The sequence below is a fragment of the Chryseobacterium sp. WX genome (assembly GCF_029542485.1).
Lineage (GTDB): Bacteria > Bacteroidota > Bacteroidia > Flavobacteriales > Weeksellaceae > Chryseobacterium > Chryseobacterium cucumeris.
Window position 1 is genome coordinate 2,766,480 of record NZ_CP120710.1, and the last position, 57,671, is coordinate 2,824,150.

At 35.7% G+C, this 57,671-nt stretch carries 58 protein-coding genes and 1 tRNA gene (2 of these 59 cut by a window edge); 29 read left to right on the forward strand and 30 right to left on the reverse strand.

The features are described 5' to 3' along the window. Positions 1 to 372, reverse strand: partial view of an adenylosuccinate synthase gene (locus tag PZ898_RS12440; RefSeq protein ID WP_277693464.1) — the 5' end (the start) only. It extends 900 nt beyond the left edge of the window; only the first 372 of its 1,272 coding nucleotides appear in the window; the start codon lies at positions 370 to 372; its stop codon lies beyond the left edge, outside the window. Between the two features lie 172 nt (positions 373 to 544). Further along, positions 545 to 1,114, reverse strand: coding sequence for a Crp/Fnr family transcriptional regulator (locus PZ898_RS12445; RefSeq protein WP_062675772.1), 570 nt, complete (start codon positions 1,112 to 1,114; stop codon positions 545 to 547). Between the two features lie 146 nt (positions 1,115 to 1,260). Here PZ898_RS12445 and PZ898_RS12450 point away from each other — a divergent pair, with 146 nt between their 5' ends. From PZ898_RS12450 to ligD, 3 genes are all read left to right on the forward strand, one after another. Next, positions 1,261 to 2,046: a Ku protein gene (locus PZ898_RS12450; protein ID WP_277693467.1), complete on the forward strand. Its 786-nt coding sequence runs from the start codon at positions 1,261 to 1,263 to the stop codon at positions 2,044 to 2,046. Next, positions 2,046 to 2,651 carry a DNA polymerase ligase N-terminal domain-containing protein gene (locus tag PZ898_RS12455; protein ID WP_062675770.1) on the forward strand — a complete coding sequence of 202 codons (606 nt, stop codon included), beginning with the start codon at positions 2,046 to 2,048 and terminating at the stop codon, positions 2,649 to 2,651. Before PZ898_RS12450 ends, PZ898_RS12455 begins: the two co-directional genes overlap by 1 nt. A gap of 71 nt (positions 2,652 to 2,722) precedes the next feature. Further along, positions 2,723 to 4,594, forward strand: a complete 1,872-nt coding sequence (ligD, locus tag PZ898_RS12460; protein ID WP_123279058.1) for a DNA ligase D — start codon at positions 2,723 to 2,725, stop codon at positions 4,592 to 4,594. Positions 4,595 to 4,648: 54 nt separating this feature from the next. Here ligD and PZ898_RS12465 read toward each other — a convergent pair whose 3' ends face one another. The 5 genes from PZ898_RS12465 to PZ898_RS12485 all read right to left on the reverse strand — a co-directional run bounded on the left by PZ898_RS12465 (position 4,649) and on the right by PZ898_RS12485 (position 8,432). After that, a complete protein-coding gene (locus PZ898_RS12465) occupies positions 4,649 to 5,494 on the reverse strand; it encodes a mechanosensitive ion channel family protein (protein WP_062675768.1) in 846 nt (281 codons plus the stop codon). A gap of 275 nt (positions 5,495 to 5,769) precedes the next feature. Continuing rightward, a complete protein-coding gene (locus tag PZ898_RS12470; protein WP_062675767.1) occupies positions 5,770 to 6,504 on the reverse strand; it encodes an SDR family NAD(P)-dependent oxidoreductase in 735 nt (244 codons plus the stop codon). 141 nt (positions 6,505 to 6,645) lie between these two features. Then, positions 6,646 to 7,008, reverse strand: a complete 363-nt coding sequence (gene yajC, locus PZ898_RS12475; protein ID WP_062675766.1) for a preprotein translocase subunit YajC — start codon at positions 7,006 to 7,008, stop codon at positions 6,646 to 6,648. Between the two features lie 10 nt (positions 7,009 to 7,018). Continuing rightward, entirely contained in the window at positions 7,019 to 7,525 is a 507-nt protein-coding gene (locus PZ898_RS12480; RefSeq protein WP_277693469.1) for a DUF1573 domain-containing protein, read from the reverse strand. Between the two features lies 1 nt (position 7,526). Further along, positions 7,527 to 8,432 carry a transcription antitermination protein NusB gene (locus tag PZ898_RS12485; protein ID WP_062675764.1) on the reverse strand — a complete coding sequence of 302 codons (906 nt, stop codon included), beginning with the start codon at positions 8,430 to 8,432 and terminating at the stop codon, positions 7,527 to 7,529. A 91-nt stretch (positions 8,433 to 8,523) separates the two neighbouring features. Between PZ898_RS12485 and PZ898_RS12490 the strand changes: the two genes are divergently transcribed. After that, entirely contained in the window at positions 8,524 to 10,185 is a 1,662-nt protein-coding gene (locus tag PZ898_RS12490; protein ID WP_062675763.1) for an ABC transporter ATP-binding protein, read from the forward strand. Between the two features lie 99 nt (positions 10,186 to 10,284). After that, positions 10,285 to 10,620: a DUF3276 family protein gene (locus tag PZ898_RS12495; RefSeq protein WP_002976288.1), complete on the forward strand. Its 336-nt coding sequence runs from the start codon at positions 10,285 to 10,287 to the stop codon at positions 10,618 to 10,620. Positions 10,621 to 10,718: 98 nt separating this feature from the next. Here the strand turns inward: PZ898_RS12495 and PZ898_RS12500 are convergent, their stop codons facing one another. From PZ898_RS12500 to PZ898_RS12560, 13 genes are all read right to left on the reverse strand, one after another. Beyond that, positions 10,719 to 12,920 carry a VCBS repeat-containing protein gene (locus tag PZ898_RS12500; protein ID WP_277693470.1) on the reverse strand — a complete coding sequence of 734 codons (2,202 nt, stop codon included), beginning with the start codon at positions 12,918 to 12,920 and terminating at the stop codon, positions 10,719 to 10,721. A 209-nt stretch (positions 12,921 to 13,129) separates the two neighbouring features. Next, on the reverse strand, positions 13,130 to 15,400 hold the full coding sequence (locus PZ898_RS12505; protein ID WP_277693471.1) for a hypothetical protein: 2,271 nt from the start codon (positions 15,398 to 15,400) through the stop codon (positions 13,130 to 13,132). Between the two features lie 258 nt (positions 15,401 to 15,658). Further along, a tRNA-His gene (locus tag PZ898_RS12510) sits at positions 15,659 to 15,734 on the reverse strand. Positions 15,735 to 15,769: 35 nt separating this feature from the next. After that, positions 15,770 to 16,489: a bacillithiol biosynthesis deacetylase BshB1 gene (gene bshB1, locus PZ898_RS12515; protein ID WP_277693472.1), complete on the reverse strand. Its 720-nt coding sequence runs from the start codon at positions 16,487 to 16,489 to the stop codon at positions 15,770 to 15,772. An 81-nt stretch (positions 16,490 to 16,570) separates the two neighbouring features. Beyond that, complete coding sequence (locus PZ898_RS12520) at positions 16,571 to 18,223, reverse strand: hypothetical protein (RefSeq protein ID WP_062675759.1); 1,653 nt, start codon at positions 18,221 to 18,223, stop codon at positions 16,571 to 16,573. A 91-nt stretch (positions 18,224 to 18,314) separates the two neighbouring features. After that, the gene (locus PZ898_RS12525) at positions 18,315 to 19,187 is read right to left on the reverse strand and encodes a substrate-binding domain-containing protein (protein WP_062675758.1); all 873 of its coding nucleotides are present in this window, start codon (positions 19,185 to 19,187) and stop codon (positions 18,315 to 18,317) included. Continuing rightward, a complete protein-coding gene (locus PZ898_RS12530; protein WP_171006307.1) occupies positions 19,177 to 19,374 on the reverse strand; it encodes a DUF308 domain-containing protein in 198 nt (65 codons plus the stop codon). Before PZ898_RS12530 ends, PZ898_RS12525 begins: the two co-directional genes overlap by 11 nt. Before the next feature lie 75 nt (positions 19,375 to 19,449). After that, positions 19,450 to 20,292 carry an energy transducer TonB gene (locus tag PZ898_RS12535; RefSeq protein ID WP_062675757.1) on the reverse strand — a complete coding sequence of 281 codons (843 nt, stop codon included), beginning with the start codon at positions 20,290 to 20,292 and terminating at the stop codon, positions 19,450 to 19,452. A 29-nt stretch (positions 20,293 to 20,321) separates the two neighbouring features. Beyond that, positions 20,322 to 20,891 (reverse strand): biopolymer transporter ExbD, encoded by a 570-nt coding sequence (locus tag PZ898_RS12540; protein ID WP_062675756.1) that lies wholly within the window; start codon positions 20,889 to 20,891, stop codon positions 20,322 to 20,324. A gap of 11 nt (positions 20,892 to 20,902) precedes the next feature. Next, positions 20,903 to 21,511 carry a biopolymer transporter ExbD gene (locus PZ898_RS12545; protein WP_062675755.1) on the reverse strand — a complete coding sequence of 203 codons (609 nt, stop codon included), beginning with the start codon at positions 21,509 to 21,511 and terminating at the stop codon, positions 20,903 to 20,905. 61 nt (positions 21,512 to 21,572) lie between these two features. Next, the gene (locus tag PZ898_RS12550; protein WP_034693032.1) at positions 21,573 to 22,436 is read right to left on the reverse strand and encodes a MotA/TolQ/ExbB proton channel family protein; all 864 of its coding nucleotides are present in this window, start codon (positions 22,434 to 22,436) and stop codon (positions 21,573 to 21,575) included. A gap of 240 nt (positions 22,437 to 22,676) precedes the next feature. After that, positions 22,677 to 25,490 (reverse strand): leucine--tRNA ligase, encoded by a 2,814-nt coding sequence (gene leuS / locus PZ898_RS12555; protein ID WP_277693473.1) that lies wholly within the window; start codon positions 25,488 to 25,490, stop codon positions 22,677 to 22,679. A 171-nt stretch (positions 25,491 to 25,661) separates the two neighbouring features. Further along, positions 25,662 to 26,138: a lipocalin family protein gene (locus PZ898_RS12560; RefSeq protein WP_120232718.1), complete on the reverse strand. Its 477-nt coding sequence runs from the start codon at positions 26,136 to 26,138 to the stop codon at positions 25,662 to 25,664. A gap of 145 nt (positions 26,139 to 26,283) precedes the next feature. On the opposite strand from PZ898_RS12560, the gene PZ898_RS12565 reads away from it, so the two are divergent. From PZ898_RS12565 to PZ898_RS12575, 3 genes are read left to right on the forward strand one after another with little or no spacing between them, the layout of a single operon-like run. Continuing rightward, a complete protein-coding gene (locus PZ898_RS12565) occupies positions 26,284 to 27,315 on the forward strand; it encodes an acyltransferase (RefSeq protein ID WP_120232717.1) in 1,032 nt (343 codons plus the stop codon). A gap of 22 nt (positions 27,316 to 27,337) precedes the next feature. Continuing rightward, the gene (locus PZ898_RS12570) at positions 27,338 to 28,093 is read left to right on the forward strand and encodes a glycosyltransferase family 2 protein (protein ID WP_062675751.1); all 756 of its coding nucleotides are present in this window, start codon (positions 27,338 to 27,340) and stop codon (positions 28,091 to 28,093) included. Continuing rightward, entirely contained in the window at positions 28,093 to 28,719 is a 627-nt protein-coding gene (locus PZ898_RS12575; protein ID WP_123279053.1) for a deoxyuridine 5'-triphosphate nucleotidohydrolase, read from the forward strand. Before PZ898_RS12570 ends, PZ898_RS12575 begins: the two co-directional genes overlap by 1 nt. Here the strand turns inward: PZ898_RS12575 and PZ898_RS12580 are convergent. The 5 genes from PZ898_RS12580 to PZ898_RS12600 all read right to left on the reverse strand — a co-directional run bounded on the left by PZ898_RS12580 (position 28,711) and on the right by PZ898_RS12600 (position 32,235). Then, positions 28,711 to 29,949 carry a glycosyltransferase N-terminal domain-containing protein gene (locus PZ898_RS12580; RefSeq protein ID WP_120232715.1) on the reverse strand — a complete coding sequence of 413 codons (1,239 nt, stop codon included), beginning with the start codon at positions 29,947 to 29,949 and terminating at the stop codon, positions 28,711 to 28,713. The two genes, PZ898_RS12575 and PZ898_RS12580, sit on opposite strands and share 9 nt — an antisense overlap. Before the next feature lie 5 nt (positions 29,950 to 29,954). Beyond that, on the reverse strand, positions 29,955 to 30,299 hold the full coding sequence (locus PZ898_RS12585; RefSeq protein ID WP_062675748.1) for a cupin domain-containing protein: 345 nt from the start codon (positions 30,297 to 30,299) through the stop codon (positions 29,955 to 29,957). Then, complete coding sequence (locus tag PZ898_RS12590) at positions 30,296 to 30,763, reverse strand: DUF1648 domain-containing protein (RefSeq protein ID WP_123279052.1); 468 nt, start codon at positions 30,761 to 30,763, stop codon at positions 30,296 to 30,298. Before PZ898_RS12590 ends, PZ898_RS12585 begins: the two co-directional genes overlap by 4 nt. 22 nt (positions 30,764 to 30,785) lie before the next feature. Continuing rightward, entirely contained in the window at positions 30,786 to 31,502 is a 717-nt protein-coding gene (locus tag PZ898_RS12595; protein ID WP_062675746.1) for a C40 family peptidase, read from the reverse strand. Positions 31,503 to 31,587: 85 nt separating this feature from the next. Further along, complete coding sequence (locus PZ898_RS12600) at positions 31,588 to 32,235, reverse strand: O-methyltransferase (protein ID WP_062675745.1); 648 nt, start codon at positions 32,233 to 32,235, stop codon at positions 31,588 to 31,590. A gap of 1,116 nt (positions 32,236 to 33,351) precedes the next feature. Between PZ898_RS12600 and PZ898_RS12605 the strand changes: the two genes are divergently transcribed. From PZ898_RS12605 to PZ898_RS12615, 3 genes are read left to right on the forward strand one after another with little or no spacing between them, the layout of a single operon-like run. Next, a complete protein-coding gene (locus PZ898_RS12605) occupies positions 33,352 to 33,945 on the forward strand; it encodes a hypothetical protein (protein ID WP_062675744.1) in 594 nt (197 codons plus the stop codon). Between the two features lie 52 nt (positions 33,946 to 33,997). Next, positions 33,998 to 34,570 (forward strand): hypothetical protein, encoded by a 573-nt coding sequence (locus PZ898_RS12610; protein ID WP_277693474.1) that lies wholly within the window; start codon positions 33,998 to 34,000, stop codon positions 34,568 to 34,570. Between the two features lie 4 nt (positions 34,571 to 34,574). Then, positions 34,575 to 35,537, forward strand: a complete 963-nt coding sequence (locus PZ898_RS12615) for an HTTM domain-containing protein (protein ID WP_120232925.1) — start codon at positions 34,575 to 34,577, stop codon at positions 35,535 to 35,537. A 52-nt stretch (positions 35,538 to 35,589) separates the two neighbouring features. On the opposite strand, the gene PZ898_RS12620 is transcribed toward PZ898_RS12615, so the two are convergent. Further along, positions 35,590 to 36,423, reverse strand: a complete 834-nt coding sequence (locus tag PZ898_RS12620; RefSeq protein ID WP_047435593.1) for an OmpA family protein — start codon at positions 36,421 to 36,423, stop codon at positions 35,590 to 35,592. Positions 36,424 to 36,510: 87 nt separating this feature from the next. Here PZ898_RS12620 and tilS point away from each other — a divergent pair, with 87 nt between their 5' ends. From tilS to PZ898_RS12660, 8 genes are all read left to right on the forward strand, one after another. Beyond that, positions 36,511 to 37,863, forward strand: a complete 1,353-nt coding sequence (gene tilS, locus PZ898_RS12625) for a tRNA lysidine(34) synthetase TilS (RefSeq protein ID WP_277693475.1) — start codon at positions 36,511 to 36,513, stop codon at positions 37,861 to 37,863. Further along, positions 37,836 to 38,414: a sigma-70 family RNA polymerase sigma factor gene (locus PZ898_RS12630; protein ID WP_062675741.1), complete on the forward strand. Its 579-nt coding sequence runs from the start codon at positions 37,836 to 37,838 to the stop codon at positions 38,412 to 38,414. The genes tilS and PZ898_RS12630 overlap by 28 nt, the downstream gene beginning before the upstream one ends. 61 nt (positions 38,415 to 38,475) lie before the next feature. Beyond that, the gene (locus tag PZ898_RS12635) at positions 38,476 to 39,435 is read left to right on the forward strand and encodes a redoxin domain-containing protein (protein ID WP_277693476.1); all 960 of its coding nucleotides are present in this window, start codon (positions 38,476 to 38,478) and stop codon (positions 39,433 to 39,435) included. A gap of 335 nt (positions 39,436 to 39,770) precedes the next feature. After that, positions 39,771 to 41,840 (forward strand): thioredoxin family protein, encoded by a 2,070-nt coding sequence (locus PZ898_RS12640; protein WP_062675739.1) that lies wholly within the window; start codon positions 39,771 to 39,773, stop codon positions 41,838 to 41,840. Positions 41,841 to 41,975: 135 nt separating this feature from the next. Further along, a complete protein-coding gene (locus PZ898_RS12645; protein WP_123279049.1) occupies positions 41,976 to 43,511 on the forward strand; it encodes a T9SS type A sorting domain-containing protein in 1,536 nt (511 codons plus the stop codon). Between the two features lie 183 nt (positions 43,512 to 43,694). Further along, entirely contained in the window at positions 43,695 to 44,219 is a 525-nt protein-coding gene (locus PZ898_RS12650; protein ID WP_120232708.1) for a biopolymer transporter ExbD, read from the forward strand. Between the two features lie 110 nt (positions 44,220 to 44,329). Next, positions 44,330 to 45,112, forward strand: a complete 783-nt coding sequence (locus PZ898_RS12655; RefSeq protein ID WP_120232924.1) for an alpha/beta hydrolase — start codon at positions 44,330 to 44,332, stop codon at positions 45,110 to 45,112. A 71-nt stretch (positions 45,113 to 45,183) separates the two neighbouring features. Beyond that, the gene (locus PZ898_RS12660) at positions 45,184 to 45,990 is read left to right on the forward strand and encodes a patatin-like phospholipase family protein (RefSeq protein ID WP_120232707.1); all 807 of its coding nucleotides are present in this window, start codon (positions 45,184 to 45,186) and stop codon (positions 45,988 to 45,990) included. A 33-nt stretch (positions 45,991 to 46,023) separates the two neighbouring features. Here the strand turns inward: PZ898_RS12660 and PZ898_RS12665 are convergent, their stop codons facing one another. Further along, positions 46,024 to 47,028 carry a bifunctional oligoribonuclease/PAP phosphatase NrnA gene (locus PZ898_RS12665; RefSeq protein WP_062675916.1) on the reverse strand — a complete coding sequence of 335 codons (1,005 nt, stop codon included), beginning with the start codon at positions 47,026 to 47,028 and terminating at the stop codon, positions 46,024 to 46,026. Between the two features lie 236 nt (positions 47,029 to 47,264). Between PZ898_RS12665 and rpmH the strand changes: the two genes are divergently transcribed. Then, positions 47,265 to 47,423 (forward strand): 50S ribosomal protein L34, encoded by a 159-nt coding sequence (rpmH, locus tag PZ898_RS12670; protein WP_002976260.1) that lies wholly within the window; start codon positions 47,265 to 47,267, stop codon positions 47,421 to 47,423. A 154-nt stretch (positions 47,424 to 47,577) separates the two neighbouring features. Next, the gene (locus PZ898_RS12675) at positions 47,578 to 48,288 is read left to right on the forward strand and encodes an ATP-binding cassette domain-containing protein (protein WP_062675736.1); all 711 of its coding nucleotides are present in this window, start codon (positions 47,578 to 47,580) and stop codon (positions 48,286 to 48,288) included. Between the two features lie 38 nt (positions 48,289 to 48,326). On the opposite strand, the gene PZ898_RS12680 is transcribed toward PZ898_RS12675, so the two are convergent. The 3 genes from PZ898_RS12680 to PZ898_RS12690 are packed head-to-tail and all read right to left on the reverse strand — an operon-like array spanning position 48,327 to position 51,059. Then, positions 48,327 to 49,019: a methyltransferase gene (locus PZ898_RS12680; protein WP_277693477.1), complete on the reverse strand. Its 693-nt coding sequence runs from the start codon at positions 49,017 to 49,019 to the stop codon at positions 48,327 to 48,329. Next, positions 49,019 to 50,473: a HAMP domain-containing sensor histidine kinase gene (locus tag PZ898_RS12685; protein WP_062675734.1), complete on the reverse strand. Its 1,455-nt coding sequence runs from the start codon at positions 50,471 to 50,473 to the stop codon at positions 49,019 to 49,021. Before PZ898_RS12685 ends, PZ898_RS12680 begins: the two co-directional genes overlap by 1 nt. A 1-nt stretch (position 50,474) precedes the next feature. Beyond that, positions 50,475 to 51,059: a riboflavin synthase gene (locus PZ898_RS12690; RefSeq protein WP_002976256.1), complete on the reverse strand. Its 585-nt coding sequence runs from the start codon at positions 51,057 to 51,059 to the stop codon at positions 50,475 to 50,477. A gap of 48 nt (positions 51,060 to 51,107) precedes the next feature. Here PZ898_RS12690 and pdxA point away from each other — a divergent pair, with 48 nt between their 5' ends. From pdxA to rocD, 8 genes are all read left to right on the forward strand, one after another. Beyond that, the gene (gene pdxA / locus PZ898_RS12695) at positions 51,108 to 52,199 is read left to right on the forward strand and encodes a 4-hydroxythreonine-4-phosphate dehydrogenase PdxA (RefSeq protein ID WP_277693478.1); all 1,092 of its coding nucleotides are present in this window, start codon (positions 51,108 to 51,110) and stop codon (positions 52,197 to 52,199) included. A gap of 84 nt (positions 52,200 to 52,283) precedes the next feature. Next, a complete protein-coding gene (locus PZ898_RS12700) occupies positions 52,284 to 52,814 on the forward strand; it encodes a DUF177 domain-containing protein (protein ID WP_062675731.1) in 531 nt (176 codons plus the stop codon). 67 nt (positions 52,815 to 52,881) lie between these two features. Then, on the forward strand, positions 52,882 to 53,085 hold the full coding sequence (gene rpmF / locus PZ898_RS12705; RefSeq protein WP_002976251.1) for a 50S ribosomal protein L32: 204 nt from the start codon (positions 52,882 to 52,884) through the stop codon (positions 53,083 to 53,085). Between the two features lie 127 nt (positions 53,086 to 53,212). After that, positions 53,213 to 53,695, forward strand: coding sequence for an acetyl-CoA carboxylase biotin carboxyl carrier protein (gene accB, locus PZ898_RS12710; protein WP_034692974.1), 483 nt, complete (start codon positions 53,213 to 53,215; stop codon positions 53,693 to 53,695). A gap of 98 nt (positions 53,696 to 53,793) precedes the next feature. Further along, on the forward strand, positions 53,794 to 55,149 hold the full coding sequence (accC, locus tag PZ898_RS12715; protein ID WP_062675730.1) for an acetyl-CoA carboxylase biotin carboxylase subunit: 1,356 nt from the start codon (positions 53,794 to 53,796) through the stop codon (positions 55,147 to 55,149). Between the two features lie 128 nt (positions 55,150 to 55,277). Further along, complete coding sequence (locus PZ898_RS12720) at positions 55,278 to 55,850, forward strand: Crp/Fnr family transcriptional regulator (protein WP_228432415.1); 573 nt, start codon at positions 55,278 to 55,280, stop codon at positions 55,848 to 55,850. A 78-nt stretch (positions 55,851 to 55,928) separates the two neighbouring features. Further along, a complete protein-coding gene (locus PZ898_RS12725) occupies positions 55,929 to 57,062 on the forward strand; it encodes an FAD-dependent oxidoreductase (protein ID WP_277693479.1) in 1,134 nt (377 codons plus the stop codon). A 271-nt stretch (positions 57,063 to 57,333) separates the two neighbouring features. Next, positions 57,334 to 57,671, forward strand: partial view of an ornithine--oxo-acid transaminase gene (gene rocD / locus PZ898_RS12730; RefSeq protein WP_277693480.1) — the start only. 910 nt of this gene lie beyond the right edge of the window; the window shows 338 of its 1,248 coding nt (coding positions 1-338); the start codon lies at positions 57,334 to 57,336; its stop codon lies beyond the right edge, outside the window.

Consider the following 57,671-nt stretch of genomic DNA (forward strand, 5'->3'; position numbering starts at 1 on the left):
GGTATACTCGGGACTTTCCTCCATAAAAATATCCAGAAGCTTATGCGTTGGCATTACCAGGTGTGCTTTTTGGGAAATAATGATATTGTTTTCTGGCTGAACAGTTTTATCAAATACCTGAAGATTCAGAATTTCTTTTTTAAAACTTACCGGATCAATAACAGTTCCCGTACCGATCACATTCTGTACTCCTTTCATAAAGATTCCCGAAGGAATCATTTTAAGCGTTATTCTGCGTCCGTTTCTTTCAATACTGTGCCCAGCATTAGATCCGCCGTTAAAACGAGCTGTAATGTCGTAATTTTCACTGATCAGATCAATAAACTTTCCCTTTCCTTCATCTCCCCATTGTAGTCCTAATACAATATCCATATTCGTACTTTAAATTTTATGAAGCAAAGCTATGACAGTCAGCATGAAACACCATTGCCATTTGACAAAAAGAGATCTGACCAGAAATGAGAAGCTAAATATTAGAGCCTAGAAGCAATTCACAACACTCCCACTTACATCATTAATCAATTATCATCTATCAGTAATAATCTTAAACTATATTTCTTCTGATCCTGCTAAGTGAAGAAGGTGTCACGCCAAGATAAGAAGCCAGCATAGATTGCGGAACTCTGTTGGCCAGGCCGGGATAATGATTTAAAAAATGAATGTACCGTGATTTTGCATCCTGATTGAGCATGATACTGGCGACCTTCAGTTTATTTTCTACTACAAAGGCATGAATTCTTGCAAATAAAATAGGCCATACCGCAATTTTCTCTTCCAGGATTTTAAAATGCTCACGGTCAATGACCAGCAATACAGCATCGGTAATCGCTTCAATGTCTTCATGCGCTGGCAGCTGATCGGTAAAGCCCTGAAAGTCCCCAATAAATCGTCCTTCATAAATAAAATACCGTGTAAAATCATCACCTTGCTTGTTATAATACAAAGACCGGAAAACACCTTCCTTCACAAAAGCAATTCTCTGACTTACTTTTCCGGCTTCTATGAAAGGATCTCCCTTTTTGACCGTTATTTCCTGAATTCCTTCAGCAATCAACAGCTCGTCCTGAGGATTCAGTGTCCCGAATTTTTTGATATAAGTAAAAAGCTCTTCCATATTTTGATATAACCACGGATTGCGGAAATATAAAGGTATAAAAGTCGCGGATAAAAACAATTGTCATTTGGCAACAAAGTCCATGAAAGGTACCACACGGGCTTCTGTCGGCATATTAATTGCTTGATTTTTAAAAACGTAAGACAATGAAAGCAATTTGGAACGGCGCAATTGGCTTCGGATTAGTCAACATTCCTGTTAAAATTTATTCCGCAACGGAAACCACAAAATTGGATCTCGATATGCTCGACAAATCTGATTTTTCAAACATCCGTTTCAAACGGGTAAACGAAAATACGGGGAAAGAAGTAAAATGGGAAAATATCGTCAAAGGTTATCTCGTGGACGACAAATATATTGTTCTTGACGAAGAAGATTACGAAGCAGCAAGCCCTGAAAAAACAAAAATACTTTCTATTGACCAGTTTGTAAAGGAAGTAGAAGTAGACAGTATGTATTTTGAGACTCCGTATTATCTGGAACCTCAGAAAAATGGTGAAAATGCCTACAGACTTTTATTAAAAGCTCTTGAAAAAACTGCCATGGTAGGTATAGGAACTTTTGTGCTTCGTGACAGTGCAGCCATTGGGATGATTCGTCCTTATAATGACGACATACTTGTTTTGAATCGTTTGAGATTTGATCAGGAAATAAGAGACTATTCAGATTTAAAAATTCCTGCCCAAAAAGCTCCGAAACCTGCAGAGTTGAAGATGGCTGTCAGCCTGATTGAGCAGCTTTCCCAGGAATTTGATCCCGCAATGTATAAAGATACCTATTCTGATGAGCTGATGAAGATCATCAAGCAGAAAGCAAAAGGCAAAAACGTAAAAGCCCAAAAAGCGCAGCCTGCTAAGGAAGGTAAAGTGATTGACCTTATGGCGCAGTTAAAAGCCAGCCTGAATACTTCTAAATCCAAATCTGCATCATAATGGCTCTCAAAGATTATCATAACAAAAGAAAGTTCGATGAAACCAGCGAACCTAAAGGAAAAACAAAGAAAAGCAAAGAAAAGTTGATTTTTGTGATTCAGAGACATGCTGCCTCCAGACTTCATTATGACTTCCGGCTTGAAATGGAAGGTGTACTGAAAAGCTGGGCCGTTCCGAAAGGCCCGTCATTAGACCCAAAAGATAAACGTCTTGCCATGATGGTAGAAGATCACCCTTACGACTATAAAGATTTTGAAGGAAATATTCCGGAAGGAAATTATGGTGCCGGACAAGTGGAAGTATGGGACAGCGGAACCTATGAACCTTTAGAGGAGAATTCAAAACTTTCTGATGAAAAAGAACTTCTGAAGGAACTTCATGCCGGTTCTTTAAAATTTATTTTACACGGTAAAAAGCTGAAAGGTGAATTTGCTCTGGTAAAAATGAAAAATACGGATGACAACTCATGGTTGCTTATCAAACATAAGGATGAATTTGCAGAAAGTCCTTATAATGCCGAAGAAAATACTTCGCCAAAATCACTGGTCACTCAATTTTTAGAGGAAAAAAAAAGCCTAAAAATAAGAGAAAAAAAGAAGTCATAACTTCCGAAAAAACCTTCAGGAATTTCAATTCGTTAACGAATGAAAAAAAGCTTAAGTCTTTCATTAAACCCATGCTGGCTAAACTTTCAGAGGAAGCCTTCAATGATAAAGACTGGATCTTTGAAATAAAATGGGATGGCTACAGAGCTATTGCAGACCTCAGCCATGATGCTCCGCTTTTCTATTCCCGAAATGGAATTTCCTTTTTATCTAAATTTGACAAAATTGCTCAGGACTTCGGCCAACAAAAGCATCGTATGATCCTGGATGGCGAAGTTGTGGTCTATAATGAACAGGGAAAGCCTGACTTTCAGCTTTTACAGCAAATTGGGGATAACCCTGGTGCCGCCCTTGCCTATCAGGTTTTTGATATCTTATGGCTCAATGGACATTCTACAGAAGATCTTCCCTTAATTCAACGAAAAGAACTTTTAAAAGAAGCATTAACTGAAACCGAACGGATCAGATATTGTGATCATATTCCTGAAAAGGGCATTGAATTTTTTGAACAAATGAAGAAAATGCAGCTGGAAGGAATGATTGCAAAACGGGCAGACAGTCTGTATGTTGAAAATCACAGAACCACCGATTGGCTTAAAATCAAGTTTTCCAATACAGAAGAGGTCATTATTTGTGGTTTTACAGAACCCAGAGGATCACGGGAAAGCTTCGGAGCATTGATATTAGGAAAATTTATTGATGGGAAGCTTACTTACTGTGGTCATACAGGAACAGGTTTCAATACGGCTTCTTTGAAAGAAGTATATAAGAGACTTCAGAAAATAATTGTAAAGTCATCTCCATTCGAAACAGCTCCGAAGACCAATATGCCGGTAACGTGGGTAAAACCCGAGCTGGTATGTGAAATCAAATATTCTGAAATTACCAAGGACGGAATCTTCAGACATCCGGTTTTTATCACAATCAGGGATGACAAAAGCCCGGAAGATACTAAAGCTCCATCCTTCACCGAAAAATCTAAAGATATGAATACGAAAGCTTCATCAAAAAAGACAAAGACTTCTGAAAAAGAGAAAGAGATTACCTTAGACAAGCATTCCGTAAAGCTTACCAATCAGGATAAGGTATATTTTCCTGAAGATGGCATTACAAAAGGAGATGTTATTGAATATTATCAGTCTGTAGCACGTTATATTCTCCCTTATTTAAAAAATCGTCCGCTTTCTCTCAACCGCTTTCCCAATGGAATTGAAGAGCAGAGCTTTTATCAGAAAGATGCAGGAGATCATGTTCCTGACTGGATAAAAACCACACAGGTATATTCGGAATCCAATGATAAACATATTGATTATATTTACTGTAATGACAAAGCTACTATGGCTTATCTTAATAATTTAGGCTGCATTGATTTCAATCCATGGAACAGTTCTTTACCAGATCTTGAGCATCCAGATTATCTGGTTTTAGACCTTGACCCTTCTTCAAAAAATACATTTGATGAGGTGATTGAAACAGCACTTCAGGTGAATGAAGTTTTAAAAACTATTAAAATAAAAGGCTATTGTAAAACTTCCGGAAGTACAGGAATTCATATCTATATTCCTATGGGAGCTCATTATGATTTTGACCAGGTAAAAGATTTCGCCCATATTCTCATGAAACAGGTAAACGAAAAACTGCCTAAGATTACCACGTTGGAAAGAAGTCTTCAAAAAAGGGATAACAAAAAAATTTACCTTGATTACCTGCAAAACAGAACGGGGCAGACTCTGGCAAGTGCTTACAGCCTGAGACCTAAACAAGGTGCTTCCGTTTCTATGCCTTTGGATTGGGATGAGTTGAAGCCTGGTGTGAAACCAACAGATTTTACTATTAACAATGCCCTTGACAGAATTAAGGAGAAAGGAGATTTGTTTAAACCGGTTTTGGGTAAGGGAATTGATATGATGAAGGCGTTGGAACTCCTGCAGAATATGGAATAAAATAAAACTCCCACATAGTATAACGCAGGAGTTTCTTAAAAAAATTAAATATAATTATTGATTGTAAATATGCACATCTCTTTGAGGAAAAGGTATTCCGATTCCAGCTTTATCGAGAGCTTCTTTACAACCGATGATTAGTTCTTCATTCATCGTCCAGAAATTTTCAGTGGAAGCACTTACTCTTACAGATACATTGACAGCACTGTCTCCCAATTCAGTAACTACCACTTGTGGAGCAGGTGTTGCAAGAGCATATTGATTATTCTTAATAACATTCATTAAAATATCCTTGGTATGTCTAAGATCTGCATCATAGGCAATTCCGATATCCAGTGATGTTCTTCTTGTACCCAGTTGGGTAAAATTGGTAATACTGTTATTTGAAACCACTCCGTTAGGAATAACGATCAGCTGGTTTTGTGGGGTGATCAGTTTTGTATGAAAAATATCAATAGCATCTACAGTCCCTGAAACCCCTGAATTGGTAGAAATAAAATCACCAATCTTAAAAGGTTTTAATAGTAGAATTAAGATTCCGCCTGCAAAATTTGTTAAGGACCCCTGTAAAGCTAAACCAACCGCTAAACCTGCGGCACCAATCATTGCAACAAATGCAGAGGTTTGTACTCCAAGCTGCGTTACAACTACAATAAACAAAAGAATATTAAGTCCCCAGTTGATAATATTTAAAAGAAAATGCTGCAGTGAAGCTTCCATATTTCTTTTTTTGAAAGCTTTTTCCACCAGTTTCTTAATCATTCTGATCATCCATGATCCGATAAGATAAATTAATAATGCAGAAATGATTGCAGTAAAGATTCTCGGTGCCCATGAAATTGCTGAAGAAATTAAGGTATCCCAGTGTTGTTGAATCTTGTTCAGTTCTAAATCGTCCATTTTATACTATGTGTTTTACTATTTATATCAATGAAGCATTGACATCTTCTGCAGGATCTGGAAAAAAAAAGAAATTCACCTTGCACTGTAGAGTGAAAGTAAATTATATTTTATCCTTAAAAATAGATTGACAGCAGAAAAGAATATTTCTGCTTTACTCAATAATCATTCAGAAATTGAATCTTGCAGGAAGAAATAATTTTTGGATCATAGAATTACAAAAACGATACCGAAGTGTGAGTGTTTTCAAAGAAAATAATATCAAGAAACATTCTCTAAGGTAATTTTGCAGCCAGACTTTCCGGTAAAAGCCTAAGAATATGGTAGATAATTTTCCACTTAAAATTCGGAACAATGGTAAAGGAATTTCCAGCATTGACAATAAATTTCGCCACATAATCCGGCTCCATGATCAGAAATTCATTCAGTTCCAGCCCTTCGTTGATTTTTGTTCTGATATAACCAATAACCAAGGCATTCACAATTATTTTTCGGGAAGCTAGTTCCTGTCTCAATCCCGCAAGAAACTGAGTAAATGCAGCCTTTGTGCTTCCGTAGACAAAATTACTTTTTCTTCCTCTTACTCCTGACAAGGAAGAGAGTCCGATTATTCTTTCCAGGTTGGTATTGCTTTTATCCATTGCAATAATACTCAGGATAGAAACTCCCCCCATATAATTGACTTCCATCATTTGTCTGGCTCCCTTGAAATCAGCCAGCGCCTTTTGATTGTCTACTAAAAAACCTGCGGAATAAACCACAATATGAGGTTGTACAGAAAGACTGGAATAAAACTGATGATGAGAATCAAAATCTGCAGCATCAAAATACAAAACAGAAACTTTGGAGCGGTCCAGATTGTTTGATCCAATAAAATCATTCAAAGAGTTTATATTCCTGGAAGCTGCAATTACGGAAAATCCTTTTTCAACATATTGTATTATACATTGTTTCGCTACATCTGAATTGGCTCCCAGAATAAGAACCGTTTTGTTTGTGTTTTGCTTCATGAAGCAAAGATAATTTTTTATTAAACACTAATTTCACTAATTGCTTTTCACAAATGGACACAATTTTCTCAAACCAGTGTATAAAAAATTGCGGCGGGTGAACAAAGTTCACCCGCCGCAGCTTAATATTTTCAGACTGAATTATTTCTTTTCTTCAGTTGCTGTTTCTTTTTTGTCATCTGCCTTTTCAGCAGTTTTTGCTTTATCTCCAAAACGAGCCTCAGTCATTTCTCTTGAAACTGCTGCTTTTTCGAATTTCAGTTTTCCGGATAATGTTTCGATAACAAAACCGTCATCCTGAACCTGAGCAATTCTTCCGTGAAGGCCCGATGTAAGAACTACTCTTGTTCCCACTTTAAGGTTTTCCTGAAAGTTTTTCTCCTGCTTTTGCTTTTTCATTTGAGGTCTGATCATCAGGAAATAAAATCCTACAAACATTACCCCCATCATGATCAGCATCATAGGTGAAGAACCACCCTGTGCCTGTAAAAATAGTGTCAACATATTTAAAATATTATGGCTGAATGTTCGCCGTGAAAGTTAATCTGATTGGAGCTTTTTCTACATTAGCAAAAACGTCTGCATACTTCTGAACGTTTCCGTCGAAGCTTGAAGAATCGAAGTGTAAAGTAACTTTTCCTTTTTTACCAGGCATGATAGGCTCTTTTGTAAAATCAGGAGCTGTACATCCGCATCCTGGCTTCACTTCAGAAATAATCAATGGGTTTTTACCTGTGTTGGTAATTTCATATACATGCTCTACTTTATCTCCTTTTTTGATTTTTCCAAAATCGAAGCTGTTTTCAGATAAAGCTACAGAAGTAGATGGTTCGTTAGAAACCGGAGCAACTGTTTCACCTGCTACAGGTGCTACTGCAGAATCAGTGGTAACCGGAGCGGCAACAGCTGCAGAATCAGTAGTTGCAGTTTCAGCACTTTGAGTTTCCTTGTTTTCTTTTTTACATGAAACTAACCCAAAGCCTATAATTGACAAGGCGATAATTGATAACGTCTTTTTCATTTTATATTCTATTTTGATCTTTACAATATTTATCTAAAATACCATTGATGAAGATATTGGAACGGTCTGTAGCAAATACTTTTGCAATTTCAATATATTCATTAATGATCACTCTTGAAGGTGTGAAAGCAAAGTTATCAAGCTCTGCAATGGCTGTTGATAAAATTACTTTATCCATTAGAGAAACTCTTTCCAGATCCCAGTTTTCCAGTCTTTCTTCCAGTTTCTTTTCATTGTTTTCCCAGTTGTTCAGGGTATCTCTTAGCAATTTTGAAGCGAATGTTTTATCTTCTTCATCTTTAATCATTTTGATCAAAGTTCTGCTTTCTTCATCTTCTCTCAGGAAACCGATTGTTTTTTGTACCATTGAATTGGCGATATGGATATCATCATACCATGAAAGTTCCTTATCACCTAAATAGTCATGAAAATCTTCATTTTCAGCAATATACCTTAAAAATAATTTACCTATAAATTTCTGATCTTCTTCAAAAGAATATCCTTCTTCTTTCATGAAATCCTGATAACGTTTCCCAGCAGTAATTCTCTGGAAAGTTTTTACCAATAAATCATCATGCATATCCCATTTCAACTGCTTGTGCTGTCCCGTAAAAAATAATCTTTCAGGATTTTCTTCCAGCTTAAGCAATACCTGGTTGTTGATGAATTTTTGGTTAGGATTAATATCAGCATCAGTTTTAAGAAATTTATTCTTACCAATTTCGATCTGATTTTCTGCCAAATCTTTCAAACCCACCAAAAAGTTGAGCTGATAGATGTATAGATAATAGATTTTCTCTATCCCGGCAAACATGTTTTTCTCTAAAACATCAAATTTTACAGGATTTTGGTAGTAAGAATACACGGTCTGTACTACTTTTTCACGGATTTGTCGTCTTCCTAACATTCAAAGAGCTTTTTTATGGCTGCAAAGATACGAAATTTAAAATTGATGAAATTCGTAGTGTGATGACATTTTTGTAATTTTGTGCAACTATATGAAAGCGCTTAAAACCTTAAACCCCTATTTTTGGAAACACAAAATACTATTGTTTTGGGGGGTACTCTTTATCATTGCCAGTAATTTCTTTAATATATATAAGGTTCAGTTTGTAGGAAAATCTGTGGATGAACTTACAAAAAATGGGAATCTTGGCTTTAACAATCAGGTTCTGATTTATGTTGGAATTATTGTAGGATGTTCTCTTTTAACCGGATTCTTTACCTTTATGATGAGACAGACCATCATTGTTGCATCCAGAAGAATAGAATACGAACTTAAAAATAAAATCTACAGACATTATCAGGATCTATCTTTAACGGATTATAAACAAACTACTATCGGAGACTTGATGAACAGATTAAGTGAAGATGTGGTGGCAGTAAGAATGTATCTTGGTCCCGGGGTAATGTATGTAGCCAACCTCATTGTACTGGTAATTATTACAGCTATTTACATGGTAAAAACGGATGCTTCCATGACGATGTGGACTTTACTTCCACTTCCTATTTTATCTTTTGCCATTTATAAGGTAAGTTCTATTATCAATAAAAAATCAAAGATCATGCAGAAAAGCCAGTCTGCGATTTCAACTTTTGTTCAGGACAGTTTTTCCGGAATCCGTGTGGTAAAATTTTTCGCCAGAGAAAAATACATTGAAAAAAACTACGGAATCAAAGTCACCGATTATCAGAATAAAGCTTTAGATCTTGCCAAAACAGAAGCCTATTTCTTCACCATTATTCTTTTTGTCATCGGATTATTAAATGTTGCTATTATCTGGATTGGAGGTACAAAATATATTGCCGGAGAATTAAGCATTGGTAAGATTGCTGATTTCTTTATGTATATCAACACCCTGATTTTCCCTTTTTCCATGGTAGGTTGGGTAACTTCTGTCAACCAGAGAGCTGAAGCATCCATGCAGAGGATCAATGAATTTATGGATAAAAAATCGGAGATTATTAACACTAATTTTGAAAACTATCCAATCAAGGGAGATATAGAATTCAGAAATGTTTCTTACGTATATCCAAATACAGGGATCAAAGCCCTGGACAATCTAAGTTTTAAAGTAAAAGCCGGAGAATCATTAGCTATTATGGGGAAAACCGGTAGTGGAAAATCAACAATTGCCTTGCTATTATGCCGATTAATAGATCCTACAGAAGGGGAAATTTTAATTGATGGTAAAAACCTGAAAGACCATAATCTGGAGAACTACAGAAACTTTATCGGATATATTCCTCAGGAGAGCTACTTATTCTCTGATTCTATTGAAAATAATATTGGTTTTGCCATTGATCATCCTTCTCATGAGAAAGTAGTAGAGTATTCCAATATTGCGGATGTTCACAAAAATATTATAGAGTTTAAAGACCAATATAAAACACTTGTAGGTGAACGCGGAGTCATGCTTTCGGGGGGGCAAAAGCAAAGAATTTGTATCGCAAGAGCCTTAATTAAGGATCCTAATATCATTATTTTTGATGATTCTCTGTCCGCTTTAGACACAGAAACGGAGCAGAATATTCTGGAAAATATTGACAAAAAAATCAGTAACGCAACTTCCATAATTATCACACACAGAGAGTCTAGCGCACAAAAAGCCCATCAGATTATCAACCTAACCGAAATTGCCAATTCTGTAACCGCTTAGCCATTTCATTCTCAATTGTTAAATAAATCATAAAAAAAATTTTGTGATTAAAAGAATTCTTTTATATTTGTTCTTAACAAGATTAAAAAATATCTAACAATGAGTGAATACAAGGAACGCCATGAAAATGAGATTTTCACGAAGGTGTTAAAAGCAGGGAGAAGAACTTATTTCTTTGATGTGCGCGAGACGAAAGCAGGAGATTATTATCTTACAATCACTGAGAGTAAGAAGAATTTCGGAGAGAATGGGGAAGCTACATTCGAGAAGCATAAAATTTACCTTTACAAGGAAGATTTTAAGAGTTTCCAGGAGATGTTTAATGAGTCCACAGATTTCATCATTAATGAAAAGGGTGAGGATGTAATTTCAGAAAAACATGACAAAGACTTCAAAAGCAGATCTTACACAATAGATTCTGACGACGAGGTTTAAAAAAGAATATCTAAAAACACAAGCATCTGAAAAAGATGCTTTTTTTATGCGCTAAGACAGGATTTTTTATAAACACTTTTTATAGTTTGGCAAAGATTTTATTTTTGTTGTAAACCTGTTGAATTATTAGTATTCCGGATAATTTTTGCAGCAGAAAATAAAACAACCCCTCCATCATTTCGCAGGGTAATTAATTCATCATTTTTAAATTGAGAATTAAAATTACCCAAACACATGATATTATCTTTAGTCTGTAATATTGGAAAGCGTTCAGAGCCCAAAGTAGACAACCCATTTTTAGTCAATTTATAAACTAAATATTCTCCATCAGAATTCTTATGGGCAATAACTTCATTAATCCCGTCTCCATTAATATCTCCAACAGCCAATCCTTTCCATTCAACACGAGCGCTCCCTACTGATTGTGCAATTTTTGTTACAATTCCTTTATCATCTATATTATAAACATATATCCCATTGTGCACAGCATCTGGTGAATCTATTGCAAGGACAATCTCATCCTTTAAATCATTATTCAGATTACCCGCGGCCACTGCTGTAATTTTGGAGTTTTTTGGAAGATTGAGAGCATTAGTATAAACAACCTGAACATGCGTTCCATTGAATTTATACACTAATACTTCTTTATTAGCATTTCCTACGACTATACACTCATCTTTACCTCCGCTAATAAAGTTCCCTGCAACTACTCCTACCCAATCCGCTTTAGTACTTAATCCTGTAAATTTTACTTTTTCAATAATATCCTTGTTTTCAACTTTTAAAACATAAAGTCCATTATATTTGGGATCAGCATGATGACTTAATGCTATAATTTCACTTTTATTATCATCAAAAAAATCACCGGCAGCTATCCCTTTCCAATTATATTTTCCATTGTAATATTTATTATTTGCCACTGAACGAAATTCTTTATTATAAGGTTCTCTAACCCCTATCATACCATCAGAATTTCTTACAACAACAAACTCATCTTCGCTATCATCGTCAAAATTACCACTTGCTACTCCCTGCCAATCAGACGTTTTATTCCAACTATGGTCTGTATTTACGGGTACGATAAGATTTTCAAAATTAGCTAAGAGTGCCACTGTTAAAAAAGAACCTTCTACCTCTATTTTCTCATAGTAGTTCTTAGCAGCCAGCAAATCAGCAATTCTTTGATAAAGCCTTTTATCATATTCTGAAAGATAAAGCCACATATAGTTAATATAATTACCATAGGGTGAGTCTCCGATTTTATTATTAGACTTAATATTCCAAGATTCTTTATTGTAATTTACTCCCATATTTACAGATAAAGGAAACTGGTATATATCTTTCATAAACGTATTGATATAGTATTGAATATCTGAAAGTGAGTATATAGGTTTTCCTTTATACAAAATATTATACTTATAGCATTCATAGGGAAAACTTATCGTTAAACCAGCATGGGGAATATCTTCATACAAGTCTGTATTTCCCCAATATTTCCAAATATTAGATTGTAAATTCTTATTGAAAAAAGTATTTGATTTTAAAAAATTTGACAATCCAATCAATTTTGTAAGATATCTATCTTGAGAGGTCGCTCTATACATTTGGACAAACACCCTTCCAATCGAGCTTTGCATATTAAAAGGTAAGATTTTGCCTGCATATTTTATAGGAGGGTTATTATCTCTTTCTCTATAATAACCTATACCACCAGATTCTGTTTGCCACTGATCTTCATGAAAGTCAAGTGTTTCATTAATTTTTTGTATTATATCATCAGCAATACGTTTATATGTTTGTTTACCATAGCGTCCCTGTGGATCTGAAATCAAATTTTGGACATCAGAACCTTTCGCTTTAACTATTGCAACAAACTTAGCCATGGGATACAGTATATTAGCACTATGCACCAAATGGGCATAAGGAGATCCTGAGTCTGCTATTTCATTATAATGATTGGTAGACCAAACAGCACCCGATACTCCCCTATAATCGGAAACTTTTCTCAATCCCTGTAACTGTCCTCTGAGATCGTCTCTTCGGTCAATTACGTTTCCTATACACTTGATTAGTGTTTCTGCATATTTTTTTTCACCCGTCTTTTCGTACATTAATACCAACGCTTCCATTTGAGCGGGCAATCCCCATGAGAACTCAAGTCTGTTTTCATCCGTTGAATACCGTATTGATTTATCATACCCTTTGTCATCAAATAACGTTTGATAATAAGATTGAGGCTTTGATTGAGAATAAGATTTTAATGCAGCTAGTACAATAATTATAGTAAACAGATTCTTCATATTAAGTACTTTTTGATTCAGAATAATTCAAAGATTTTTTTTCATGATTTTAGTAGAAACAAATATAAAGGTTTTCTTTCCCTGTTACTAATTTTATTACCTGATTCACAAGTTGTACAAAAATAATAAGTACACCTTTTCAAGTGTACTTATGTATGATAATAGGAATTTTAGAACCCTAAAACCTTATGTTATTTATTTTTTTAAATTTACCTTACTACCTGCCCATCAAAGGTAACAGGCTTCAGAAAACTAAATAACTTATTCGGAAGCTCATTCTGACAAGGATCATTTGAATGCTTATTGCTATTAGAGCTACCTCTGATAACTTTTGTAGCAGAAAACATTACGATACCTCCATCTTTTCTGAGAGTAACCAGCTCCTCATTTTGTGAACTGGTATCAAAATTACCGAAACACATTATATTATTTTTGGTTTGGAGCACAGGAAATCTTTCAACATCTCCACTAGCCAAAGTATTCCCATTTAATTTATACACTGCATACTCTCCATCAAAATTTCTGTGAGCAATAATTTCATCCGCTCCATTACCATCAAGATTTCCAACAGCTAATCCTCTCCATTCTAAAGCTAAGCCCCCTCCTGTAGATTGGGTTATTTTTGTCATTACACCATTATCGTCCACACTGTAAACATGTATTCCATTATAAGCAGCATCTTCAGCATCCACAAGCAACACAATCTCATCTTTACCAAGACCGTCAAGATTACCTGATGCTACTGCTGTAATTTTAGAATTTACGGGTAGATTCAGAGCATTAGTGTGAACCAATTGAGGAGTAGTTCCGTTAAAATCAAAAACAAGTACTTCTTTATTTAAATTTTTGACAGCAATAAAATCATCTTTCCCACCGGTAATAAAATTTCCAGCAGCAGCTCCTATCCAATCAGATTGCGCATTCCATCCTATAGATTTTGTATGTTCAACAATATTATTATTTTCAATTTTTAAAATATAAACACCATTATTAGCAGGATCAGCATGATTGCTTAATATTATAATTTCACTTTTATTATCACCAAAAAAATCTCCGGCTGCTATACCTTTCCAATCATATTGATTATTATAATATTTGTCGTTTGTAACGGAATGAAATTTTTTCTCAAAAGGTTCCATAGTACCTATCATTCCATCATAATTTCTGATGACAACAAATTCATTAGCATCATCTCCATCAAAATTACCGCTTGCAACTCCTCTCCAGTCTGAACCCTCTCCCCATCCATGTTCCGTATTGACAGGTACAATCAAGTTTTCATAATAAGCTAGATAGGCAACCACTAAAGGGAAATTTTCAGGTTGTAAAGGCATATAATATTTTTCTGCAGTCTGTATTTCAGCAAGTAGCTGATATATTTTTTTATCATATTCAGATAAACCTGCCCACTGGAAACAAGTGTAAGTACTTAGGTCTACACCACTAGGAATTCCATATTTTAAATTCCAGGGTATCAGAGAATAGTTCACTCCATTATTTATATACAAAGGAGCCCTATAAATATCTTTCGTTAAGGTATTAGCATAGGCTTGCATATCTGAATCTGTATAAATAAGTGCTCCCCCGTTAGAAATATTATATTTACGGCACTCATAGGGAAAAGATACAGTTAAACCACCATGAGAAATATCTTCCCGCAAAGTACTTACTTTCCAATATGTCCAGCTATTGGACCCTAGATTAGTATTAAATGAGGTATTTGCTTTTAAAAAATTAGCAATTTGGGTAAGTTTTGTTAGGTAATCCGGGTTATCTGTTGCCCTATACATCTGTACCAATACTCTTCCCATTGCACTTTGCATATTAAAAGGTAAAATTTCACCATCGTTATCTATTGGCGGATTATCATTCCGTTCTTTATAATAACCTATATTACCAGATTGAGTAAACCATTGACCTTCATGATAATGAAGCGTTTCGATTACTTTTTGTATAAGGTCATCAGCAATAGCGATAAAAGTCATATTATTATAACGCCCTACTGATTGATACAGAATGTTTTGAAGTAAGCTATTCTTTTTAATAATAGCTGCAAACTTAGCCATTGGATAAGTTATATTAGCACTATGTACCACATGAGCATAAGTTTTTCCATCACCTGGATTTGTATTATAATGATCAGTTGACCATGCAGCACCAGAAATTCCACGGTAATCGGAAATATTACTTACACCTATATTGGTTGGTAATTGATCTCTAAGATCATCTCTCCTATCAATCACGTTACCCATAGTCCCTATTAAAACATTAGCATATTTTGGATCATGTGTCTTTTCGTACATCAATACCAATGCTTCCATATGAGCAGATACAATCCATGAAAATTCTAATTGGTTTGGACTTGTTGAATTAAGGGGTACTACATCATATTGCTTACTATCAAATAGGTTTTTATAGTAAGATTGAGCATAAGACTGTAGAACAAATAATAACGTGAGAATTGTAAAGAGTTTTTTCATAGTAATAGTTTTGATTTTTGAGATCATCTTAAAGAGAAATATTTCCCTTGAAGCCGGCTAGACAAATATAAAAGTTTCAATCATCAATCCGTGAATTTATTTTAAAGGATCAAAGAATACCATTTTTATGCGTTGGCTCAAGATTATAAACTTAATACGTGAAAAATTTTAGAGAAAAAAGTAAAAAAAGAAACTTTCAACGACTGCTGAAATTAGTACAAAATAAAAAAGTACACTTTCAAAAAGTGTACTTTCTTTGGGTGAATGATGGGTCTCGAACCCACGACCTTCGGAACCACAATCCGACGCTCTAACCAACTGAGCTACAATCACCGTTTTCTGAGTGCAAATATAGGACAATTTCCTCAACTACCAAACAATTCCATCAAAATTTTTCAAAGAAATTAATCTTTCAGACGTAAAGCCCTCAGCATAAGCAACTCCCGATAACCGCCCTAAATCCTGTGCCCGGTAGGTTAAGCTTTCATAAAAGTCTTTTGTGGTAATGGGAGTCTCAGGTTCTTTAGAAGTTGGGTCATAAAACTGAGTTTTGTACGCCATACAAGCTTCCAGTTTTTTAGGCAGGTATTCTGAAATGTCAATAACAAATTCCGGTTTAATATCTTTCCACTGAATATAATGAAAAATATGTTTTGGCCTCCACACTTCCTGAGATTCGCCTTCCAGTACGGTTTCAATTTTTCTCAGTCCGGACAAAAAGCACGCATCCGATACTAATTTCGCTCCTTTTGCGTGATCCGGGTGTCTATCATCAATTGCATTAGCCAAGACGATTTCTGGCCTGTATTTGCGGATCATTTTTACAATCCTCATTTGATATTCTTCGGAATTCAATAAAAACCCATCTTTCATTCCAAGATTCTCTCTTGCGGAAAGCCCAAGGATTTTGGCTGCATCCGCAGCTTCAACTTTTCTCGTTTCATCTGTACCTCTTGTTCCGAGTTCTCCTCTTGTAAGATCTACAACTACACATATTTTCCCTTCAGAAACCATTTTGGCAATAGTTCCTCCACACCCCAATTCTACATCATCAGGATGCGCTCCAAAAGCAAGTATATCAGTTTTCATAAAATCAAAGATAAGTTTAAAATAAAAAATTCCCAAACATTACGAATGGGAAGTTTTAATATCTATAATTTAAATTTTAAATTACTTGTTGATTTCTGCATTTAATTTTACAGCATCCTGATAAGTAGGGTCTAGCTGTAAAGATTTAGCTACATAATCTTTTGCTTTTGCCATATCAGAATCTTTACTCATATATGCTACTGCAAAGTAAGCGTAAGCAAGGGTCTGTTTGTTAGCTTCCTGATCAGCAGGTTTTACTGTGCTGATGAATTTCTCATAAGCCAATTTTGCTGCTTCATTGTTTCCTGCCTGCTGGTAAGAATATCCCTGGCTGTAATAAGCCGGAGCCCAATCAGGAAGAAGTGCTGACATTTTTTGCCATGTAAGAATTGCTCCATTCCAGTTTTTAACATCCTGATAAGCTGTTGCTAACTTAAATAATGAATCAGAATCCTGGCTGTTGGCAGCAACTTTCTGTTTCAATGCTTCAATTTCAGGATTAGTAGGTCCTTTGTCAGCTTCTGCCTGAGAAGCTCCACCACCACCTGCGATGTTTGCTAATTCAAGATCCCACTTCATTGTTTCATCCTTAGCAGCTTTTGCAATACCTACTTTTTGCTGAGCTTCAGCCATTAAAGCAGATTTTTTAGCAGCATCTTTTTCATCTTTTGCTAAACCAGCAGCAATAAGTCCCTGTAAGCCTTGGTCTGCAGGCAATACTCTTGTTTTCTCTGCCTGAGAAACGAAAGTATCCATATTTTGCTTGGCGTCTGCATAATTTCTATCTGCATATGCATTATAAGCTCTCAATTTGAATTTGATAGGATCATCAATTTTATCAAAAATCTTATCTAATACCATTTTAGAGTTTGCATAATCTTCGTTTGTAAAGTATAGTTTTGCAATTTCTAATTGAGTATACGGATCTTCATCAGCATATTTGGTATAGTTAATAAGATCTTGTGTAGCTTTTGCATTCTGTTGGTATCTGATATCGTAACCAGCCAATGCTTTGTATGCAGGGGCATAAGTAGGATCTACAGCAATTGCTTTATCAACGCTTTCTTTAGCTTTTTGCCATACCTGTGCTGCCATCCATAAAGTAGCCATTCTCGTGTAAACGGAAGCTTTATTTTTAGCTACAGGTAACGCCTTGTCGTAAGCTGACATTGCTTCTCCTGGAGATCTTTTCAATCTGTAAGCGTCTCCTAATGTATAATAATAATGTGCAGGAACTCCTTTTTTCTCAGCTTTCTCGATAGCTTTAGTCAAAAACTGAATAGCAAGATCAGGTGAACTGTTTTTCTCGAATAGAGTTAAAGCTTCTGCTGCTCTGAAAAGAACTTCAGCATCTTTTTCTCTTGAATCAGTAACTACTTTCTGAATTTCAGCAATGGCATTTTTATCACCTTTACCCAATTTAACAGCAGCTAAACCAATTTTGTTCAGATAGCTTTTACCATCAGCCGCTAAGCCTTTATTGAAATTTTCAGTTGCTTTAGCGTAATCTGGCTCTCCTTGTCTTAAGAAAGTATTTCCTAAATAGAAGTAGTTATCAGCTGTGGGCTCTTTAGCGATCATTTCAGTGAAGTTTGTTTTTGCCTGCGCAAATTTATCACTGTCTATACTGTTGATACCATCCTGCAATGTCTGTGCAGAGGCAAAACCGGTAAAAAATACCACGGCTGCTCCAAAAGCAATCTTCTTTACATTCATATTCATTATATCTTTCATTTTATATTTTCAAATAATTGAGTTTTATTCTACACAATTTTCAGACCAAATCAAAATTTTTAATGAGGATAAATTGTGAATTTAATATTTTTTAACGCATCTGCACTTCTCTCTTATAAATATTATAAGGTTGCAACCCTTCTTTCTGTACAATTTTTTGACCTAAATGGGTACATGAAAATCTTATAAATCCATTGGCAATATTAAAATTACCCTCGTTAATCAGGAAATAAAGCACTCTTGTAAACGGATATTTCATTGTACGAAGTCCTTCAAAATCCGCATTGTATAATTTTCCTTTCTCAACCACAGGAAGAATCTTCACCATCTCTCTCAATTTTTCAGACGTTTTATCATAAGGACGGCTAAAAGTATTCAATCCAATAACGCCTATTTTATCGGGATATTTTCCTAACTCCTCTATAATCTTCTGATTTCCCGGAATAATGGAAAATTTCATGTCTTTTGGCTGTTTTTTTAATTTCTCAGCAACAAAATTCAGGTTACTGGAGTTCGTTCCATCAAAAATAAATTCCTTTTTATCAGACATCAACCCGCTATTGATTTCTTCTATTGAAATACTTTCTTTCGGAGAATCTTTAGGAACAACAAAAACTACTGCATCTGCAGCAAATTTAGCAGGAAGAAACTTTAAATCTGTTCTTTCCTCATATGTTTTTATTTCTTCAGGATTAAGATTTCTGGACATTACTACCACTTTAGCACTTCCTTTCAAAAGATCAAGAAGTCCTAAATCTTCTTTCTTGGTTTCTACTTTGATGTGTGTCTCAGGATAGTTGATCATATAGCCGTCAGCTAATGCTTCTGTAACGCTTTGAAAAGATTCGTCAGTAAAAATTGTAAGATCACCTTTGTGATAAGAAGGAGTGTTTTTCTCCTTTTTGCAGCTTGCAAGCATCATAGTCAATACAAAAATTACTGCAAGCTTGAAACTATTCTTCATTTCTCGATTTTTTAATTCTTGAGATCGCCCTGTAAATTCTAAAAATACCATAAATAATAAGCACCACTCCCAATGCATAAGCAACAGCTGGCTCTAAAATAGTAAAGAAGAATTTGTAGACAATCACTACAATTCCTAAAACGATATAAAACAATCCCGTAACCAGGGATAACCAATTGAACATCATGTAACAAAAATACCAAAAAAAATAAAAAGAGAAGCATAAGCCTCTCTTTTTATTTATATTTTGAATAAATAAGTCTTATTCAAAGTTCATAGTAAATGGTACGCTATAGTAAGATCTAACGCTCTCCCCGTTTCTTTTCGCAGGAGTCCATTTTTTAAGTTTCTTAACTACACGCATCGCTTCACTGTTGAAGTCGCCGTTTGGAGATTTCTCTTCAATCGTTACATTCGAAACAGTACCGTCTTTTTCTACAACGAACTTAAGCTTCGCTTTAAGTGTTCCTTCACCTCCTTCCATCAAAGAAGTATCAAAGTTATCACCCAGGAACTTTCTCAATGCTCCCATACCTCCAGGATATTCTGCAGACTGGTCAACATCTTTATAGATCTCGTTAGGGTTGTTCGCTTTCACTTCTACTGTACTAGCTTTAGTACCTGTAGATGGTGGCGGCGGTGGTGGTGTATAAGCCGGAGCTTTTACCCCCTCCTGATTCTGTAAACCAGTTGTAGTTTCCAACTGCTTAGAAATCGGTGGTGGTGGAGTTTCAATTTTCGGAGCTTTTACAGGCTCAGGAACTACGTTCTGAATTACCTCAATTTTCTCCTCTTCTTTTGGAGGTGGTGGTGGTGGAGGTGGTTCTTCTTCTTTAGGCTGCTCGATAATCGGATCTTCTTCGATAATATCTACAAGATCTGCCTTCACTTCCTGCTTAGGCGGAGCTGTAAGATTTTTAATCGTAAGATAGATGAACGGAGACAAAGCTGCCAAAAGGAATAATGCTGTTCCGATAATAAAAGACTTTGTTAAAAGTCTCGGATACTGATGTCTAAGATCATAGGCACCATATTCCTTGTTTCTATTTTCAAATACGATCTCGTCTAAAGTAAGATTCTGACCGTATACATTTTCATCTGCCATAGATTAGATATAACAATTTTATGGTTAAATTACTTTGTAGCAGCAGCCGGTGCAGCAGCACCTCCTACTTTTTTCTCATAAATAGCTTTCTCCCAAGGTTTGATATCAGTAACCCCGTACTGCTCACTTTTGGTAATTGCCATTTCATCAAGAATATCAACAAAGTTCTTATATACAGCATCGTCAGTTGGCTTAATGATCACGGTAAATTTCGTTTGATCTGCAGCTCTAGATTTTGCCTGCTGAATTACTTTTCTAATTCCTTCTCTGTCAAGAGTAGTTTCCATAAGAGTTTGGTCATTCAAGGATGTAGCATCCTGCTGGTGCCAGAAAACTCTATTATTTTTTCCTAATAAGATAGAAATTGAGTTAGAAAGTTTAATTTCTGTTGGAGGTGGTTTTTTTGTTTCATCTTTCGGTTTAGCCGGAAGACCCAAATCCATAACGTTCGGTTTACTGAACGTAGTTGTGAACATAAAGAAGGTAATCAATAGAAAACCCAAGTCCACCATCGGAGTCATATCGACTCTGGTGTTTTGCTTCTTGGAACGGACCTTGCCGCCCTTGCCGCCTTTTTCTTGTACTTGTACTTCTGCCATTTCTATCGATATTATTCGTTAGGTTTACCTTCTTGTGATGTAATCAACCAAAATTTAAGAAAATCAATATCTCTTAAACCCTCAAATAGACTTTTAACTTTAGGATATTCTGTTGTAACGTCACCTTTAATCGCCAACTTGTAGTCAGGGTTAACGCTCAAACTTTCTTTTACCCAATCAATTAATTGCTTATTTGTACTGTCCATAGGAATACCTGTAGGACTCTTATAATTTTTCTGCTCATCTGCAGGCAGATCCAAATACCCTTTAAGTTGGTTCATTGGAACTCCAATTGCCTGAATTTTCTGGAAAGCAGCTTTTTGGTTGTTGTCAAAAGTAATCCCATACTTTTGTCCCATTTTATCCAAAAGAGCAAGTCTTTCTGATGCATTTTCTACTGGCTGGAAATAGAATTTTCCGTCCGGAGTAGCGTTGATAGTCATTAAACTAGCATCAGGAAGCAATTTTTCCGAAATTGAAGATGGCGGTTTGATCTGCTCCACGTCAGGTTTTTTAAACTGAGTGGTCAAGATAAAGAACGTAAGAAGTAGGAACGCAACGTCACACATTGCGGTCATGTCCGTTACTACTCCATGTCTTTTAGGTTTGACTCTCGCCATTATTATAAAATATTTTTAATTAAACTTCTTTTAATTGCTAATGCAAATATCTTGCTAATTCTTAGTTGAATTCAGCGAAAGACTGTTGGATACTCATAGAGATCTCGTCGATCTTGTAAGTTAATCCATCAATTTTAGATGTAAAGAAGTTATAAAGGATAATAGCGATTGCTGAAGTACCAATACCTAATGCCGTGTTAATCAAGGCTTCAGAGATACCTGTAGATAGAGCAGCAGCATCTGGAGTACCACCTCCTGAACCTAATGCAAAGAACGCTTTGATCATCCCGATTACTGTTCCAAGTAGTGCGATTAGGGTTGCAACTGTACCTAGAGTAGAAAGGATCATCATGTTTTTCTCAAGCATTGGCATCTCAAGAGTAGTAGCTTCTTCGATAGCTTTGTTAAGTGCTACCATTTTCTGCTCTTTATTTAATGTAGTATCGTGAGAAAGTGCTTTATAAGTAGTAAGACCTTCTTTTACTACGTTACCAACAGAACCTTGTTGTCTGTCACACTCTTCGATAGCTTCGTCGATTTTGTTTTGGTTTAGTAAGCTTCTTACCTGTACAACAAAGTTGTCTAAGTTTCCTTTTCCAGCTGCTTTACCAAGAACGAAATATCTTTCAAAAGAGAAAACGATTACAGTAATCATGAAAGTAATCAAGATTGGTACGATAACCCCTCCTTTGTAGATAATACCTAAAAACGATTCTGGGTGAATGTCTTTTCCTTCAACACTTGAAAAAGCTACAGAACCACTTCCTAGTTTTTCTGCATCCTTAAAGTTTCCTGGGCTACCAAGAACGAATAAATAAATACATACTCCTATAGCAAATAGAATAGGAATAATAACAGCTGGATTTAAACCTCCTGCCTTTCTAGCAACTACTTGCTCATCATTTTTTGAAACATTCATTTCCATATTTAACTAAATTATATTGTTTTAAAATTTTACAGGGTGTAAATTAAAGGCAAAATTAATTAAAATGCAAGAGTCTTAATTAAACATTTTGCTTTTTTTTGATAAAGAAATTTTAATACGATTTCGAAATAATAATTATTTTAAATTATTTTATTTATTTTTTCCAAATTTAACATTTGAATTAAAAAATCATAAAAATAAGACACCCATTTTTTTTAATTTCCCAATGTTAATTTTTTTTTAAATTACGATATTCACAATACGGTGAGGGACTACAATGATTTTTTTAGGGGTTTTACCCTCCAAAATCTGTTGCATTTTCTCGTTAGAAATCACCAAATCTTCTACTTCCTTGGCAGATAATTGAGCGGAAAGTGAAATTTTGAACTTCATTTTACCATTTACGCTTACCGGATACTCAATTTCGTCTTCAACCAGATAATCCTCATTCAATGCCGGGAATCTTTCAAATTCTATCGATGTACCGTGTCCTAATAAACTCCACAATTCTTCACAGATGTGAGGAGCATACGGAGAAATGATAACGGCAAGCGGTTCTAAAATATTGCGCTTGTTGCATTTTATTTTCTGAAGCTCGTTTACAGCAATCATAAAGGATGATACTGAAGTATTGAAAGAGAAGTTTTCAATATCGTATACTACCTTCTTTATTAAGGTATGTAAAACTTTGTATTCCGCTTTTGTAGGTTCTTCGTCTGAAACTTCAAATACGTCTCCGTTGAAATACAGGTTCCAGAATTTTTTAAGGAAACCATATACTCCGCTTAATCCTTGAGTATTCCAAGGCTTGGATTGTTCTAACGGTCCTAAGAACATTTCATATAATCTTAATCCGTCTGCTCCGTACTCTTCACAGATATCGTCAGGATTGACTACGTTATATTTTGACTTGGACATTTTTTCTACTTCACGGTCTGTGATGTATTTTCCGTCTTCCAGAATAAATTCTGCATCTGCATAATCCGGTCTCCATGCTTTGAAGGCTTCTGTATCCAATTCGTCAGAAGTTCCTTTTAATAAGGATACGTCTACGTGAATCTGCTGAGTCTGGTAATCTTTAGCTAAATTTTTAGACACATATTGATTTGTGCCGTCAATTCTGTATACAAATGCACTCATTCCTAAGATCATCCCCTGATTGATCAGTTTCTGGAATGGTTCATCATGGCTGATATATCCTCTGTCTTTTAAGAACATGTTCCAGAAACGGGAATACAATAAGTGACCGGTTGCATGTTCGCTTCCTCCTATATATAGGTCTACCTGTCCCCAATAATCTGCTAACTCTTTTTTAACAAAAGTTTCTTCATCATTCGGATCCATGTATCTAAGGAAATACCACGAGCTTCCTGCCCAACCTGGCATTGTAGATAATTCTAACGGGAAAATAGTTTTGTCATCAATAAGATCTGTAGCTACTACTTTCTGGTTAGCTTCATCCCATGCAAATTCTTTTGCATTTCCCAATGGTGGATCTCCATCTTCTGTAGGTAAGTATTTTTCAACTTCAGGAAGTTCCAAAGGTAAAGCGGAAGTTGGCAACGTGTAAGGCATTCCATCCTTATAATATATAGGAACTGGTTCTCCCCAATAACGCTGTCTTGAGAAAATAGCATCACGCTGTCTGTAGTTTGTTGTTCCATGACCGATTCCTTTCGTTTCGATCTCGGAAATCATTTTTGCTTTCGCTTCATTATAATGTAATCCGTCTAAGAAATCAGAGTTTACACAAACGGAATCTTTGGAATCAAAGGATTTTTCCTGAACATCTTCTTCCGTTTCTACCACTTTCTTGATTTCAAGATTAAATTTCTTGGCAAATCTGTGGTCACGTTCATCGTGTGCCGGAACTGCCATCACAGCTCCTGTTCCATATCCCATCAACACATAGTCGGAAATATAGATCGGCATTTTTTCATTGCTGAAAGGATTGATTGCATAACTTCCTGTGAAAGCTCCGCTCACGTTTTTCACGTCAGACATTCTGTCTCTCTCCGTTTTCTTGGATGTTTCCTCAATATAAGTATCTACTTCTACTTTTTGAGCATCTGTAGTAATGGTTTCCACTAAAGGATTTTCCGGAGCCAGTACCATAAAGGTTGCTCCAAAGATAGTGTCAGGCCTTGTTGTAAATACTTCAACAGTTTCGTCATGTCCTTCTACTTTGAACTGAACTTGTGCTCCCTGAGATTTCCCAATCCAGTATTCCTGGGAATCTTTCAACGGCTGCGGCCAGTCTAAGGTATTTAATCCCTGTAATAATCTTTCAGAATATGCGGAAATTCTCATACTCCACTGCATCATTTTCTTCTGGAAAACCGGGAATCCTCCTCTTTCGGATTTTCCATCCTTTACTTCATCGTTGGCCAATACAGTTCCTAATGCAGGGCACCAGTTTACAGTGGTTTCTGCTCTGTAAGCAAGACGGTAGTTTAAAAGGATGTTTTCTTTATCAATTTCAGAAGCATTCTTCCATTCTTCTGCAGTGAAATTTAATTCGTCGTTCTGATTGGCATTTAATCCTTCTGTTCCTTTTTCTTCAAAATGATGAATTAAAGAATCAATAGCCTCCGCCTTATCTGTATTTTTATTATACCAGGAATGATACAACTGGATAAAAATCCATTGTGTCCATTTATAATAAGAAGCATCTGAAGTTCTTACTTCTCTGCTCCAGTCGAATGAGAAACCGATTTTTCTCAGCTGCTCTTCATATCTGTTGATATTTTGTTCTGTAGTAATAGCCGGATGCTGTCCTGTCTGAATAGCATATTGTTCAGCAGGAAGTCCAAAGCTGTCATATCCTACCGGGTGGAGTACATTAAACCCCTGATGTCTTTTGTATCTCGCATAGATATCCGATGCAATATATCCCAGCGGGTGACCTACGTGAAGTCCTGCTCCTGATGGGTACGGAAACATATCGAGTACATAAAACTTAGGTTTGTCTGTGTTATTAGAGGTTTTATAGGTTTGATTTTCCTCCCAGTATTTCTGCCACTTTTTTTCTATCTGCTGATGATCGTAAAACACTTGATATATATGTTATATGTTAGACTGATTATTTTTCTTTTTGTCAAGATTCACAAAATTAATGATTTTAAAGTAAATAGAAATTGAAATTATGATGAATTACAAATTCTACCTCAACAAAAAAATCCCATCCGGAGATGAGATCTGTTTTATATCCTGAAGTATATACTATTATTGAGTAACTCTCTTGAAGGTATATGTTCTTGTCTGGAATATAGTAGGATCCTGAGTCTCCTCTCTTACCGCAAGATTGAGCGTTGTTGCATCCAAAGTAATCACCTTTGCATTCTGCGGCTCTACGATTCCCTGAATTTTCATCTGAACGTCTTTCCCTTCCTTATTATAAGTATAATTGAATTTTATATCTGAAAGAATAGCACACTGACCAGGGGTAGCAGTATCTCCCCAGTTCGTTTTCCCTCCCTTAGAATCAACGCTGAACCACCATCTTGTCTTTTTCTGACAGTCTGTATAAGTAATCGTGTTAGAAACCGGGTCTTCACCAACTTCTACAGTGGTAACTACTTCTTTTAACGGTTGCCATGTCCCAACAAGAGGAGCTTCCAGAACAGTATCATTGTCACTACTACAGCCTGTAGCTGCAGCAAACAAAGATAAACCTGCAAATAGTAATGCTAATTTCTTCATAGATCAATTTTTTCAAGCGCTAAAATTATAATTTTTTTGATTTATATTACTATTTTTTATGAAAAATTATTTCATCGACGATTATTTATATATATTTAAAAATAGGGACACCTGATTTTCCCTTTATTTAACAAATAGTGAATACATGAGCATCGTTCATTCTATTAAAAAAGTTATTTTTGCAGGAAACAAAATACAAATGCAGGATATTACGAGAAACAATTTTGATTTTATACGTGTTCTCCTTGCCTTTATTGTCTTTTTGGGACATCTTGGCACACTCAGCGCTTCTCCTGACCTCAGGATTTTTGAGCATAGCCCTATAGAAATTGCTGTTTTCGGCTTTTTTGCGGTGAGCGGATTTCTTATTGCAAGGAGCTATGAAAGGTCTTCAAGCCTGAAAAGCTATTTAAAAAAGAGAATCAGAAGAATTGTTCCCGCCTACTTATTGGTTATTTTTTTATGCGCAATTTTATTAAGCCTGGTAAGTACCTATTCCTTCACTGAATATTTCAGCAATACACAAGTTTATAAATACCTATTTTGGAATTCATTATTTTTAAATTTTAAGGCACCCTGGCTTCCCGGAGTTTTTGGGAATCAAGCAGTGAATGGAGCCCTATGGACACTGAAAATAGAAATGTGCTACTATTTTGCGGTTCCTCTGTTGTTTTTGCTTTTCGGGAAAAACAATAAATACAGAAATGTAAGTTTGGTTATTCTATACTTCTTATCACTTATTTATCTAAATTATTTTGAATCTTTAAATAAAATTTCCCTTGCCAAACAGCTTCCAGGAACATTATCCTATTTTATCCCTGGAATGTTGATTTACTTTAATTTCGATAAATTTATCCAGCATAAAAATATCATTTTCATTATTGCATTCGTTACTGTGTGGATTGACTTATTTTTAAAAGTTCAGCTTTTTTCTCCAATGATGATCGGAGTTATCGTAATGTATGTTGCCTATTCATTCAAATTCTTAAATAATTTTGGAAAATATGGTGATTTCACCTATGGAATCTACATTTTCCACTTCCCTATTATCAGGACTTTCCAGACTTTAGGATTGTTTGAAGATTACAATCCATTTGTAATGGCTTTGGTATGTATGTTGGTGGTAATTGCAGTAGGTATAAGCTCCTGGCATCTTTATGAAAAAAGATTTTTATAATTTAGCAGTTTAAAAAACATAAATGAAAGATCTTGTCTCCATCATTACTCCCTGTTATAATTCTGCAGAATTTATCGAGGAAACCATACAGTCTGTTCTTAACCAAACCTATGAAAATTGGGAGTGGCTCATTACTGACGACCTTTCCAAAGATAATACCGTTGAGATCATCCGAAAATATAATGATCCCAGAATAAAACTGCAGGTACTGGAGAAAAACGGAGGCGCAGGAAATGCAAGAAACAACAGCCTGGAAAGAGCACAGGGAAGATATATTGCCTTTCTGGATTCCGATGATTACTGGTATCCCGAATATCTGGAAATGATGACGGATTATATGCAGGAGCACAAAGCAGAACTTGTTTATTGTAATTATTCAAGATGCGATGAACAGCTTCAGCCTATACTTAAAGATTTCTTGGCGGATAAAGTGGTTACATTCTCCAATCTGCTGAAAACATGTCGTCTGGCACCGGTTTCTACAATGTATGACACTCAAAGAGTCGGCAAGTTTTTATTCCCTGTAAAAAGTAAACGCGAAGATCATGTGATGTGGCTGAATCTTTTAAAAGTAATTCCGGAAGGAATTCCTGTAAAAAAGACACTGGCCAAATACAGGATGCGTGAAAACAGCGTTTCAAGAAATAAAAAAAACATCATTAAAGATCAATATCTTGTTTATAAAGATTTCATGGGATTCTCCACAGTAAAATCGTTGTATTATACGGCTAACTGGGCATTAAACGGATTTCTGAAATATTCGAAAATTTTCAATTAATGGAGTATTCAAAAGAGTTCAAAGCCGCTCTGAGTGCTTTTTCCGGAACGGAGAAGGACAAACTTATTTTCAGACTCCTGAGAAAGGATAAATTATTATCTAAAAAACTCTACTTCGAACTGATTGATCCGGAAACCACGGATGATAAAAGAAACGCGATGGAAGAACATGTGAAGGAACAGATGCTCTTGGCCTCAAAGTATGTGGGAAATGCTAAATATTTCCTGTCTACTGTTCGAAAAATAAGTGCTGAAATCACGGAACATGTAAAAATAACGACCGATAAATTCGGAGAGGTTTCCCTGAATCTTCTTCTCGTGAATAAGGTATTGGAAAATAATGGTGATCTCAGCAGACAAAGGTTTGATAATGTTTACAAGCTTTATATTTACACCATCAACAAAATTTTCAAGTCATTAATTCTTGTAAAAAAACTGGATGAAGATTACTGGATGGAAATTGATGAATACCTTCGTGATACCCTGAATAAAGTTTTAGAAAATCATTATCTCCAAAAGCTATGCATCAATAATGGTCTTGACTTCAACTGGTTTGAATGTGACAGAATTCCGGATAATATCGATCAGATTATGAAAGACATTAAAAGCCAGGGATTTTTACGATAGGATTTTCTGAAGAATCATTCTGGTAGAATCAGGTTTTCCGTCTACGAATTTTTCTGCATTTTGAGACATTTCAGTAAGTTCTTCTCTGTTATCCTCATTCGTAAGAAATAAAACAAATTCTGAAGCTGCATATTCGTCAGGGAAAGACTTTCCGCCATTGGCCGAGATCAGGTCATCCGCTTCCGGATTCTTTTTGTAATGATTTCCAAAGATCACAGGAACACCAAAAGTAGCGGCTTCCAGAATATTGTGAAGTCCCGCATCATGAAATCCTCCTCCTACAACAGCTACATCTGCATAAGAATATAATTTTGATAATAAACCAATGCTGTCTATAATCAGAATTGGAGTATTGAAAGTTGAAGGCCGGGTATTTTGTATTTCACTATACAATAAGGCATCCGGGAATATATTTTTCAAATGCTCTACTCTTTTCAGATCGTGGGGGGCAATAATAAGTTTTACCGTATTATTTTTACGGGAAACTACTTCTGCTATTTTCTCTTCTGCCTGCCATGAACTTCCAAAAACAACAGCTTTACTTTCCCCTTTGAAATCTGCAATGAAATCTACATGATTATTTCTTTCTCGCAACTGTTTTACTCTGTCAAATCTTGTATCTCCCGTTACGGAAGACTTCATTAATCCAACGCTTTTCGCCAAGGCCAAGGAAAACTGAGTCTGGTGAAAAAACCAGTCTACATTTTTCTGAAGCTGCTTCACAAACCATTTTCCATAGGAAGTAAAAAAAGATTGTCTTTCATAAAACAGTGCAGAAATGACATAAATCTCTGTCCCTTTATTTTTCAGTTCTGCAAGGAGGTTATACCAATAATCATATTTAACCGTAAAAAATAGTTCAGTATTAAATTGGTCTGTAAATTCTCTTACAATACTTTTTTTATCGAAAGGCAAATAACAAATAACGTCTGCAATATGTTTTTTCTTAACCACATTTTCATATCCTGATGGAGAAAAGAAGGTCACGAGTATTTTGTGTTGAGGAAAATTCTCTTTCAATTTCTCCAGAACAGGTAATCCCTGTTCATATTCGCCCAGGCTTGCAGCATGCATCCAAATTACCTGATCTGTTTTTGAAAATGCAGACTTTACTTTATTCAAAGACTGACTTCTTCCTTCAACGCCTTTTTTAGTTTTATCATTAATCAAGGCAAAAACCTTCATACCGAAGGTAAGAAGACTGATAAATATATTGTATAAAAAAGCCATTTTACTTATTCTTTAATTTCAATTCTGTCGTGATCCGTGGGAGGATTTGATATGACTAAAAATTCAATTTCTTCATTTGATTCATTGGAGATAAAATGCTTTGCTCCCGGCTCAATGGATATAGATTCACCCTGCCCAACCAGGAATTTTTCTTCATTGATATAGAATACTGCTTCACCTTTCAGAATATAGAAAAACTGTTCTGCCACTTTATGAAAGTGTAGTTTTTCTGAAGTTCCTGCAGGCATTTTCTCCTGCTTTACGGATAAGCTTCGGGTATTTTTAAGAATCCAGCTGTCACATTGGCTTCCCCAGATATAATGTTCTGAATTATCTTTAGAATGTATCATTTGAATAGATGGGCAATAAAAAGTAATGCAGGAGTAAATAACACGACAGATAAAAAGATGGTTGCGAATGTAATTCTCGGTTTAGCCTGATCATCTACGGCATATCTGAACATATAGTCCTGAATATTCATAAAAATAACCGCTAAAAACAAAAAAAGAATTCTCAGGCCAATCTTCATAATTAAAAACTGAGCATTCATATTCTGAGCCGTAATTTCTACCGGGAAATTAGTGTCTTCGGGATGTCTCAAGCCATACACGAACAGAGCATATAATCCCAGAGCCAATACAGGCATCAGAAAAGCATACATTTTACCTCCAAATCCATCCGCTTTTCCTTCCATATCAAAATGTACAGGAATTCTCTCTGGCAATGTATTAAAGTTTTTCAGGGTAAACCACCATAGAAAAACGACTAATCCAAAATTAAAAATATCAAAAATTGTAAAAAGAATATTTTCCATTTCAGACGAGATTGAATTAGGATTAGATTACACTTTTCAGTACTCTCAGTTTATGAGTATGCTTATTCATTTCTTTGTTGAAAATCCCTGTGGAATCCAGTGTGTCTATTCTTACCTTTCCGGAAGCATGGATGATCTTTTGATTTTCCAGCATAATTCCAACATGAATAATTTTCCCTTCTGCATTTTCAAAGAATGCAAGATCTCCAGGCTGTGTTTCTTCAACGAAAGTAAGCGGCTCCCCTACCTCAGCCTGTTGTGATGCATCTCTGGGTATTTTTATATTATGAATTTTGTAAACCAATTGGGTAAATCCGGAGCAGTCTACTGCGAAGAAGCTTTTACCTCCCCAAAGATAAGGTACATTCAGGAACTCTTTTGCTGTCAGAGCGATACTTTCACGCACATCATGGCTTCTTCTTGAAGCTACCACCGGAAACTCCACTTCGGAACCCATAGAAAGTAACGTTTTACCATCATTCATTAATACGGAAGAAAAATCTTCGGTAACGACAGTCACTTTTCTTTTGGCCAGCTCTTCGTCTGTTATAGGCTTCAGCTGCTTGGTATCCATCCATCCTTCATAGCCATCATAATGCATTTTTATTTTGGTCCAGTTTTTATCTACTTCCAAAATATCTGCACTTTCTCCAAACAATATTTCCGTAACAATTTCAGCTCTGTCAGAATTTTCTGCACGAACCGGCGCTACTGTAACAATACAAACTCCTTTATTCATTAATTTTCAATTTAAAGATTGAATAATTTAAAGATTAAAAATACGATAGGTATCTCTTTAAATGTTTAATCCTTGAATATTTCAGTTACTTTCTGCGAAGAAAGTTGACTCCATCTCGCAAAGGTAAAATAAGATTTTCAAAATCTTCGTCTTTTGCCGCCAAATCATTTAATTCCTGGATAGATTGGGTAGATTTCAGCTTCGGATTTTCTTCCAATACTTTTCCATACCACAAGACATTATCAAAAAGGATCACTGTTCCGGATTTTGTATGCGGTTTAATCAGTCTGAAATATTCAGCATAGTTTTCTTTATCGGCATCTACAAAAATCAGATCAAAAAATTCATCTGTTTCTTTTAAATATTCCTTGGCATCCTGGAGTTTAAAATCAATCTGGCTGGCATATTCGCTGGATTCAAAATATTTTTTAGGAAGATAGGCAAGATCTTCATTCACATCCAATGTTGTAATTTTCCCGTTCTTCGCCAGTCCTGCTGCCAGACATAAGGTAGCGTATCCTGTGAATGTTCCTATTTCAAGAATACTTTTCGGCTGCATCATCTGGGAAATAATCGTCAGCAATCTTCCCTGCTGATATCCGGAAATCATATGAGGCTGTGTGGTTTTCTGATATGTCTCTCTCCTCAGCTTTTTCAGAATTTCGGATTCCGAAGAAGCGTGTGCCTCCAAATATCTGTCCATTTCAGGATTCTTTTCTTCAAAAAAACTCATACCATTTTAATTTAAACAAATTTAATGATTTTAAAGCTTTCCCAAACCTTCTTTTGTTCATTATAAAATACAAAAAAGAGAGAAATTAATTCCTCTCTTTTTCTTAGCCATCTACATTCTACGTAAAAATTATTATATGGCTATACAATATTGTCTTATCCCAGCACAAACCCATCCCGGGCAACACTTTGTTTGTAGACTCGTACAAAATATCTGTGGATTACACCCGTTAATAGCACCTTGCACAGTTTTCATTTCTCCTCTTGAAAGTTTTTTTAAATTTTTCATAATGATTTTAGTTTAGTATTAACCTTCCTACTCTTTAGATTTTCGGATACCTCTTTAATATTTCCTTTAATGGAGATTTAAATATACATATTCTTTTATTAATCAACTAATTATATACACAAAAACTACACGTTTAATAAATAAAAATATAAACTTCAGTGAAATCCCTATATAAAATACCGTGAAAACACGGATGTTATTTTTGTGGTATTAGTTATAAGTTTGCAATAAGAATAAGGGGTAAAAACACTAAGAAAAAACAAGATGATTGCAGGAGAGACACAAACTAACCATGAGAATCACAAAAAAGTTGTACTGAAAAGTAGAACTGATGCTTCTGCAGCAAAAAGTAAGAAAGAAATATCCACTTCATTTTTGCAACGAATTATTTCGCTCCTGAAAAAGGAAGAATTAATTTGATTAAAAAATAAATCCCGGCCACCTACGGGATTTATTTTTGCTTTATACTCACATATTCCCTCTCAGGTTATTTCAGATTAAAACCTCATCCATTTCCTTCATCATCATTTTTCTCTACATCATTCAACAGAACTTCATTAAGTTCATTTCTACAATTCATTCTCAAAAGTCATATTGTAAGCCACAATATATCAGCTTGAAATATCCATGAATAGCCAATATTATTCAAAATCCCGATTCATATATCAGTTCACAAGTCAAAATCCTCATAAAATATAGGAAAAACACCTGTATTTGACCGCTCATATGCCTCTACCTTTGATATAAGTTTTCCAACCATGAAACATTCAAATAATGGAGGCACCCGAAAATCCTAAAAAAGAGTAGGGATATTTTAAAAACAACCACATGAAAACAAAGACTTTATTATTAATCGGAGCGATAGTGGGACTTGTGATGATATTTTCCCAGCTAAAACCTCAGGAAATGTCTTTTTATAAAGAAAAAGGCAATTACATTGTAGACCATAATTACATCCTGAAAGATGTGAAAAAAATTTCTGACGAAGACATGAAAAGTTTATTAAGTCTTCAGAAACTTCATCAGAACAGTTTGGGTACCAATTTCATTATTTATAAAATCAACAGACAGTATGTAATCCGCGGATGCTTAATGAAAGCTAATATCGACTGGAAAAAGTATGGAGATCTAAGAGAAAAAGTGGACGGTATCCTGAAAAAATATGGAGCTAAAGAATTGGGAAAAGATTATTATGCTATTCAAAACAACCAGGTTGCAACCAATGCAGCTTTGCTAAGCCAGAAAGACATCGCCTCTCTAAGTAGATTAACCGTTAAAGGAGCAGAAGAATACACAATTTGTCCACCAACGATGGGTAGAAGAAATCTTACCAATGTGATTATAAAATCTTACAAAGTTAATACAGCCATTGATCCAAGAATCAATGTAAAGCTGAACAGCGTATTGATGAATTACAAATAACCTCAAAAGGCTGTTTTTAGTCCGAAGACAGCCTTTTCTTAAATCTTTTGTCATGAAAAGAAAGCTTCAGTTATCCGGAATTTTTATGATCCTGCTTCTGGTTTTCACCATTGGCCTGAAAGGAACATTTGATGGATATTATGGTTTTTATTATGAAAATAAAGACTATAAAAAACCGCTGTTATATACTATTTCCGAAGACATTGCCCAATCAAAACCCGTCAATATATTTACTTCTTACACTGGTTTTGATACAGGATATGGTTTCTACGCACCCAATGTTGCCAGTGACTTTGTCATGAGCTTTGAATTAAAAAATCAAAATGGTAATATCCTTGAACAGAAAAACCTGCCTTATTTTAAGAACAAAGAGAGCAGAGTAAGATATACAACTGTTTTTAACATGTTTCTTGATAAAATTTCCGACAAAAATAAATACGACAAAAAATATTATCAGTACCTGGATATCATTATCAGACAGATCGCAGCCCACGTAATGAAAGAAAATCCGTTAGCATCCAGTGTAACGACAAAGCTTTATCTGTACAACTACCCTGCTATTGCAGATTTCAAAAAAGGAAAAACGAGTGAAAATCTTATTCTTATTGATGAATTCAAATACTAAAGTGATGAAAAATCTGAATGCATTCTATACCAAAATTGAAAATTTCTTTTTCAGACAAGATAATCAAACGGAATTCTTAAGCTTCTTTAGGATTGCCATAGGAATTGTAATTCTTTTACAATTTGCTGCAGTGTTGCCGGATTTTGAAAAATTATTTTCAAGCAACAGTATTATTCCTCAGGACATTATGAGTGTTTTTACTCCAGACTGGTTGATAACCTTCTCAAAAATAGTAAGCTTTTTACAAACTCTCGGGATTGAAGAAAGTGCAACAATGGCAATAACCAAGGTATCGTTTATTACACTGTGTATTTTGATCATCACCGGATTTTATTCAAGAATCTCTGCATTATTGTTGCTTATTTTACAGATAGCATTACTTAAGGGAAGTTCTTTTTTTGCCTATGGTGCAGATTTTTTCACAAGCATGTCTTTATTTTATCTGATTCTTTTTCCTGCTGACCAACACTTTTCACTGAGAAATTTTATTTTCGGCAGAAAACCTGGGCATAGTAATATTACTCCAGTTAAAAGATTATTTCAGATTCATATTTCTATTGCTTATTTCTTTTCCGGACTGGATAAAGCTTTAGGGTTCAACTGGTGGAACGGTGAATCTATCTGGAAAGCTATTCATCTCCCCTACTCCAACAGAGACCTGAATATTGATTTCAGCTGGCTGATAGAACACTCTTATCTGATAAGTTTGATTGGATGGAGTACCATTATTATTGAGATATGTTATCCTTTTTTTATCTGGTATAAACCCACACAGAAAACATGGCTTTTCTTTACCATCTCCATGCATATAGGAATTGCACTGGTTTTGAATTTATATTATTTTTCAGCGATTATGATCGTCTGGAATATCACCAATTTTTATTTTGAACAGTCTGATAAAAAGACAGTCACTTCTTCAAAGAAAAAAATATCGGCAGAGTATATTCCCAAACAGGTTGGTTCATAAAAAAATAAATCCCGAATTGCTTCGGGATTTATGATGATATAAGGTTTAATCATTATTTCTTAGGAGCGATATCCATCAGTTTCATAAACTCATCAAGTTTAGGCATAATGATGATTTCCGTTCTTCTGTTTTCTGATCTTCCTGAAACGCTCATGTTAGTCGCTTTCGGGTTGTATTCAGAACGTCCACCAGCAGTAATTCTTGCCGGATCTACCCCAAACTGAGTCTGAAGAACTTTAGCAACTGAAGTACCTCTTAATGCAGAAAGATCCCAGTTGTCTCTTGGAAGATTTGGAGAGTTCAACGGAGCGTTATCCGTGTTACCTTCGATCAATACAGAGTATTTATCGTAATCGTTGATTACTTTTGCTACTTTACCCAACACTTCCTGAGCGGCAGGCAGGATGTTGTAATCTCCTGTTTTGTATAGCATTTTATCAGAAAGGGAGATCATTACTACTCCTTTCAATACTTTTACCTGTACATCTTCATCAGATACATTATCCAAAGATCTCTTCAGTTTATTAGACAATGCCAGGTTCAAACTGTCATTTTTAGCATTACTGGAGATCAATTGCTTGATATAAGAATTGGACGCATTGATTTCGCCTACCAGTTTGTCAATGTTAGCAGAACTTTTTCCAGTATTGGACAGACACGCATCAAGTGATGATTTTAATGCATCGTGCTGGCTTTTCAACAAGTTGTTTTCACCCGCCAATGCAGAATTCTGAGATTTCAAATCCTGAATTTCTCTTTGTCTTTCTCCGATATTTTCAATACACTGCTTATAGTTTGTGCTCAAAGCATCATACTGCTTTTTGCTGACACAAGATGTCATCCCCAGCGCCATTGCAGAAACTGCTAAAATTTTTAAAATCTTCATAAATAATCATTTTTAGACTACTCAAAGTTAGGAAAATTCAATTGAATTATATCGGTTATCTTTGCATAAAAGAAATTCTCAACATCTATGTTGGATCAATCAGCCTTCACCAATCAATTAAAAAATCTCGTTCACGAACCGGAAAACCACACCTATCTTCTGGCGGTAAGCGGAGGAGCAGATTCTATGGTTCTCGCCTCTTTGTTCAGGGATTTAGGGCAGAAAATTCAGGATTCCAGGTTCCGGTTTCAGGTAGCTCATATCAATTATAAACTTCGTGGTAATGATTCGGATCTGGATCAGAAAACAGTGCAGGATTTTTGTGAGAAAAATCATATAAAATTTCATTTGTATGAAGTTTCAGAAAAAGATCAGAAACCCGAAAACTCTATTCAGCTATGGGCAAGAGAGCTTCGATACACCTTTTTTAAAGAAATTCAGGAAAAAGAAAAACTGGAATTTCTCGTTACCGCCCATCATCTTAACGATCAGCTGGAAACGTTCATTATTAATCTGTCCAAAGCTGCCGGTATTAATGGATTGAGTGGAATTCCAGCAAATGATAATAACATCCTTCGTCCCCTTTTAAATGTTTCAAAAAAAGAAATTTACCAATTTGCTGAACAGAATACTATTGAATTTCGGGAAGATCTTTCTAATAAAAAAAGTGATTATCTGAGGAATAAGATCAGGAATGAGATTGTTCCGGTGCTGATGGAAACCAACGATCATTTTCTGGAAAATTTCAGAAAAAGTTCTTTATATCTGAATCAGACTAAAGATTTTGTTCAGAAACAGATTCAGGAGATAGAAAATCAGCTTACAGTATTTAACCAAAACTATAAAATCTTATCAAAGGAAAAGCTGGATCAGGAAAGTGATTTCGTAAAATTTGAAATCTTAAAAAAATTCGGATTCAATCAGGAGGAAGAAATCCCCAAAATTTTTAAAGCTGAAAACAACAGTTCTTTCTTTTCAAAAGAATATCAGTTGATTGTCAACCGTGATGAACTTATTTTCATTGATAAAAATGAAGAAAAGGGAACTCCGGAAGAAATAGTACTGATCAAAAACTTTGATTTTTCTCAAAACCTGATCAGAATCAATCTCGTAGATGATATTGAAAACAATGAAGAAATCCAAAAAGAATTTGAATGGGATTTCGATGCTGAAAAGCTTCAGTTTCCCCTCCTATTGAGAAAACAACAGGATGGAGATGAATTTTTTCCGACAGGGTTTTCAGGGAAAAAGAAAGTTTCTAAATTTTTTAGGGACGAAAAATTATCTGCTTTGATCAAGGAAAAGATCTGGTTATTGTGTGACTCCAAAAACCATATTTTGGGTGTCATCCCTCTCAGACAGGATCGCAGGTATCAGGCAGACAGAACTACTCAAAAAAAGATAACTGTAACGTGGACAGAAAAACAACTAATTCGTTAGCTGTTGATGATTTTAAGAAAGACAGCAATATAGCTTTTGGAATTTTATACCAACAGTATTTTGGTTATACTCAGAAATTTATTCTGAACAATAAAGGTAATCTGGAAGATGCAGAAGATATTTTCCAGGATGCATTACTCATTCTTTACGAAAAACTCAATGCTGACGACTTCAAAGTCCAAACCTGTCTGGGAAATTATATTATCGGAATTGTAAAAAACCTGTGGTTTAAAAAACTAAAAAACAGAAACTTTTATGTTGAGTCTCCTGAAAACTATTTTATGGAACATCAGGAGGAAATAAGTACTGCCATTGAAAATGAAAGGTATTACTGGGAAAAACTGGTTGGTTATATCAAATCGATTTCTTCCCATTGTCAGAATCTCATCCATGACATTTTTATTGAAAACAAAAGTATTGAAGAAATTCAGGATAAATACCAGTATTCCAGCAAACATAATGCTCAGAATCAAAAATACAAATGTGTAGAGCAGATCAAAAAAATTAAAAATAAAAATATTTTTACGACTGAAAAACAGATAGTTATATAAAATATTTTTATTTAAGGGTGATTTTTTTATGGATCAGGGAACATAATAAGAAAAGAAATATATGTTCAAAAAAATCGTATTGAGTCTTCTTATATTAGTAGGAATTTCATTTAACGCACAAAGCGCAGGTATCAATTTTCAAAAAATTGATTTAGAAACCGCGAAAAAAATCGCATCAAAAGAGAATAAACTGATCTTCATTGATCTGTTCACCACCTGGTGCGGACCTTGTAAGCTGATGGCAAAAAACACCTTTACTGATCCGAGAATCGGAGAGATGTTCAACAAAAATTTTGTAAACCTTGCCATTGATGCAGAAAAAGAAGGTCTAAGCCTTGCCAAAGAATTTAAAGTGGTAAACTATCCTTCCTTTTTATTCCTAGATCCAAAAGGGAAACTGGTTCAATATGATTTCGGATACTATAATCCTGAACAGTTTCTGGAAGTTGGAGCATCTGTCCTGAAAAAAAAGATGTCTCAATCCGGCAAAACGTTAGATCAGGTAAAAGGAAAAATGATAGGTGATAAAATTGATAATTTCAATGCGAAAGATCATTTGGGTAATACATTTTCATTATCAAAGGAAAACAAAAAACTGGTAATTGTTTTTATCCGGGGGCAATGGTGTCCGTATTGTAACAAATACATTGAAACATTACAAAATCTGACCCCTGAGCTGAAATCAAAAAACGCAAGACTTGTTATTATTTCTCCCGAAAAACCGGAATTTATAGAAAAGACGATCAGCAAAACAAAGACAGAGTATACGGTTTTATATGACGAAGGATATAAAATTGCAGAAGCATTCGATGTTCTCTATACTCCAGACAGTGAAACCCTTAATTTCTACAACTCAAAATTAAAGGAGGATTTTGCCAACAGCAGATCAGATCATTCCGGAAGGCTTCCTGTATCGGCAACCTTCATCCTTAATGAAGGGAAAGAAATTACATGGAGACATTTTGATCCGGACTATAAAAACAGAGCATCTGTAGAAGATATTTTAAAAAATCTGAATTGATTTTCTCGGAGAGTTTTTGTCATGGCAAAAGAATCTCATCATAATACCAAGTTGGCAAAATTGAAAAAATCTATAATCATTTTGAATGATAAAATAAGTAACACTTCTATTGCGATTAGGGCAGAAGACAAAATATTTTAGGGATCACGCTTAAAAAAAGAAAGTTTCTAAATTTTTTAGGGACGAAAAATTATCTATTTTAGCGAGGCAAAAAATCTGGACACAGACTCATTAGGAATAATGCTGTATTTGACAGCCTTCCTTCCAGGTAAGTCAGAAGATTTGCAAAGAATGAGAAAACGAAATGGAGTCTCAAAACTTTAATGAAATGAACAATGAAATTTAGAAATTGGTTTTTATTAATTCTACTATTTTTAGCGACAGGAATTAATGCGCAGATAAAAAATCCTGTAAAGTTTAAATTCACCATCAACGATCTGGGGAACAATCAATACGAAGCAGTATTGAATGCTACCATGGAAAACGGCTGGCATATTTACTCTAAAGATCTACCGGAAGATACCGGAATTCCGACGGAGTATAAAGTGACAGGAAAGAATATTGAGTTGATCGGGAAATTTACCGAAGTTGGTAAAAAACATGAAGAGTTTTCTGAAGCGTTTGGAGGAACAATTGTTTTCTACTCCAATTCTGCTGGATTTAAGCAAAAATTTAAATTAAAAGATCCAACAAAACCCGCAGATGTCACTTCTGAGATTACGTATCAGACCTGTGACGACAGAGTTTGCCTGGCTCCCAACACATTAGAATTCAACCAAAAAGTTACACCAAAAGGGGCAACGGAAGAGGCTACGACCGAGGAAACTGCAGGTCCTGCAAAAGACTCTGTAAAAATAACTGAGACGGTTACTGAAAATCCTGCAAAAACTGAAGCTACGATCACAGAAACTTCAAAACTAGATCCAAAGCAGTTGAAAATTGAAAGTATTGATTTCAAAAAACCACTGACGGATTGCGGTACTGCCTCTACCAAAGTGGATGAAAATTACTGGACGTATCTATTCCTTGGATTTATCGGAGGATTAATTGCTTTGCTTACGCCATGCGTTTTCCCGATGATTCCACTTACCGTTTCATTTTTTACGAAAGGAAGTAAAGACAAAGCAAAAGGAAAAAGAGATGCTCTTATTTATGGTTTTTTCATTCTTCTTATCTTCGTTTTACTGAGTATTCCTTTCCATATTATTGATGGAATCGCAGGAAATATCTTCAACGAGATTTCTACAAGTGTATGGTTGAATATTGCTTTCTTTATCATATTCATCTTCTTTGCCGGAAGTTTCTTCGGGTATTATGATATCACGCTGCCAAGTTCTATTGCCAACAAATCTTCCAAAGCGGAAGAGGCAGGAGGAATTATTGGTATTTTCTTCATGGCATTGACTCTGGTGATCGTTTCTTTCTCATGTACGGGACCTATTTTAGGAAGTTTACTGGGAAGTGCGGTAACAGGTTCATCCAATGTTCCGATGCTGTTGACTTTTGCGTTGGCAGGATTCGGGCTGGCATGGGCTATTATTTTCGGATTGCTGGCATTATTCCCGCAGGCATTACAAAGTCTACCGAAATCCGGAGGATGGATGAATACGGTAAAAGTTGTTTTAGGATTCGTAGAACTGGCATTAGCATTGAAATTCTTGTCTAAAGCAGATCTTGTATCCAAAACATTCTTCTTAAAAAGAGAACTTTTCATTGCGATCTGGATTATTATCGCCTTAGGATTAGCAATCTATTTATTAGGATTGATCAGATTCCCTCATGATGATAAAAAGCCTAAAATCTCTATCACCAGAAAAATATTAGGGGTATTGGGAATTGGTTTCGTGATCTATCTGGTTCAAGGGTTAATCCCATCTGACCGTCCGAAACTTCAGTTATTAAGTGGAATTTTACCTCCACTCAATGTAAGCTATTTCCATGATGAAAAAGACGGAATTTTAGGAATGCATCCTGAACACGACTTCTTCAAAGCAATAGAACTGGCTAAAAAAGAAGACAAGCCTATATTGATCGACTTCACAGGATATGGATGTGAAAACTGTAGAAAAATGGAGGAGTTTGTATGGAGCGAACCAGACATTTTACCGATTCTTCAGAATGATGTAGTACTGGCTTCTCTCTATGTCGATGATAAGGAAGAGCTTCCTGAGGATCAGAAAACCAAAATTGACCTGGGAGACGGACAGATCAAGAAGGTAAAAACAATTGGAGACAGATGGAGTTTATTCCAGCAGGTGAACTTCAATAATAACTCTCAACCTCACTATGTTTTAATCACTCCGGACGGAAAAGTCATCAACACGCCTGTTTCAGGATATATGCCTAAAGAGGATTTCAAAAAATTCCTTGAATGCGGGGTAAATTTCTATAAAAAGAATAAATAATTTATTAACATATCATTCAAAAACTCACACTTTATCGTGTGAGTTTTTTTATTTCATGAATTAAATAAACAATAAAACACAAAACGTAGTCTAAAATTAATTATATTTGAATAACTATCACCAATTCAAATACATATGAGATATTTAACATCTACTTTTTTATTTCTTATCTATTCCGCATTAGCTGCCCAGTCTGCCCCTTCCATAGAATGGCAAAAAGCATTGGGAGGCACCCATGGTGAATCTGCGAATGCCGTTCAGCAAACCTCCGACGGAGGATACATTGTAGCCGGAAATTCTATGTCCAATGATGGAGATGTCACCGGAAATCACGGAGGAGGAGATTACTGGATCGTAAAATTAAACCCTGCAGGAGGCATACAATGGCAAAAAACGTTAGGAGGAAGTAATGTTGATGATGCACAATCCATCCGTCAAACTACCGATGGAGGATATATTATTGCCGGATCATCCAATTCCGGTGACGGAGATATCAGCGGAAATCATGGAAATTATGATTACTGGATTGTAAAACTTGATTCCAACGGGAATATGCAATGGCAGAAATCGCTGGGTGGAAGCAGTATGGATATGGCACAATCTATTCAGCAGACTTCTGAAGGAGGATATATTGTAGCCGGATCTTCAAGTTCCAATGACGGAGATGTGAGCGGAAATCATGGAGGAGGAGACTATTGGATCGTAAAATTAGATATTAACGGAAATATACAATGGCAGAAATCGCTGGGTGGAAGCAGCAGTGAACAGGTCAATTCTGTGCAGCAAACTTTTGATGGCGGGTATATTATTGCAGGAACCACCGTGTCTACAGATGGCGATATTACTGTAAGCTACGGGAACAATGACTTTTGGGTAGTAAAACTCGATTCCGGCGGAAATATGCAATGGCAAAAAACGTTGGGCAATATTGGTGATAACATAGGATATTATGCGCAACAGACTTTTGATGGCGGTTATATTGCCGTGGGCACTTCTTTTAATTCTTCAAATCTTGAGAGCGGACTTCCCGATTATTGGGTTATAAAACTAAGCAATAACGGAACCATCGAGTGGGATAAATATTTTGGAGGAAGTTTTCATGACAACGCCATAACTATTCGCCAGACTCCCGAATGGGATTATATTGTTGCGGGCTGGACAGCTTCCAACAACGGACAGGTAACCAATCACCACGGTAATCTGGATTACTGGATCATAAAACTGGACAGCAGCGGAAATCTGAAGTGGGAGAAAACCTTGGGAGGTCCCGATTTCGATTACTTAACTGCTCTTGAACTGACCGCTGATAACGGATATATTGTTTCAGGAAGTACAGGATCTACAAGTGGAGACGTTACCGGACATCATGGTATGATCGATGCCTGGATAGTTAAATTAAGTCCTGAACAGCTTGGCATTCCGGAAAATCAACAGAGGCATAAACCCAACCTCTACCCTAACCCTGCAAAAGAATTTTTCTATTTAGATCATCTGCCCCGGGAAAGTACTATTAGCATTACTGATATGTCCGGACGAAAACTTTTCTCTCAAAAATATAATGAAGAAAAAATTAAAATCAGCACATCTGCATTCATGGAAGGACTTTATATGGTACAGGTAAAAAACAGAGAAGAAATTATTCTTACAAAGAAAATAACAATCATCCGGTAACCTCTTAAAAATATCATAATTACCCTTTTCCTTCAAGAAAAGTATTAAAAAACAGAAATAGGTAAAATTTATACGACAATAATCAATAGATTCATGAATCTATAAAGTTTTTAACAATCAAGGCATATGTTTTGTATGAATTCTTCAAAAAAAAATATAGTCTAACATTTAAAAACTTTAATCATGGCAGAAGTAATTGCACAAGAAAAACAAGGCGGAAAGCAAAAGAAAAAAATGATCCGAGTGGACATGACGCCTATGGTCGATCTGGGATTCTTACTTATCACTTTCTTTATGTTCACCACTAATTTTACAAAACCTAATGTAATGGACCTGGGACTCCCTGCAAAAGATCCAAATCCCAGTTCTATTGATAAACCGGTAATTGGAGATCAAAACCAGATTACCTTTATCCTTGGAAAAGACAACCGGGTATTTTATCATCAGAGCAATCAGAAAGATTTGAATACAGGAAACCTAAAAGAAACAGATTTCAGTGGAATAAAAATTTCAAAGATCATTGCTGAAGCGTATAAAAATGCTCCTGCACCCAACAAATTCACAGTGATTGTAAAACCAACAGATGAAGCCAACTACAAAAATTTTGTAGACATGCTGGACAACCTTGCTATTTCTAAAAAGGAACGATATGGCGTAACAGACATCAAACCTTGGGAAACAAAGGTTTATAAGGAATTAACTCAATAAAAGACAAGGGCATTTTTTAAATGCTCTTTTTTTGACTAAATTTGAAAGGAGAAACAGATCCACAGTATGTAAGCTGCTGTATTATTTTTAACCTTCTAAATTTTGGAATCATGCTGAACTTTGAAAGAAAAGGAAACGGAAAAGAAACGTTGGTACTTCTTCACGGATTTATGGAAAATCTATCCATCTGGAGTGATATGGAACATCACCTTTCCAAAGATTTTTCACTGCTCAAAATTGACCTTCCCGGCCATGGACAGTCTGAAATTCTGGCTGAAGTTCACACCATGGAACTGATGGCTGAAGAAGTAAAAAAAGTATTGGATGATCAGCATTTAGAAAAAATACATCTTCTGGGACATTCTATGGGAGGATATACATCTCTCGCTTTTGCAGAAAAGTATCCTGATTCTTTAAAAAGTCTTACATTATTTTTCTCTACGTATTTTCCGGATGATGAAGAGAAAAAACAGCAGCGAATCAAAAGCTACAGAATCATCAAGGATGCTTTTGCCCATTATGCAAGAGCCGGGGTACCTAATTTATTCAATCCGAATGAAAGAGACATTCTGGAAGGTAAAATAGAAACTGCACTTGAAACAGCCCTTTCCACCAATAATTTAGGTGCTCTTTCCTGCGTAAAGGGTATGGTAGAAAGAACCGACAAAAAGCATGTGCTGGAAAACCTGGAAGCTAAAATCTTAGTACTGGCGGGTAAACATGATAATGCGGTAAAAACGGATATGATGATCAAACATCTTCCGGACAGAACGAATATCAAATCTTATATCCTGGACTGCGGACACAACGGTCATTGGGAAAAGCCAGGAATCTGCGCAGAAATCATCAATACAGAACTTCTTCACAATCTTCCTAAAAAACTGATTTTATAAAACAGGTTACCTGACAAATTAAGCTGTGCATAACAAAAAATCCTGTATATTAGTAGAGGATAATTTGGGTAATGGCTTTATTTTCATTCAAAAAAAAGAAACCACCGGCACCACCGGTTATCGGACTTACACTTTCAGGCGGAGGAATGCGTGGGATTGCTCATATCGCCGTACTGAAAGCTTTGGAAGAATACAATCTGAAACCACACATTATTTCAGGAACCAGCGCAGGATCCATCATTGGTGCTTTTTATTCTTTTGGAAAAACGCCGGAAGAGATGATGGAAATTGTCAAGCAAACTTCTTTTTTTTCCAGGTCATCTTTAAAATTATCCAAAAACGGAATCTTCAGTTCCAATTTTATTTTAAAACTGTTCAAAGATTATTTCCCTGAAGACAATTTCGGTATTTTAAAAATTCCGGTGTATGTAGCTGCCACGGAAATGACGCATGGCATCGTAGACTTCTTTTCTGAAGGAGAGCTTTTTGGACCATTACTGGCTTCCTCAAGCGTTCCTTTTATTCTTCCACCGGTAAGAATTGGTGAGAAAATTTATGTAGACGGCGGTGTTCTGGATAACCTTCCCATTGAGCCTATCATGGATAAATGTAATTTTCTGATTGCCTCTCATGTCAATTCCATCAGCTATGATGAGTTAAGCAAGATGAGCCTGATGAAAGAATTCGACAGAATCCTTCACTTAGCGATCGCAAAGTCGGTCTATTCTAAAGCAAAATACTGCAATATTTTTCTTGATCCGCCCAAAATGACGAAATATAGTCTTTTCAACAAAAGATATATGGATGAAATGTTTCAGCAAGTGTATGATTATACCTGCCAGGAGCTTGAAGAAAAGGGGTTTCGTAAAAGTATCTAGAAGTTAATCAGAAAAATTTACAGGTTTTTGCCTCTATAAACCTTCCTCTTTTACTTTTTCTTTGAAGTTGACGATCGTTCCCGCTAAAGAATCTAAAGATTTCCCTCCGGCTGCATTAATATGCCCGCCACCATTGAAATATTTTCTTGAGAATTGGTTCACATCCACATCATCTTTACTTCTGAAAGAAATTTTAACGAAGTCTTCGTACAGATCTTCCATAAAGAATGCTGACATTTTCACTCCGGCAATACTCAAACCATAATTCACAAAACCTTCCGTATCTCCTTTCTGAAAACCAAATTCTTTCAGTTCATTTCTGGTAAGGCTTAACACAGCCACTGTTCCGTCATTCACTACTTCTATTCTTCCAAGAACTAAAGCAAGCAAATGCAGACGGGAAACCGTATTGGTATCCCATGTATTGGAAGTGATCATGGCAGGATCTGCACCATGTTCGATAAGATTAGCGATAATTCTGTGGGTAGTAGCACTGGTAGAACGAAAACGGAAACCTCCTGTATCCGTCATGATTCCGGTATAAAGACATTCTGCCATATCCTGATTCACCAGCTTTTCATCCTCCATTGCTTCAATGAAATGATAAATCATTTGTGAAGTGGCAGGAATTACTGTATCAGAATACACAAAATCAAATTGTTCCGGCTGCTGGTGATGATCAATAAGAATTTTCTTCCCCGGAGCTTTTACCAACCAGTCTCCCAATAATCCGATTCTTGACGGAGAATTAAAATCCAGACAGAAAATAACATCTGCTCCCGCAATCATATCAGCAGCCAGTTTTCTTTTATATTCTGCAATAATAACTTTTTTAGATTCCGGCATCCATTTCAGAAATTTCGGAAAATCATTAGGTACGATAACCTCTGCATGAATTCCTTTTGCTTTCAGATAATGTTTTAATCCCAAGCTTGAACCAATAGCATCTCCATCCGGGTTATAATGGGTAAGGATCACTATTCTGCTATCCTGGGTAAGTAATGTATTAATATCTAAAAGTTCTGCTGGTGTAAACATCCGGTGTTTATTTTTCGTTAAAATTAAAGTTTTCAAAGATAGAGCTTTTATATAAATCATTTAAATATTATTTTTGTACCGGAAAAATGGTTTTGTGATGAGGGTTTGTTAACACCCGACCAAAAAACATTACATTTAATTTTAAAAAAAGATAATTAAAGTTTGTAACTTATAAAAATTTATATATCTTTGCAACCTGAAAATTAATAGATTAATTACGATTTAAACATATAGTAATGAGTAAAAGAACATTCCAGCCATCAGAAAGAAAGAGAAGAAACAAACACGGTTTCAGAGAAAGAATGTCTACGCCAAATGGAAGAAGAGTTTTGGCTGCGAGAAGAGCTAAAGGCAGAAAGAGATTAACTGTAAGTGCTGCACGCGCTAAGAGATAATTTCTAATTATCATATACAAAACATGCTTGAGAAGTTCCTTTTCAGGCATTTTTTGTTGTTAAAATTTACTAAAATTAGAGTCAAATAGACTTCTTTTTTCTATTTTTAAAGATTGAAATTTTTTTGTTAGAAAACAGCCTTTAAAATTAAATTATGCCACATACAAATATCGCCGGAGACAATATTATAAGTTTACAAAATGCAAAGATTGCGCAAAAAAACTTTACTGTACTTTCTGATGTAAATCTTAATATAAAGAAAGGTAGATTCTGCTACCTTATCGGAAAAACAGGTTCCGGAAAAAGTTCCCTACTGAAAACGCTTTACGGACATATTCCATTAGCATCAGGACACGGAGCTGTTGTAGGATTTGATCTGGCAAAACTAAAGCCCTCTGACATCCCTAACTTAAGAAGAAAACTAGGTATCGTATTCCAGGATTTCCAGTTACTTTCAGACAGAACAGTTGAGAAAAACCTTAAGTTCGTTCTTGAAGCGACAGGATGGAATGACAAAGTAAAAATGGAAGACCGTATCAATGAGGTTTTAGGAAGTGTGAACATGAAAAGCAAGAAGCACAAAATGCCTCACGAACTTTCCGGAGGAGAACAGCAGCGTATTGCCATTGCGAGAGCTCTTCTTAACCATCCGGATCTTATTTTAGCCGATGAGCCAACAGGAAACCTTGACCCTGAGACTTCCAACGAAATTATGACGCTATTAAAGCAGGTTGCCCTTGAAAATGGAGCTGCTGTAGTAATGGCAACACATGATTACCACATGATTCAGAACTTCCCTGGTGAAGCCATCAGATGTGAAGACGGAAAAGTTTCTGTATTGGATACTTCAGAATTATTCGAATAAGAATAAAAAAATAAGAAGGTCAGAAATAACTAACTTCTCTATTTAAAAACATGAAACTCTTTGGTGAGTTCAAGATATTGGTCCGAGTATTGTCTCGGACTTTTTTCTATAATAAAATCAGACTCATTAACTTCTTTTACTTGTGATGAAAACTCCAGAATCAATCTTTTTGCCTTTGCATTTTCAATTCCTCTAATATTCACTTTTCTGTTCAGATGCAGTTTATTTTCCTTACCGATTGAAATAAAAACTTCCCCTGCTTCCACAGGTATGATTACAGAAAACATCCCTTTTTCTGACAATAATTCTGCCGCCTTACTGATCAACTGCATGAAGTTCAATTCTACGGTCTGACGTGCAACCTTATCTTTTTCAGATCCTGATTCTTCAAAATACGGAGGATTGGACACAATAAGATCAAAACGATCTTCCGTTTCAAAAGTTTTAAAGTCCTGATGACTGTTTTTCAACCGGGCATGAAAAGGAGAATTTTCAAAATTGAGCTGGGTAAGCTTGGCAGCATCATCATTAATATCCAACCCTAAAAATTCCGCCTGCAGATTTCTTTGTGCCAGCATAAGAGAAATTAGTCCTGTGCCTGTTCCTACTTCCAAAACACTGGAAGCATTTTCAACATCTGCCAAAGCACCAAGCAGAACACCGTCTGTTCCTACACGGAAGACGTCTTTAGACTGCTGAATTTGAAATTGTTTAAATGTAAAAGGCTTCACTATAAATTGGTAGGCAGTGTAATAATGAATGTAGACCCCTTCCCTACTTCTGATTTCACGGAGATCTCACCTTTATAATCCTCTATCATTTTTCTCACCATGGATAAGCCAAGCCCCATCCCACTGCTTTTAGATGTAAAATTCGGTTCAAAAATTCTTTCGTACATATTTTCAGGAATCCCGACTCCGTTATCCTGAACAGAGATAATCACCCTTCTTTGATGCTGCTCCACATCTACATTGATAATGAGTTTTCTCTGATCACTCTCTGCCTGTTTTGCATTGGTAACAAGGTTTGTAATGATTCTGGAAAGATAAATTCTGTCCATATTGATCATTATATTCGTCTTATTGGCATGCATGAAAATACTGTCATCATTGAATACACGTAGAATATCTTCAACTTCCGTATTCAGATTGATCACTTCATTATTTTTTTCAGGAAGTTTGGCAAATTCTGAGAATGCTGAGGCTACTGTAGCAATCAGGTCAATCTGATCAACAATAGTTTTACTCATTTGCTTTACCCTTTCTCTGATATTCGGGTCTTCAGGATCAAATTTTCTTTCAAAATTCTGAATGGTCAGCTTCATTGGCGTCAGCGGATTTTTCACCTCATGAGCCACCTGCTTGGCCATTTCTCTCCACGCTTCTTCGGATGCTTTAAATCTAAGTCTTTCTTTCTGGTCCTGAATCTGTAGAATCATTCTGTTATAAGCTCTTGCCAAAGCATTAAGCTCATCATTCTTATAATATCTGATAGGGCGCATTTCATTTTCAAACAAAGTAATACGGGTAATCATATCAGAGAATTTCGTAATGGTTTTGGCAAGACTATTAGACGTAACCCAGCTAATCCATATACTAAAAAGGATAAGAAATATATCGACTAAAAGAATATACTTTACGTACTGGTGCAGAACCTCCAGATAAGCAGATTCATTATGATATAAAGGGATATAAACAATTCCGATAGGTTCAAGTTCATTATTTTTCAGCAAAAGGTAGGAAGAAGTCAATTTTGCATCCTTAGCTGCATCATAATTCACCATATCTACCCTTGCATCGGTAGACAGAATCTTATTGATGATTTCTATAGGAATTGTTTTCTGCTCCACCAATCCTTCATCTTTGTTGGAAAGCAAATAGTTTCCTTTCAGATCATAAATAAAAATGTCATGCTGGTTGATATCCGCTATTTCAAAGATTTTATTCCCTAAAACTTCCGGAAGATCTTTTGTTTCAATAAGTTTCTGGCTTACCGCATAGTCCAGATATCGCATGACAGCATTGGTTTTATCCTGCATATCGATATTACTCTGCTGTAAAGAATGATTTCTCAATACAAAGTAAGGAACAAGTGATGTAGCAACAACACTTAAAAAACATACCAGCAAGAAACCGAAAAACACCCGGTTTCTTAAGCTATATCCTTTATACTTATTTATTGACATTCTACTTTTTAATTAACCTAGCAATATACTTACCAATGATATCAAATTCCAGGTTTACTTTGTCACCAATTTTCAAATGTTTCATATTTGTGAATTCCCAGGTGTAAGGAATAATGGCTACGGAAAACTGAGCATCTTCGCTTTTAGCAACAGTAAGACTGATTCCGTTTACGGTAATTGATCCCTGAGGTACCGTTACAAAACTTCCGTCATTATCATACTTCATGGTAATAAAATAGCTTCCGTCTTTATTTTCGATACTCACCACTTCACCGGTTTTATCAACATGCCCCTGAACAATGTGACCATCCAGTCTTCCATCCATTTTCATACAGCGTTCAAGGTTGACAACGGTTCCCAATTCCCATTTTCCAAGGTTGGTTTTTTCCAATGTTTCATTGATTGCCGTCACCACATAATGATTGTCTTTTATTTCAACAACTGTAAGACAACAGCCGTTGTGAGCAAGGCTCTGATCAATTTTCAGTTCATTTGTAAAAGGGCAAGTCAGGGTAAAATCTATATTGCTTCCTTTTTCTTCAATCTTCTCAATAACACCAACTGCTTCAATAATTCCTGTGAACATATTATTTTTTGCTAAATTTGTAAATTATAATCTTCAAAGATAATCAAAATGAGCCCAAAAAACCATAAAGTACGAGTAGGAATTTCAATCGGTGATTTCAATGGCATCGGCCCGGAGATCATTATGAAGTCTCTGAAAGACAAAACTATTACAGATTTTTTCACTCCTGTAATTTTTGGTTCGGGAAAATTATTCACTTATCAGAAAAATATTTTTAAGCTGAATCTTAATTTCAACTACGTTAACGAACCTTCACAGGCACAGGCTGGGAAACTTAATATGGTTAACCTTACCAAAGAAAACGTGAATGTCGAATTGGGAGTTCCTACTGAAGATTCTACGAAAATGGCGATTGATTCTTTAGAAGCAGCTACTGAAGCTTTGACGAAAGGAGATATTGACGTATTGGTAACTGCTCCGATCAACAAAGATGAAATGGTAAAAATGGGATTCAAACATGCGGGACATACAGGGTATTTTGAAGAGAAATTCAATAAAAAAGGATTAATGTTCCTTGTTACTGAAGATCTTAAAGTAGCTGTTTCCACGCATCATATTCCTATTGCACAGGTAGCTGAAAATATTTCCAAGGAAAAAATAAAGAAACAGATCCGAGTTTTAAACCAGACGCTGATAGAAGATTTCTGTATTCAAAAGCCTAAAATTGCAGTGCTGGGATTAAATCCTCACGCAGGAGACGGAGGTGTAATCGGAAACGAAGAAATTGAAATCATAAGCCCGGCTATTAAAGAACTTTCTGACAATGGAATACTGGCATTCGGGCCTTTCCCGGCAGACAGCTTTTTCCAGCCGAGTAAATACAAAAATTTCGATGCTGTTTTGGCGATGTATCATGACCAGGGACTGGCTCCTTTCAAAACATTAGCCTATGAGGAAGGAGTAAATTATACTGCGGGACTTCCTTTTATCAGAACATCTCCCGATCACGGAGTTGCTTACGATATTGCAGGAAAAAACGTGGCCGATGAGCAGAGTTTTACAGAAGCAATCTTCACAGCGATCAAGGTTTTCAAGAACAGAAGTGAATACAGTGAACTGATGAATGACCGCCTTCAGCCTAGAAAAATGGCTGTAGACAATGGAATAGATGAAGATCTACCGGAGGAAACTGAAGCATAAATCTTTAAAACAAATTTTAAATTAATTTGTTTCAGATTTTATTTGTTATTATAAAAAAAATGCATATTTTTGCACACTCATTTTATGGACAAGTTAAGAAACTATGACGTAAGCTTTTCCGGACTTAAAAACGGAAAACACGAGTTCAAGTTTGAGATAGATAAAACGTTCTTTCAATTATTTGACACTGAGCAGGAATTTACAAATCCTAGAATAGAAGTGAATGTATCACTTGATAAACACACTACTTTTTTAGAATTTGAGATTAAAATTAATGGATGGGTTGAGTTGGTTTGTGATATCACAAATGAAAATTTCGACTATCCTATTGAGAATGAAATCAAAATTCTGGTGAATTTCGGGGAAGAATATGATGACAGCAATGAAGATGTTATTACTATTCCTACTGCAGAGCATGCTTTCAATGTAGCACATTTGATTTACGAAAATGTAATGCTTTCTATTCCGATGAAAAAGATTTCACCGAATGTAAGTGATGAAGATCTTAAAATTCTTGACCAGTTCAGTCCTAAAGATATTGAGGTAACTGAAGAAGAAGAACATGAAAGTGACCCTAGATGGGATGCTTTAAGAAAATTAAAAGACAATAATTAAATAGAATAATTTAAATATGATGAGATGATGAATCTCATCGCTCATCAATTAAAAAAGTTATTAGAAAATGGCACATCCAAAGAGAAGACAGTCGTCTACAAGAAGAGATAAGAGAAGAACTCACTACAAAGCTGTAGTTCCTCAATTAGCTAAAGATGCAACAACAGGAGAGCTTCACCTATACCACAGAGCTCACTGGCATGAAGGAAAATTATACTACAGAGGTAAAGTAGTATTGGAAAAAGAAGTAGCTGCTACTGAAGAAAACTAAGAGTCGCTTTTCGCTGAAAAAGCCTCATTTTAATACAAAAACCGCCCAATTTTGATAAAATTTGGCGGTTTTTTGTTGTTTTTTACGTTTTTTTGGTATCTTTGGCATCAAATCAAATATCAAATTTATGGACATTAAAGACATACAAAATCTTATCAAGTTTGTATCTAAGGCTGAAGTATCAGAAGTGAAGTACAAAACTAAAGATTTCGAAATCACTATTAAAACTCCATTAGCTGGAAGCGATGCTGTTTATGCACAACCTGCAGTATACCACACTGCTCCACAAGCGGTAGCTGCTCCGGCACCTGTTGCAACTCCGGCCGCTCCTGTTGCTGAAAAAGCTGAAGCTGCATCTGATGACAGCAAATATGTAACAATCAAATCTCCAATGATTGGTACTTTCTATAGAAAACCATCTCCTGATAAAGATGTATTCGTAAATGTAGGTGACGAAGTTTCTGTTGGTAAAGTAGTTTGTGTTATTGAGGCAATGAAACTATTCAACCAGATTGAATCTGAAATCAGCGGAAAAATTGTTAAAATTTTAGTGGATGACGCTACTCCTGTAGAGTATGACCAACCTTTATTCTTAGTAGATCCATCTTAATTTAGAAGTTAGATGTTAGACATTAGATGTTAGATTAAATTCTACATTAAAATAACATTATCTAATTTTCAAATTATCTAATTTTCAAATTGAAGAAGATGTTCAAAAAAATATTAATAGCCAATCGAGGCGAAATTGCAATGCGTATTTTACGTACTTGTAAAGAAATGGGGATCAAAACCGTTGCGGTATACTCTACTGCTGATAAAGACAGTCTTCACGTAAGATTTGCTGATGAAGCAGTATGTATTGGCCCTGCAATGAGTAAAGACTCATATCTTAAAATCCCTAACATTATTGCTGCTGCGGAAATTACCAATGCTGATGCGATTCACCCAGGTTACGGATTCTTATCTGAAAATGCTAATTTCTCAAGAATCTGCCAGAAGAACGGTATCAAATTTATTGGTGCTTCTCCTGAACAGATTGAAAAAATGGGAGACAAAGCAAATGCTAAGGCTACCATGAAAGCAGCAGGTGTACCATGTGTACCAGGTTCTGACGGATTGATCGAATCTTACGAACACGCTGTAAAAGTAGCTGAAGAAACAGGTTACCCTGTCATGATCAAAGCTACTGCTGGTGGTGGAGGTAAAGGAATGAGAGCTGTTTGGAAAGCTGAAGACCTTAAAGATCACTGGGAATCTGCTATTCAGGAAGCTGTAGCTGCCTTTGGAAACGGAGGTATGTATATGGAAAAACTGATTGAAGAGCCTAGACACATCGAAATTCAGGTTGCGGGTGACCAATTCGGTAAAGCGTGCCACCTTTCTGAAAGAGACTGTTCTGTACAGAGAAGAAATCAGAAATTAACTGAAGAAACACCTTCTCCTTTCATGACAGACGAACTTCGTGAGAAAATGGGAGAAGCTGCCGTAAAAGCTGCTGAATTCATTGGATATGAAGGTGTAGGAACTATCGAATTCCTTGTAGACAAACACAGAAATTTCTATTTCATGGAAATGAATACAAGAATCCAGGTAGAGCACCCTATCACTGAGCAGGTAATTGATTATGACCTGATCAGAGAACAAATTCTTCTTGCTGCAGGAACTCCTATTTCAGGAATTAACTATTATCCTAAATTACATTCAATCGAATGTAGAATCAACGCAGAAGACCCTTACGCAGACTTCAGACCGTCTCCGGGAAAAATCACAGGATTAAATATCCCTGGAGGACACGGAATCAGAGTAGACACTCACGTTTATTCCGGATATACAATCCCTTCTAACTATGACTCTATGATTGCCAAGCTTATCACTACGGCTCAGACCCGTGAAGAAGCTATTGCAAAAATGAGACGTGCTCTTGAAGAATTCTATATTGAAGGAGTAAAAACAACTATTCCTTTCCACAGACAGCTGATGGATAATGAAGATTATCTTTCAGGAAACTATACTACAAAATTCATGGAAGATTTTGTAATGGATAGAAAATACGATAATCACTAAAAAGAATTATCATTCATATAAAAAGAAGGCGTCCGAAAAGGCGCCTTCTTCAGTTTTATACTCTATTTCGTTCTAATAAAGCAGGAAAAGTTATTTTTGTAGTATCAATTAAAACCGACATAGGAGCGATGACATCAGCAATACAGGAGAAATTAGCAGAGACACTTCAGATTTCTATGGAGCGTGCGAAGGAATTTTTGGATATTTGCTATATCGTAACTTATGATAAAAACAAAATGATAGTACCTAAAAATGGAGTATTTGATCGTTTAGGACTCATTTTAAATGGCGCCGTCCGGATTTATTACATCAACGAGAAAGGCGAGGATATCAGCTATCTTTTGCAGGTGAATAATGATGTAATTGGTGATTACGCAAGCTATATTACCGGAAAAAAATCAATGGCAATTATACAGGCTCTTCTAAAAACTGAAGTTTTATATTTTGATAAAAAAGATGTTGAGATTTTAATTCAGAAAGATATTTTCTGGCTTGGGCTGGCAAAACGCATATCGGATCTAGCTTTTCTGGATGCAAAACAAAGGCTTGACGAACTGTTTTTTTATACACCGGAAGAACGCTATATCAATCTTTTGAAAAAGTCACCCGAAATCTTGAACAAAATTCCACAGAAATATATTTCGTCATATTTAGGAATTACGCCACAATCGTTGAGCAGAATCCGGAAAAGAATTTGCTAATTTCAGAAAATTAACTTAAGTGAACGTTTTTGGTTTTTTCAGCCCTTAATTTTGCCTCATAATATAAATGCAATCACAATGAAAATAGCAATTATCGGTGGCGGAATTGGTGGTTTGACAACAGCTTTAGCCTTACAAAAAAATAATCTGGACGTTACCGTTTACGAAAGTGCACCCGAAATAAAACCTGTGGGCGCCGGAATCATTATGGCTAATAATGCCATGCAGATTTTTGACAAACTAAGCATTCGCCACAAAATCGAAATGGCAGGTCATAAAATTTCAACTATTAACATTACTGATCCACAGCTCAAAACCATATCGGACGTACAACTGAATACATTCGAAAGTAAATATGGAGTAAGCAACACTGCCATCCATCGTGCTGATTTACAGAATATTATAACTAAAGAAATTGGTTTTAAAAACATTGAACTTTCTAAACGTTTATCCAAAATCGAACAGGAAAACGGTTATCAACTCACTTTTGAAGACGGAACTATCGCTAATGCAGATGCTGTTATTGGAGCAGATGGAATTAAATCAGTAGTACGTCATCAAATTTTAAATATTGGAAAACTCAGATCTTCCAAGCAAAAATGCTGGCGTGGCGTCATCGAATCTGATTGGACAGAAAAATATAATCACCATGCTTATGAAGCCTGGGGAAAAGGCAGACGCTTCGGCTTCGTGAAAATTAGTGATCACAAAGTTTACTGGTACGCCGTGGTTAACGAGCACCTGGTCAAAAATCCCAATAATCTTGCTGAGCTTTTTGCTGAATTTAATCCCGAAATTCCAAGAATGATTTCCGTAACACCGCAAGAAAAAATATTTGTTAGTGACATTATCGATTTGGAACCGATTTATCAATGGCAAAAAGACCGTGTTTGCCTGATTGGCGATGCAGCCCATGCAACGACTCCTAATATGGGACAAGGTGCCTGCCAGGCCGTTGAAGATGCATATATCCTCGGAAAACTTTTTGGTGAAGGGAAAAACGTGGATGAAGTCTTCACTCAATACGAAAAACTGCGTATGAAAAAAGCGCATTACATTGTTAACACAAGCTCAGCCATCGGTAAAATTTCACACTATGAGAACAGTCTGGCGGTTTGGCTCCGTAATACTTTACTAAAGGCAACACCTGGCTCTGTTAACGAAAAACAAATGGAAAAAGTTTTTGATATTTCGTACCAGAACAATTTATAAGATAAACCCTAATCAAAAGCTACTTAGGGAACAGCATTTAAAAATTATAGTCCTGATGGAACAGCAAATCAATATCGGAATAATTAATTCTCAGTATAAATTTCTTATTCTTAAAGATAGAATACCTGCAACTGTTATCCGTTAAGAAAATATTTTCCATTAGAGGATTCATTTTACCTCAAAATATACTCTAATCACAGCCTTATACTCTACTCTATTTTTGTTTATGAGTATCATTAATATTGCGTAAATTTGTTGAAAACCAAAATATATGTCAACAGCAGAACAAACAAAAAACTCGCAGTATTTTATTGACCTTGAAGACAAACATGGAGCACACAACTATCACCCACTTCCAGTAGTTCTGGACCGCGGAGAAGGTGTTTTCGTTTGGGACGTGGAAGGTAAAAGGTACTATGATTTTCTTTCAGCATATTCTGCCGTGAACCAAGGACATTCTCACCCTAAAATCGTAGGTGCTTTGGTAGAACAGGCCCAAAAGCTTGCTTTAACTTCAAGAGCTTTCTACAACTCTAAATTAGGAGAATACGAGCAGAAAATAACAACTCTTTTTGGATTTGATAAAGTTTTACCAATGAATTCCGGAGC

What these genes read in the sequence shown, in the direction of transcription:
- PZ898_RS12685 (WP_062675734.1), bottom strand. Translation starts at nt 50,473, where the DNA reads ATGTCAATAAATAAGTATAAAGGATATAGCTTAAGAAACCGGGTGTTT.
- PZ898_RS12550 (WP_034693032.1), bottom strand. Translation starts at nt 22,436, where the DNA reads ATGGAAATGAATGTTTCAAAAAATGATGAGCAAGTAGTTGCTAGAAAG.
- ligD (WP_123279058.1), top strand. Translation starts at nt 2,723, where the DNA reads ATGCTGGCTAAACTTTCAGAGGAAGCCTTCAATGATAAAGACTGGATC.
- PZ898_RS12595 (WP_062675746.1), bottom strand. Translation starts at nt 31,502, where the DNA reads ATGAATAAAGGAGTTTGTATTGTTACAGTAGCGCCGGTTCGTGCAGAA.
- yajC (WP_062675766.1), bottom strand. Translation starts at nt 7,008, where the DNA reads ATGTTGACACTATTTTTACAGGCACAGGGTGGTTCTTCACCTATGATG.
- PZ898_RS12570 (WP_062675751.1), top strand. Translation starts at nt 27,338, where the DNA reads ATGAAAGATCTTGTCTCCATCATTACTCCCTGTTATAATTCTGCAGAA.
- PZ898_RS12700 (WP_062675731.1), top strand. Translation starts at nt 52,284, where the DNA reads ATGGACAAGTTAAGAAACTATGACGTAAGCTTTTCCGGACTTAAAAAC.
- PZ898_RS12605 (WP_062675744.1), top strand. Translation starts at nt 33,352, where the DNA reads ATGAAAACAAAGACTTTATTATTAATCGGAGCGATAGTGGGACTTGTG.
- PZ898_RS12575 (WP_123279053.1), top strand. Translation starts at nt 28,093, where the DNA reads ATGGAGTATTCAAAAGAGTTCAAAGCCGCTCTGAGTGCTTTTTCCGGA.
- PZ898_RS12665 (WP_062675916.1), bottom strand. Translation starts at nt 47,028, where the DNA reads ATGTTTACACCAGCAGAACTTTTAGATATTAATACATTACTTACCCAG.
- rpmF (WP_002976251.1), top strand. Translation starts at nt 52,882, where the DNA reads ATGGCACATCCAAAGAGAAGACAGTCGTCTACAAGAAGAGATAAGAGA.
- PZ898_RS12725 (WP_277693479.1), top strand. Translation starts at nt 55,929, where the DNA reads ATGAAAATAGCAATTATCGGTGGCGGAATTGGTGGTTTGACAACAGCT.
- PZ898_RS12500 (WP_277693470.1), bottom strand. Translation starts at nt 12,920, where the DNA reads ATGAAGAATCTGTTTACTATAATTATTGTACTAGCTGCATTAAAATCT.
- PZ898_RS12455 (WP_062675770.1), top strand. Translation starts at nt 2,046, where the DNA reads ATGGCTCTCAAAGATTATCATAACAAAAGAAAGTTCGATGAAACCAGC.
- PZ898_RS12480 (WP_277693469.1), bottom strand. Translation starts at nt 7,525, where the DNA reads ATGAAAAAGACGTTATCAATTATCGCCTTGTCAATTATAGGCTTTGGG.
- PZ898_RS12470 (WP_062675767.1), bottom strand. Translation starts at nt 6,504, where the DNA reads ATGAAGCAAAACACAAACAAAACGGTTCTTATTCTGGGAGCCAATTCA.
- PZ898_RS12610 (WP_277693474.1), top strand. Translation starts at nt 33,998, where the DNA reads ATGAAAAGAAAGCTTCAGTTATCCGGAATTTTTATGATCCTGCTTCTG.
- PZ898_RS12545 (WP_062675755.1), bottom strand. Translation starts at nt 21,511, where the DNA reads ATGGCGAGAGTCAAACCTAAAAGACATGGAGTAGTAACGGACATGACC.
- PZ898_RS12650 (WP_120232708.1), top strand. Translation starts at nt 43,695, where the DNA reads ATGGCAGAAGTAATTGCACAAGAAAAACAAGGCGGAAAGCAAAAGAAA.
- PZ898_RS12520 (WP_062675759.1), bottom strand. Translation starts at nt 18,223, where the DNA reads ATGAAAGATATAATGAATATGAATGTAAAGAAGATTGCTTTTGGAGCA.
- accC (WP_062675730.1), top strand. Translation starts at nt 53,794, where the DNA reads ATGTTCAAAAAAATATTAATAGCCAATCGAGGCGAAATTGCAATGCGT.
- PZ898_RS12525 (WP_062675758.1), bottom strand. Translation starts at nt 19,187, where the DNA reads ATGAAGAATAGTTTCAAGCTTGCAGTAATTTTTGTATTGACTATGATG.
- accB (WP_034692974.1), top strand. Translation starts at nt 53,213, where the DNA reads ATGGACATTAAAGACATACAAAATCTTATCAAGTTTGTATCTAAGGCT.
- PZ898_RS12655 (WP_120232924.1), top strand. Translation starts at nt 44,330, where the DNA reads ATGCTGAACTTTGAAAGAAAAGGAAACGGAAAAGAAACGTTGGTACTT.
- PZ898_RS12615 (WP_120232925.1), top strand. Translation starts at nt 34,575, where the DNA reads ATGAAAAATCTGAATGCATTCTATACCAAAATTGAAAATTTCTTTTTC.
- PZ898_RS12530 (WP_171006307.1), bottom strand. Translation starts at nt 19,374, where the DNA reads ATGATGTTCAATTGGTTATCCCTGGTTACGGGATTGTTTTATATCGTT.
- PZ898_RS12535 (WP_062675757.1), bottom strand. Translation starts at nt 20,292, where the DNA reads ATGGCAGATGAAAATGTATACGGTCAGAATCTTACTTTAGACGAGATC.
- PZ898_RS12450 (WP_277693467.1), top strand. Translation starts at nt 1,261, where the DNA reads ATGAAAGCAATTTGGAACGGCGCAATTGGCTTCGGATTAGTCAACATT.
- PZ898_RS12490 (WP_062675763.1), top strand. Translation starts at nt 8,524, where the DNA reads ATGAAAGCGCTTAAAACCTTAAACCCCTATTTTTGGAAACACAAAATA.
- PZ898_RS12560 (WP_120232718.1), bottom strand. Translation starts at nt 26,138, where the DNA reads ATGAAGAAATTAGCATTACTATTTGCAGGTTTATCTTTGTTTGCTGCA.
- PZ898_RS12635 (WP_277693476.1), top strand. Translation starts at nt 38,476, where the DNA reads ATGTTCAAAAAAATCGTATTGAGTCTTCTTATATTAGTAGGAATTTCA.
- PZ898_RS12505 (WP_277693471.1), bottom strand. Translation starts at nt 15,400, where the DNA reads ATGAAAAAACTCTTTACAATTCTCACGTTATTATTTGTTCTACAGTCT.
- PZ898_RS12445 (WP_062675772.1), bottom strand. Translation starts at nt 1,114, where the DNA reads ATGGAAGAGCTTTTTACTTATATCAAAAAATTCGGGACACTGAATCCT.
- PZ898_RS12660 (WP_120232707.1), top strand. Translation starts at nt 45,184, where the DNA reads ATGGCTTTATTTTCATTCAAAAAAAAGAAACCACCGGCACCACCGGTT.
- PZ898_RS12690 (WP_002976256.1), bottom strand. Translation starts at nt 51,059, where the DNA reads ATGTTCACAGGAATTATTGAAGCAGTTGGTGTTATTGAGAAGATTGAA.
- PZ898_RS12485 (WP_062675764.1), bottom strand. Translation starts at nt 8,432, where the DNA reads ATGTTAGGAAGACGACAAATCCGTGAAAAAGTAGTACAGACCGTGTAT.
- PZ898_RS12675 (WP_062675736.1), top strand. Translation starts at nt 47,578, where the DNA reads ATGCCACATACAAATATCGCCGGAGACAATATTATAAGTTTACAAAAT.
- PZ898_RS12720 (WP_228432415.1), top strand. Translation starts at nt 55,278, where the DNA reads ATGACATCAGCAATACAGGAGAAATTAGCAGAGACACTTCAGATTTCT.
- PZ898_RS12590 (WP_123279052.1), bottom strand. Translation starts at nt 30,763, where the DNA reads ATGGAAAATATTCTTTTTACAATTTTTGATATTTTTAATTTTGGATTA.
- pdxA (WP_277693478.1), top strand. Translation starts at nt 51,108, where the DNA reads ATGAGCCCAAAAAACCATAAAGTACGAGTAGGAATTTCAATCGGTGAT.
- rpmH (WP_002976260.1), top strand. Translation starts at nt 47,265, where the DNA reads ATGAGTAAAAGAACATTCCAGCCATCAGAAAGAAAGAGAAGAAACAAA.
- PZ898_RS12600 (WP_062675745.1), bottom strand. Translation starts at nt 32,235, where the DNA reads ATGAGTTTTTTTGAAGAAAAGAATCCTGAAATGGACAGATATTTGGAG.
- PZ898_RS12585 (WP_062675748.1), bottom strand. Translation starts at nt 30,299, where the DNA reads ATGATACATTCTAAAGATAATTCAGAACATTATATCTGGGGAAGCCAA.
- tilS (WP_277693475.1), top strand. Translation starts at nt 36,511, where the DNA reads ATGTTGGATCAATCAGCCTTCACCAATCAATTAAAAAATCTCGTTCAC.
- PZ898_RS12540 (WP_062675756.1), bottom strand. Translation starts at nt 20,891, where the DNA reads ATGGCAGAAGTACAAGTACAAGAAAAAGGCGGCAAGGGCGGCAAGGTC.
- PZ898_RS12645 (WP_123279049.1), top strand. Translation starts at nt 41,976, where the DNA reads ATGAGATATTTAACATCTACTTTTTTATTTCTTATCTATTCCGCATTA.
- bshB1 (WP_277693472.1), bottom strand. Translation starts at nt 16,489, where the DNA reads ATGAAAACTGATATACTTGCTTTTGGAGCGCATCCTGATGATGTAGAA.
- PZ898_RS12620 (WP_047435593.1), bottom strand. Translation starts at nt 36,423, where the DNA reads ATGAAGATTTTAAAAATTTTAGCAGTTTCTGCAATGGCGCTGGGGATG.
- PZ898_RS12580 (WP_120232715.1), bottom strand. Translation starts at nt 29,949, where the DNA reads ATGGCTTTTTTATACAATATATTTATCAGTCTTCTTACCTTCGGTATG.
- PZ898_RS12465 (WP_062675768.1), bottom strand. Translation starts at nt 5,494, where the DNA reads ATGGACGATTTAGAACTGAACAAGATTCAACAACACTGGGATACCTTA.
- PZ898_RS12565 (WP_120232717.1), top strand. Translation starts at nt 26,284, where the DNA reads ATGAGCATCGTTCATTCTATTAAAAAAGTTATTTTTGCAGGAAACAAA.
- PZ898_RS12495 (WP_002976288.1), top strand. Translation starts at nt 10,285, where the DNA reads ATGAGTGAATACAAGGAACGCCATGAAAATGAGATTTTCACGAAGGTG.
- PZ898_RS12640 (WP_062675739.1), top strand. Translation starts at nt 39,771, where the DNA reads ATGAAATTTAGAAATTGGTTTTTATTAATTCTACTATTTTTAGCGACA.